Origin of the sequence: Nocardia sp. NPDC050799 (genome assembly GCF_040654015.1) — a bacterium.
Taxonomy (GTDB): Bacteria; Actinomycetota; Actinomycetes; order Mycobacteriales; family Mycobacteriaceae; genus Nocardia.
The window spans coordinates 1-41,007 of record NZ_JBFAHF010000049.1; the positions used below are offsets into that span (position 1 = coordinate 1).

General features: G+C 66.2%; 32 protein-coding genes and 1 pseudogene. 11 read left to right on the plus strand and 22 right to left on the minus strand.

What is annotated here, in order from left to right; translation table 11 throughout:
• Window positions 1–1,054: 1,054 nt before the first annotated feature.
• From mftG to mftA, 4 genes are all read right to left on the minus strand, one after another.
• The gene (gene mftG, locus AB0H42_RS32230) at window positions 1,055–2,512 is read right to left on the minus strand and encodes a mycofactocin system GMC family oxidoreductase MftG (protein ID WP_357062860.1); all 1,458 of its coding nucleotides are present in this window, start codon (window positions 2,510–2,512) and stop codon (window positions 1,055–1,057) included.
• A gap of 18 nt (window positions 2,513–2,530) precedes the next feature.
• The gene (mftF, locus tag AB0H42_RS32235) at window positions 2,531–3,931 is read right to left on the minus strand and encodes a mycofactocin biosynthesis glycosyltransferase MftF (protein WP_357062862.1); all 1,401 of its coding nucleotides are present in this window, start codon (window positions 3,929–3,931) and stop codon (window positions 2,531–2,533) included.
• Window positions 3,932–4,124: 193 nt separating this feature from the next.
• Window positions 4,125–5,630 carry a mycofactocin radical SAM maturase gene (mftC, locus tag AB0H42_RS32240; protein WP_357062864.1) on the minus strand — a complete coding sequence of 502 codons (1,506 nt, stop codon included), beginning with the start codon at window positions 5,628–5,630 and terminating at the stop codon, window positions 4,125–4,127.
• A gap of 16 nt (window positions 5,631–5,646) precedes the next feature.
• Window positions 5,647–5,745 carry a mycofactocin precursor MftA gene (gene mftA, locus AB0H42_RS32245; protein WP_308212423.1) on the minus strand — a complete coding sequence of 33 codons (99 nt, stop codon included), beginning with the start codon at window positions 5,743–5,745 and terminating at the stop codon, window positions 5,647–5,649.
• Window positions 5,746–6,151: 406 nt separating this feature from the next.
• On the opposite strand from mftA, the gene mftR2 reads away from it, so the two are divergent.
• A complete protein-coding gene (gene mftR2 / locus AB0H42_RS32250) occupies window positions 6,152–6,802 on the plus strand; it encodes a mycofactocin system transcriptional regulator MftR2 (RefSeq protein WP_357062865.1) in 651 nt (216 codons plus the stop codon).
• A 67-nt stretch (window positions 6,803–6,869) separates the two neighbouring features.
• Window positions 6,870–7,925: a ferredoxin--NADP reductase gene (locus AB0H42_RS32255; RefSeq protein ID WP_357062866.1), complete on the plus strand. Its 1,056-nt coding sequence runs from the start codon at window positions 6,870–6,872 to the stop codon at window positions 7,923–7,925.
• Window positions 7,926–8,178: 253 nt separating this feature from the next.
• Here the strand turns inward: AB0H42_RS32255 and AB0H42_RS32260 are convergent, their stop codons facing one another.
• Together AB0H42_RS32260 and AB0H42_RS32265 are read right to left on the minus strand one after the other, a co-directional pair.
• Window positions 8,179–9,444, minus strand: coding sequence for an FAD-dependent oxidoreductase (locus AB0H42_RS32260; protein WP_357062868.1), 1,266 nt, complete (start codon window positions 9,442–9,444; stop codon window positions 8,179–8,181).
• Between the two features lie 7 nt (window positions 9,445–9,451).
• Window positions 9,452–10,723, minus strand: a complete 1,272-nt coding sequence (locus AB0H42_RS32265; protein WP_357062870.1) for an MFS transporter — start codon at window positions 10,721–10,723, stop codon at window positions 9,452–9,454.
• Window positions 10,724–10,893: 170 nt separating this feature from the next.
• Here AB0H42_RS32265 and AB0H42_RS32270 point away from each other — a divergent pair, with 170 nt between their 5' ends.
• Window positions 10,894–11,775, plus strand: a complete 882-nt coding sequence (locus AB0H42_RS32270; protein ID WP_357062872.1) for a LysR family transcriptional regulator — start codon at window positions 10,894–10,896, stop codon at window positions 11,773–11,775.
• Window positions 11,776–11,952: 177 nt separating this feature from the next.
• Here AB0H42_RS32270 and AB0H42_RS32275 read toward each other — a convergent pair whose 3' ends face one another.
• Together AB0H42_RS32275 and AB0H42_RS32280 are read right to left on the minus strand one after the other, a co-directional pair.
• Complete coding sequence (locus AB0H42_RS32275; protein ID WP_357062874.1) at window positions 11,953–12,711, minus strand: aspartate/glutamate racemase family protein; 759 nt, start codon at window positions 12,709–12,711, stop codon at window positions 11,953–11,955.
• A 9-nt stretch (window positions 12,712–12,720) separates the two neighbouring features.
• Window positions 12,721–13,920, minus strand: coding sequence for an FAD/NAD(P)-binding oxidoreductase (locus tag AB0H42_RS32280; protein WP_357062876.1), 1,200 nt, complete (start codon window positions 13,918–13,920; stop codon window positions 12,721–12,723).
• 347 nt (window positions 13,921–14,267) lie between these two features.
• Between AB0H42_RS32280 and AB0H42_RS32285 the strand changes: the two genes are divergently transcribed.
• Entirely contained in the window at window positions 14,268–14,624 is a 357-nt protein-coding gene (locus tag AB0H42_RS32285; RefSeq protein WP_357062878.1) for an SPW repeat protein, read from the plus strand.
• Window positions 14,625–14,945: 321 nt separating this feature from the next.
• Window positions 14,946–17,048, plus strand: coding sequence for a hypothetical protein (locus AB0H42_RS32290; protein WP_357062880.1), 2,103 nt, complete (start codon window positions 14,946–14,948; stop codon window positions 17,046–17,048).
• A 10-nt stretch (window positions 17,049–17,058) separates the two neighbouring features.
• Here the strand turns inward: AB0H42_RS32290 and AB0H42_RS32295 are convergent, their stop codons facing one another.
• Window positions 17,059–18,066 carry a WYL domain-containing protein gene (locus AB0H42_RS32295; RefSeq protein WP_357062882.1) on the minus strand — a complete coding sequence of 336 codons (1,008 nt, stop codon included), beginning with the start codon at window positions 18,064–18,066 and terminating at the stop codon, window positions 17,059–17,061.
• 90 nt (window positions 18,067–18,156) lie between these two features.
• On the opposite strand from AB0H42_RS32295, the gene AB0H42_RS32300 reads away from it, so the two are divergent.
• The 3 genes from AB0H42_RS32300 to AB0H42_RS32310 all read left to right on the plus strand — a co-directional run bounded on the left by AB0H42_RS32300 (window position 18,157) and on the right by AB0H42_RS32310 (window position 21,699).
• On the plus strand, window positions 18,157–19,401 hold the full coding sequence (locus tag AB0H42_RS32300) for an FAD-dependent monooxygenase (protein WP_357062884.1): 1,245 nt from the start codon (window positions 18,157–18,159) through the stop codon (window positions 19,399–19,401).
• 157 nt (window positions 19,402–19,558) lie between these two features.
• On the plus strand, window positions 19,559–21,145 hold the full coding sequence (locus AB0H42_RS32305) for an FAD-dependent monooxygenase (protein WP_357062886.1): 1,587 nt from the start codon (window positions 19,559–19,561) through the stop codon (window positions 21,143–21,145).
• Window positions 21,142–21,699, plus strand: coding sequence for a TetR/AcrR family transcriptional regulator (locus AB0H42_RS32310; RefSeq protein WP_357062888.1), 558 nt, complete (start codon window positions 21,142–21,144; stop codon window positions 21,697–21,699). The genes AB0H42_RS32305 and AB0H42_RS32310 overlap by 4 nt, the downstream gene beginning before the upstream one ends.
• Before the next feature lie 83 nt (window positions 21,700–21,782).
• On the opposite strand, the pseudogene AB0H42_RS32315 reads toward AB0H42_RS32310, so the two are convergent.
• The 3 genes and pseudogenes from AB0H42_RS32315 to AB0H42_RS32325 form a co-directional block, all read right to left on the minus strand.
• A pseudogene (locus AB0H42_RS32315) lies at window positions 21,783–22,673 on the minus strand (elongation factor Tu); the annotation flags it as partial.
• Window positions 22,674–22,686: 13 nt separating this feature from the next.
• Window positions 22,687–23,601: an SUMF1/EgtB/PvdO family nonheme iron enzyme gene (locus tag AB0H42_RS32320; protein ID WP_357062889.1), complete on the minus strand. Its 915-nt coding sequence runs from the start codon at window positions 23,599–23,601 to the stop codon at window positions 22,687–22,689.
• A 61-nt stretch (window positions 23,602–23,662) separates the two neighbouring features.
• A complete protein-coding gene (locus AB0H42_RS32325; RefSeq protein ID WP_357062891.1) occupies window positions 23,663–24,442 on the minus strand; it encodes an aminotransferase class IV family protein in 780 nt (259 codons plus the stop codon).
• A 629-nt stretch (window positions 24,443–25,071) separates the two neighbouring features.
• On the opposite strand from AB0H42_RS32325, the gene AB0H42_RS32330 reads away from it, so the two are divergent.
• On the plus strand, window positions 25,072–26,457 hold the full coding sequence (locus tag AB0H42_RS32330) for a radical SAM protein (RefSeq protein ID WP_357062892.1): 1,386 nt from the start codon (window positions 25,072–25,074) through the stop codon (window positions 26,455–26,457).
• Window positions 26,454–27,842 carry a radical SAM protein gene (locus tag AB0H42_RS32335; RefSeq protein ID WP_357062894.1) on the plus strand — a complete coding sequence of 463 codons (1,389 nt, stop codon included), beginning with the start codon at window positions 26,454–26,456 and terminating at the stop codon, window positions 27,840–27,842. Before AB0H42_RS32330 ends, AB0H42_RS32335 begins: the two co-directional genes overlap by 4 nt.
• Here the strand turns inward: AB0H42_RS32335 and AB0H42_RS32340 are convergent.
• The 10 genes from AB0H42_RS32340 to AB0H42_RS32385 form a co-directional block, all read right to left on the minus strand.
• Complete coding sequence (locus tag AB0H42_RS32340; protein ID WP_357062896.1) at window positions 27,817–28,683, minus strand: glycosyltransferase family 2 protein; 867 nt, start codon at window positions 28,681–28,683, stop codon at window positions 27,817–27,819. The genes AB0H42_RS32335 and AB0H42_RS32340 overlap by 26 nt on opposite strands.
• 140 nt (window positions 28,684–28,823) lie before the next feature.
• Window positions 28,824–31,373, minus strand: coding sequence for a S8 family peptidase (locus AB0H42_RS32345; RefSeq protein WP_357062898.1), 2,550 nt, complete (start codon window positions 31,371–31,373; stop codon window positions 28,824–28,826).
• 4 nt (window positions 31,374–31,377) lie between these two features.
• Window positions 31,378–32,376: an AAA family ATPase gene (locus tag AB0H42_RS32350; RefSeq protein ID WP_357062900.1), complete on the minus strand. Its 999-nt coding sequence runs from the start codon at window positions 32,374–32,376 to the stop codon at window positions 31,378–31,380.
• Window positions 32,377–32,682: 306 nt separating this feature from the next.
• Window positions 32,683–33,873 (minus strand): elongation factor Tu, encoded by a 1,191-nt coding sequence (gene tuf, locus AB0H42_RS32355; protein ID WP_030525250.1) that lies wholly within the window; start codon window positions 33,871–33,873, stop codon window positions 32,683–32,685.
• A gap of 136 nt (window positions 33,874–34,009) precedes the next feature.
• Entirely contained in the window at window positions 34,010–36,112 is a 2,103-nt protein-coding gene (fusA, locus tag AB0H42_RS32360) for an elongation factor G (protein WP_357062902.1), read from the minus strand.
• Window positions 36,113–36,238: 126 nt separating this feature from the next.
• Window positions 36,239–36,709, minus strand: coding sequence for a 30S ribosomal protein S7 (rpsG, locus tag AB0H42_RS32365; protein WP_150399709.1), 471 nt, complete (start codon window positions 36,707–36,709; stop codon window positions 36,239–36,241).
• A 1-nt stretch (window position 36,710) separates the two neighbouring features.
• Window positions 36,711–37,085, minus strand: coding sequence for a 30S ribosomal protein S12 (gene rpsL, locus AB0H42_RS32370; RefSeq protein WP_030525247.1), 375 nt, complete (start codon window positions 37,083–37,085; stop codon window positions 36,711–36,713).
• A 407-nt stretch (window positions 37,086–37,492) separates the two neighbouring features.
• Window positions 37,493–38,047: a DUF3558 domain-containing protein gene (locus tag AB0H42_RS32375; RefSeq protein ID WP_357062903.1), complete on the minus strand. Its 555-nt coding sequence runs from the start codon at window positions 38,045–38,047 to the stop codon at window positions 37,493–37,495.
• 5 nt (window positions 38,048–38,052) lie between these two features.
• Window positions 38,053–38,583, minus strand: a complete 531-nt coding sequence (locus AB0H42_RS32380) for a DUF3558 domain-containing protein (protein ID WP_357062905.1) — start codon at window positions 38,581–38,583, stop codon at window positions 38,053–38,055.
• Window positions 38,584–38,694: 111 nt separating this feature from the next.
• Window positions 38,695–39,669: an NADPH:quinone oxidoreductase family protein gene (locus AB0H42_RS32385; RefSeq protein WP_357062906.1), complete on the minus strand. Its 975-nt coding sequence runs from the start codon at window positions 39,667–39,669 to the stop codon at window positions 38,695–38,697.
• 350 nt (window positions 39,670–40,019) lie between these two features.
• Between AB0H42_RS32385 and AB0H42_RS32390 the strand changes: the two genes are divergently transcribed.
• Window positions 40,020–40,790, plus strand: coding sequence for an acyl-ACP thioesterase domain-containing protein (locus AB0H42_RS32390; protein WP_357062908.1), 771 nt, complete (start codon window positions 40,020–40,022; stop codon window positions 40,788–40,790).
• Window positions 40,791–41,007 lie beyond the last annotated feature (217 nt).

Consider the following 41,007-nt stretch of genomic DNA (forward strand, 5'->3'; position numbering starts at 1 on the left):
ACTTCGACTCCTCCGACACGACAATCCTTTCCGCTGAAGCAGGCCGCCTCAGCTTGTCGGATCACCGCCCCGCCCACAAGATCGCTGACAGTCCCCCGCATCCCCCATCTCGGGGGTGAGGAGCAGTGCGTTCATGCACCGAACCCGCTGGTTCCTCGACGGCCTTGCTCGTCGGTGGGTGGGGCCGACCCTGTGCCCGCAGCGCTGACGAACCACCCCTACAGGACACTGCAATCTATGTAGAAGACTTCTACATAGATTTCTTCTACATGAATCGAGCTTCATGCTCGTTCCGGCAGCCTTCTCTGGTCGGAGCCGAAAACCGTGCGTGCAGGTCAGAACTGCCGCTAAGCGCCGAGTTCGAGATGGTTGGCCGATCGGATCTCCCAGCGCGACGCGTGCACTCTGCCTGAACGGCGAGAACCGCTGTCCAGTAATTCATCGGGGTGACCGCGGGTCGATCGAAGTCGACAATTGTGGGTCGCGGGGAGTTCGCTGAGACTTCCGCACCCGGCGCCGTACCTTCCCCGTGTCCGGCGCCGGGTGCGGATTCTCGGGTGGCCGGATCACGTTGCCGCAGCGGGCCACCCGAGGGACCAGAGTACAAGCTCGCGGTCCGATTCCCGGGAGATCGACCCGGGGTGTCGAAAATGGGGATGCAATATTGCACGGTGCCGCTTGGTATTTCGACGGGCCGACCCCGGTGAGCTGTATCCCCGACCGATACAGCTCACCTGCCACACCGGTTGGCCCGGCGCAGGCAGTGGGGGTACGCCGATAGCAGTCGGCTATACCTCGGTGGCGGCGATTCGCTCCCGGGTGGCGGGCAATGTCCGGATGTCTGCACAGAGGCCGGTCCTGATCACCGACCGGCGAATCGCACCGGTGGAAAGTACCGCACCGGCCACGGCCGCGCCAGTGGGAGATTCGGGCTCTCGCGGGCTGCCGGGCGGCCGGGCCGCACGAGTTCGCCACCGATTAGCGCACCATCGACTGCTCCATGGTTCGAAATGCGCGGCGGAGCGTACAGGGAGGTGATCGAGGGGCCGGAGATTCAGCGCAACTCGCCGGTGGCCCGTTCCGCCAGCAGCACCACGGTCGCCTGCGGGCCCCGGCTCAGCGGTACCGGCACCACGGACAGATCCACCACCGACAACCCGTCTACCCCGTGCACCCGGAACCGCTCGTCGACCACCGCCCGCGGATCGTCCGCGCGTCCCATCCGGCAGGTACCCCCGAGATGCTGCGAGGTACCGAGACGGTCGTGCAGCCACCGATCCGAAACCGGGCCGATGGACCCCGCCGGTTCGGCCGCCATGGACCCGAGGAGCTGCCCGATGAGTTCCACCGCGTTGCGCAGGCGGGTCCGGTCGATCCCGGTCCCGAGGTAGCCGTGTTCGATCCGCGGCGCGGCCAGCGGATCGGCCGCGGTCAGCGCGATGGTGCCCGAACTGGTGGGCCGCATCAGGGTCACGCCCATCCGGTACACCCCCGGTGTGAACGCGACCGTATAGGGACGGATCTCGATATCGTCGAACTCCAGGACGTATTCCAGGGGGACGGACCGGCCCGCGGGCGCCGGATGCCGGTAATCGATCCCGATTTCGGGATGATCGGTGAGCCATCGCCCGACAGGTGCGTCGACGACCACCGGGATACCCAGCGCCGTCGACTCGGCGGCCGGTCCGATACCGGAACGCAGCAGCAGCGCCGCCGATTCGATCGCGCCCGCGCACAGCACCACCCGGTCGGCCCGGATCGTCTCCGGTTCGCCGCCGTGGCGGCAGTCGGCGCCGACCACCCGGCCGCCGCGGAAACGCAGCCGCGTCACGAGGGTTTCGCCCTGCACCGTCAGATTGGGACGCGACAGCGCCGGCAGCAGATAGGAATGCGCCGGCCCTATCCGATGGCGCCGTCCGGAGCCGTCGGGCGGCCCGACCGTGCACGGCACCGGGCCGACACCCGATTCGGGGCCGCCGGGCAGCGCGTTCCAGTCCGCCACCTCGCCGAATCCGAGCTCCCGGCAGGCCGTGCCGAACTCCTCGACCAGTCGGGTGGGCGAGCGCGTCCGGCGTACCGGGACCGGCCCCGCCCGGCCGTGGCCGGGGTGATCCCCATAGTCGTGATCGTTCTCCAGCGCACGGAAATAGGGCAGCACCGACTCGAAGTCCCACGAGCGGGTACCCACCTCCCCGCTCCACGCCGCGAAATCCCGGGCTGCGGCCCGGATGAAATAGGAGCCGTTCACCGACCCCGAACCGCCGATACCGCGGCCGCGCACGATGGTGCCCGGCCGGTCCGGCGTCAGGGCTACGGCATACCGCCACAGCCAGGCCGCCTGATCACCGAGCGGCAGGTCGGCACTGTCGGCGAGCTCCGGTGGGAAGTCGTCGGCCGAAGCCCAGTGACTACCCGCCTCCACCACCCGCACGGTATGTCCCGGATCCTCGCTGAGCCGGGCGGCCAGCACACATCCGGCGGTTCCGGCGCCGATGATCAGCGTGTCCACCATGCGGGTGACCTGCTCGGACTACTGGGGCGGGGCGGTGGGCTTCAGGGCGGCGGGGCTGCCCGCCCGGAGCGCGCCCAACCACAGGCCGGTGCCGTAGCCGATATCGTCGACCCGCCGGAACGCGATATAGCGCAGCGGATCCAGTCCGCCCGGCTCGCGATGGGTGTACCAATCGACCGCGCCCTCGGCCACCGCCAGCGACAGTGCGATCTGTCTTATCCGGCGGGAGAACAGCATGGCGGCCAGAGTTATCGGCCAGTAGTGCCGGCACATGGCCGAGGCGATCCGCCACAGACCGGCGAAGAATCCGCGGGCCACGTAGATCGCCGCGACACCGGTCGGGTTGTCGACGCCGGCGAACGCGCGCCGCAACCGGCGCAACGGCAGCAGCAGCGTGAGTCCGGCGCCCAGCGCACCCCAGCGGGTCCGGGTGGCCAGCAGCAACGCCGCCGCCGCGGTCCATTTCGGCACCTGTAGCGGCGACACCATTCCCGCGTGCCGGTCGCTGAGTGGGGCGGCGCCGGTACCGTAGAACATCTTGCGGCGGAACCAGTCCCGGAACGACACCCGGTGATCGTGGGCCACATGCGCGGCCGGTTCGTAGCGGGCCCGCCAGCCCGAGCGTTCGAGGCGCCAGCACAGATCCACATCCTCGGCGACCTGCATGGTCTCGTCGAAACCGCCCTCGGCCTCCAGCACCGAGCGGCGCACCAGCAGCGCCGCGCTGGGCACATAGGACACCACCCCGCGCGATTGCACCGCCGATTCGCGGCGGCCCAGGTCCAGCGAGGAGCGGGCGTGCTCGTAGCGCGCCAGCGTATTGGTCTCCGGGTCCAGCGCCACGATCCGCGGCGCGACCAGGGCGACCTGGGGGTCGCTGAAATGCCCGAGCATCACTTCGAGCCAGCCGCTGCGCGGTACCACGTCCGAGTCGAGGAAGGCCACGAACTGGGTCGTCGCCGCCCGTAGACCGGTGTTGCGGGCCGCGGCCGGACCGCGGCGCCGTTCGTGCCGCAGCACTTTCACCCGGCACCGGCCGGTGTGCTCGTCGGCGATCCGTACCGCGTCGTCGGAACCGTCGTCGACGACGATCACCGTATGACCACGCAGCACGGCCAGCAGCCGGTCCAGTCCGCCGGGATTGTTGTGCAGCGGGACGATGATCGTCACGTCCTCCGGCGACGGCAACAGCCGCGGCCGGGGATTGGCCACCCCGGAATCCAGTAGCCGTCTGGCAACCACCGCCGATTGCGGGCTGTTCACCTCGAGATAGCCGTCACCGATCATTTCGGCGGCCTCGGGAGCCAGGCGCAGCAATCGGGCAGGTGAACCTCCGATAAGGATTCGACCCCCCGAGTATGCGCGTACCCGTGGGTCGATCCGCACCCCGAATCCGTCGGGCAGGCGATCACTGCGCATTCCACGAATGGTAACTGCCGATTCGATACAAGACATCAGCAGTCCGGGAAAAAGTACTTCGAGCTGAAGAAATTCCCGGAATCACCGGAAGTTCGGGCATGAAATGAGTCACCACCGCTGTAGCGCGGGTATGAAAAGCCGCCCGGAGCAACGGTCTGGCTATCGTCGCTCCGGGTGGCTTTCCGGAAGGTGCTCACACGAGCGGACTCTCGTCGCATGCGCGTGCCGGACGCCGCGCCGGCGGCAGCAGCGTCAGCGGAACCGGGCCTCCGGAGCGCGCTTTGCGCGGGGCGCTCTTACGCGAATGGTCCACCGCCGGACGCGGGATCACCCGCCCGGTGGCGGCCAGCGCCGCTTCCCCGTAGCCCTGCACGCATTCCGGATCCGGGCCGTCGGCGGGCAGTCCGGTGAAGAACTTCGCCGCCATGCACCCGCCACGACAGGAGTCGTAGTGCGCGCAGGACGCGCAGGCTCCGCCGCCGCTGGGCTCCCGTAGTTCCTCGAACAGCGCCGATTCCCGCCACACCGTGGCGAAACCGCCGTCGGTGACCACGTTTCCGGCATGGAATTTCTCGTGGATGGCGAACGGGCAGGCGTAGACGTCACCCAGCGGATCGACCAGGCACACCACCCGGCCGGCCCCGCACAGGTTCAGCCCCGGCAGCGCCTGACCGTAGGCGGAGAGGTGGAAGAACGAATCCCCGGTGAGCACCCCGTCGCCGTTGCGGACCAGCCAGTCGTAGAGCGTGCGCTGCTGTTCCGGAAGCGGATGCAGTTCGTCCCAGACGTCCGCACCGCGACCCGACGGCCGGAGCCGGGTGAGCCGCAGGGTGGCGCCATAGCGGTCCGCGATCTCCTTGAACTGGTCGAGCTGATCGATATTGTGCCGGGTCGCCACCACGGACAATTTCGCGTCCCGGAATCCGGCGTCCGCGAGATTCTCCAGCGCCCGGATCGCCGTGGCGTAGCTACCCGGCCCACGGACCGCGTCGTTCACCTCGGCGTCGGCACCGTCCAGCGAGATCTGGACGTCGACATAATCGCTGGCGGCGAGCCGCTGCGCGACCTCCGGGGTGATCCGTACCCCGTTCGTGGAGAACTTCACCCCGACCTGATGCGAGGTCGCGTAATCGACCAGTTCCCAGAAATCCGGACGTACGGTGGGTTCACCGCCGCCGATGTTCACGTAGAACACCTGCATTCGCTGGAATTCGTCGATCAGCGCCTTGCACTGTTCGGTGCTGAGTTCACCGGGATCGCGCCTGCCCGACGAGGACAGACAGTGCACACACGAAAGATTGCACGCGTAGGTGAGTTCCCAGGTGAGGCAAATCGGAGCCGCCAGGCCCGATTCGAAACGGTCGACCAGCCGGACCGCCGGATCGGCCGGACCCACCCCGGTGAAGGGTGCGGGCTCGCTGAGCACCGCCGTTTCCGGCGCGCGCTGGATCATCTGCGAATCGGCCAGCTCGGTCAGTGCCCGCAGGTACGGGGCGGCGGCCGCGTCCTCGATCCCGGCAGCCCGGACGGCCGCCCGGGCCGAGGTGTGCCCGGGCAGGGAACGCACGATCTCGACGATCCGCGGATTCTTCAGGAACGACAGTTTGCGGGTCCCGAAGTGGTAGAGCAGCGCACCGAAGGGTTCCGGCCGCAGCGCCACCCGGGGATGCAACTGCCAGCGGTTTTCCAGATCGAGCATGGTTGGCTCCCGCCGGTCAGTAGACGCCGCACATACCGTCGATGGACACCTCTTCGATCAGCGATTCCTCGATCACGGGCGCGGTGCCGGCCGCCTCGGTGTCGACGGTTGCGATCGGGCCGCGGTGATCGGTTTCGGCCGGTCCGAAGGAGCGGTTGTCCGCCATGGCTACCTCCACAGATTGGTGCCTGCGCCGGCTCGATGCCGTGGTGACCCGCCCGCCGCGGCGCCGCTGGGGATACCGCCGGTGAGCCCCGGCACAGCGCCGGCGCCGCGGTCGCCCGGTGCGACCGCAGTCACACCATAACGTCATCCACTGACAAAATGGAATACTTTTCGGGTAATGTCCACGCTCACGCCGAAACGCGACCTCCAGGCGTACCTCCGCCTCCGCTCCGGCCATGCGCGTCCGCATGCCCCGGTTCCGCTCACAGCCCCGTCCGGTGTGGCCCTAGACTGCGGGGGCAGAGCAGCTGAACAGAACGTGACGAGCGGGTGCCGCTCGACGTGTAGAGGTGGCAATGGGAGTCGTGCGAATGCAGACGAGCGGGGGTGGGGGCGGTAACGGCAGCACCCTCTCGGAGACCGAGATCGTCGAGGCGGCACTTCGGGTGGTGCGCGCCGACGGGGTGGAGAAGTTGTCCATGCGGCGACTCTCCCGTGAGCTCGGCGTCTCCCCCATGGCGCCGTACTACTACGTCGCCGACAAGCGCGAGCTACTGGACCTGGTGGCCAGCGCGGCGCTCGCCGGGGTGCGCAAACCGCCGCCCGACGCGGGCCCCTGGCAGGACCGCTTGGTCGATCTGCTGGCCCAGATCGACGAACGGCTGCGCCGGCACCCCGGGCTGGGGGATGTACTCATCGAGCAGATGCTCGGGAAACAGCTCGACCTGATCGCCGGGATCATGGAGATCCTCTACGAGGCCGGGTTCGACGACCGCAATGTCCTGGCCGGTTACGCCACGATCCACACCTACCTGTTCGGCCGCCGCCGGGTGAATCCGCGCAACCTCGACACCCCGCCCGATGTGGTGATGCCGGAGCGAGTGGCCCGCGCAATGGAATACCTGCCCGATCTGCGCGGCAAGTATTCCTACGATTTCGGCGTGGGCGTCCTGGTTTCCGGCCTGGAGGGTCAGCTCGTCCGCCAACAATCCGCCGGCATAGGCTAAAATTGGAACACGTTCTAGTTTTGCCGTAGGCTCGAAGCCACCGGCCACAGTGTTTCGAGAGGACGAGATGACCACCGTCGAAGTGCCCCATGGCTCGCGATCCGTCGTATTGCGGGTCGCTCAGGTCATCGCGGAAACCACCGACGCGAGCTCGCTGGTCTTCGAGGTCCCCGAGCAGGCGCGGGAGAAGTTCGCGTACCAGCCCGGCCAGTTCCTCACCCTGCGCATCCCCAGCGACCGCACCGGATCGGTGGCGCGCTGCTATTCGCTGGCGAGTTCGCCCTTCACCGACGACCTACCCAAGGTCACGGTCAAACGCACCAGCGACGGGTACGGCTCCAACTGGCTCTGCGACAACATCAAGCCGGGTGACCAACTCGAGGTGTTGCCGCCGTCCGGGGTGTTCACCCCGAAAGACCTCGACGAGGACCTGCTGCTGTGCGCGGCGGGCAGCGGTATCACCCCGGTGATGTCCATTCTCAAATCCGCGCTGGCGCGGGGCGGCGGCAAGATCGTGCTGTTCTACGCCAACCGCGACCCCGAATCGGTGATCTTCGCGAGCGAACTGCGCGAACTGGCCGAGAAGAACCCGCAGCGGCTGGTGGTGGTGCACTGGCTGGAAACCCTGCAGGGCCTGCCGGCCGTGCCGGCGCTGTCCGAACTGCTGCGGCCCTACATCGAGTACGCGGCCTTCATGTGCGGTCCGCGGCCCTTCATGGACGGGGTGCACGACGCCCTCACCCGGCTCGGGGTACCGCGCGGCCGCACCCACGCCGAGATCTTCAACTCGCTCGCCGGTGACCCGTTCGCCGAAACCGCCCCGGCCGCGATCTCGGAGGAGGAGGCCGCGGACGCGGCGACCGTGGAGGTCGAGCTGGACGGTGAAACGCACAACCTGAGCTGGCCACGGAAACAGACCCTGGTCGACATCATGCTGGACAAGGGCATCGATGTGCCCTACTCCTGCCAGGAGGGCGAGTGCGGGTCCTGCGCCTGCACGGTGCTCGAGGGCAAGGTCGAGATGGCGAACTCCGAGATCCTCGATCCCGAGGACATCGAGAACGGATACATCCTGGGCTGCCAGGCCCGCCCGGTCACCGACCACCTGCGTATCCAGTTCTGATCGCCCGCCCGAAGGGGCTCGCTCACACCGAGAGGTCGCGGGCGCGGTTGCGCGTCGACCGGTGCCCGTGCACCACAGAAATTTCCCGAGCGACGCGCATGCGGCGGCGGCCACCCCGTCGTCCGGAGTTGCCGGACGATTCGGGGCCGCGGGGTTGCGCCGGCACCTCGCAACCACGGATTTCTCGTCGCCGGTGCGATTCGCCGGTCGGCTGCCGGCCCGCCACCGGGACCGGTCCGCCGCCACCGGCCTGTCAGACCGGCACTGGCTCGGGTAGCCGGGCCCCTTGACGCTGGAGTTCCTCGCGCACGCTCGCGGTGGTGACCTCGCCGTTTCGGGCCTGCTGCGCCGCCGCGACTCCCGCCGCGTGCCCGGTGGCGAAGGCGGTGCCCATGACGCGCAGCGACGCGCCGGCCTGCCGGTCACCGTCGAGGGTTCGCCCGGCGGCGTAGAGATTATCCGTGCCGACACTGCGCAGGCAACCGAGCGGAATCGGATAGAAGCCGGGATCGCCGATGAACTTCCAGGTGGATGGGATACCCGGGCCCGGGTGGTACTCCATCGGCCAGGCCCCGATCGCGACCGCGCTCTCGGTGGTGTCCGGGTGGAGGATCTCCGCTTCACGCAGCCGATACCGGGTGACGATATGGCGGGATTCCCGGGTACCGAGTTCCGGGCCGGTGGTGACGATATAGGCGAGTTCGGCGCCGGGGATCGTCCGCACCACCGGCAGATACGCCTGGGCCTGCCGGCGGGCACTGATCTCGGCGCGAGTGGTGTCGGCGGCGGACCGGGCGTCGTAGCCCTCGTCCACCAGGTACATGATGACGTCGCCGGAGACCGGCATCCGGGCGACCAGACCCGACTCGGCCAGCAGACCGTCCACACCGGCGGCCTTGGCGCTGCGGACGGCCGCTCCGACGGTATCCACCGTGACCTCGGCATCGGGTGCGATACCGCCGAACCGCACGCCGAGGCTGCCGTTCTGGACCCAGCCGTCGGTGCCGTAACGGACTTCGGCCCCGGCATGGTGCGCGAGATCGGCGTCCCCGGTGGCGTCGACGAACGCGTCGGCGGTGAACCGGTGCACACCCTCGTGATCGGCGACCTCGACGGCGGTGATGCTGTCGCCCTCGGTATGCGCGCCGATCAGCAGGCTGTGCAGGCGGATATCGACCTCCGCTTCCCGGCACAGCTCGTCCAGCACGACCTTCACGTTCTCCGGGTCGAAGACCACGGTGACCGCGTTGAACCGGCGCGGCTCGCCGACCGCGCCGCGCGCCTTCAGCCGCCCTATCACCTCGTCGGCGATACCGAAGACGACCTGCCGCAGGTCGTCGCGGGTGTAGAGGCCGCAGTAGGTGACGACATTGCGGAGCGTCGCGGCGCCACCCAGGCACGGACCGCGTTCGATCAACAGGGTGCGGGCACCGGTCCGGGCGGCGCCCACCGCCGCGGCGATACCGGCCGATCCACCGCCCGCGACGATGACGTCGTAGTGGGTACTGCTCGGGGTCATACAGGGATCAGACCTTTCCATTGGTGGCGAGGATCAGCACATTGCCGTCGCCGGAGGCGGCGGCACCGGACGCGGATTCGCGGTTGTCGGCGTCACGGATGAAGAACATGGGGAGGATCGCCAGGCAGGGCCCCGCGGCGAGAACCAGGAAGACCAGCTGGAACGAGCCGCTCGCGGCGAAGACCAGGCCGACCACGGCGGGCACGATGGTGCTGCCGAGCTGCCAGAAGGCGTTCACCCCGCCGGTCGCCGTCCCGGCGAGTTCTGCCCCGGACAGGGTCGGGATCATCGCCATCATGACCGGGCTGTAGATGTAGGCGGTGATGCCGAGGAACGGCGCGATCCAGAGGAACTGGGTGGCGGTGGTGGCGAAACTGAAGACGATCAGGCAGGTGACGAATGCCGCCAGGATCGCGATCGTGAGCCGTCGGCGACTCAGCCCGAGCGCGTCACCGACCAGGCCGACCAGCGGTTTGGAGAAGACCGCCACCGCGCCGAAGATCACCACCACGGTGCCGGCGCGCACCGGATCGATACCGACGCCTTTGACCATCAGCAGATTCGACCAGGTGATGAATCCGTAGGTGCCCCACAGCGCGCCGAACCCGGCGAGCGCGATCAGCAGCAGGCCGCGATTACGCAGCAGCGGGCGCAGGTTCGGGCGGCTACCGGTTTCGGCCCGCGCCTCCACCAACGGGCCGGGGCGCAGCAGGATCAGGCACAGGACGCCGACGCCGATCGATGTGAGCCCGAACAGGTGATAGGAGGTGCGCCAGCTGTGCGATTCGATCATCCGGGGCACGACCGCGTTCGCGATCACCAGCCCGAGCGAGGTCGCGGTCATGAAGACACCCATCGCGAAGCCGCGCCGCTGCGGGGTGAACCAGCTGGTGAGGAGTTTGACGCCGCCGCCCACTTCGGCGCCTGCGCACAATCCGATACACGCCTGGAAGAGCAGGCCCATCGCATGGCTGTCGGCCTCGCCGAAGGCGAGCATGAACCCGCCGGAGAGCAGGATGCTCACCCCGACGGTCATCCGCGCGCCGAGCCAGTCGGCGACGAAACCGCCGATGGCGTTGGAGATCACGTAGCCGATGTAATAGGTGGTGGCGAAGACACCGAGGCCGGCGACCGCCACCCCGAGGTCCTCGCCCACCGAGCCTGCCGCCGGGCCCCAGGTGGCCCGGTCGACCGAGGTCATCGTGAAGGCGGCCCAGCAGAGGGTCAACACCACCCAGCGATACCGGGTGTCGGGTGTTGCGGGGGATATCGCGGTCACCGGAGGTCCTTTCGAATGAAGCCGGGGCACCGGCGCCCGCGATGCGTGCCGGCTGTGGTGCCCACCACAATGCAACCGCGTGGACGGCTCGTGATCCAATGCCACTTGGATGGCCCGGGTATGTCCTGAAGTTATGGCATACCGATCGGTTTGCGAAACGGGGAGCAACGGTGGAGCTACGACAGCTACGGTATTTCGTCGAGGTATTCGATCGCGGCTCGCTGTCCGCGGCGGCGAAGGCACTGCTGATCTCCCAACCAGCCCTCACCCGTCAGGTCCAGCAGCTCGAACGCGAATGCGGCGTGCCGCTCTTCGACCGGGTACCTGCCGGTATCGTGCCCACTCCCGCCGGAACCGCCCTGTATCAGCATGTCCTCACCCTGCTCCGCTACGCCGATACCGCGAAGGACGCCGCCCGGGAGGCCGGCCCGGTACGCGAGATCGTGCAGATCGGCCTGGCCCCCGGCCTACCGCCCACCTGGCTCGGGCAAATCATCGATACCGTACGCCTGGCCGTACCCCAGGCATACCTTTCGCTCACCGATGCGACCAGCACCGTCCAACTCCAGCAGCTACGCGCCGGACGGCTCGATATAGCATTTGTGCATGAACCGCCCTCGGGAGATCTGGTCCGGCACCGGGTTCTCGAGGAACCGTTCGGGTTCGTCGTCGATCCGCGAATCGAGGGCGAGTTCACCGGCGATATCTGCCCGCTGAGCGCCCTCGACGGTATGGACGTTCTCGCGCACGCCCGCGACCAGGTCCCCATCGGCCACGATCGGCTCGTATCCGCGGCCCATGAGGCCGGGATCAGACCGCGGTGGCATTTCGCCAACTACACCGAGAATGCGCGGGCCTGTCTGCACGCCACAGGAGCGAACGGGGCGATCCTGAGCCGCACCACCGCGGGCCGCTTACTGCCCGGATGGGTGTGGCGGCGGCTGGTCGACCCGCCGATCACCATGCAAACCTGGATCGTGCGCCAGCCGGTGGCCCGCGGCACCGTCACCGCGGTCGCCGACACCATCGCGGGCTCCTTCGGCATCGACTGAAACGGCACGGAGCGGCCCCCGCGCTCGTCCGCAGGGAGGCCGCTCGGAGGGCCGTGCGCCGGAACCGGACCACTCGGAGGGCCGTGCGCCGGAACCGGGCAGCTCGCGGACCGCGGCGCGGAGGCCGACCCTTACTTCCGCGGCCGGAGAATCACCTGTACGCCCGTGCAGGCGGCCCTACCGAGCCCCCAGGATGCGGCCGGACTCGTACGCGGCCGCGCCGGGCGGCAGCACTCCGGGCCGGCCGCTCAGATACACCTGTACGGTCCCGTCACCGGTCGTCGCGCCCCCCAGCGCCTCCATCCGCCGCACCGTCTGCGCGGCGACGGCCTGCGCGCTGTCGAACAGCCGGACACCGGCGGGCAGCGCGGCGAGGATGCTGTCCACGATCAGCGGGTAGTGGGTACAGCCCAGCACCACGCCCTCGATATCGGCGGGCGTCCGGGCCGCCGCGTCCGCCACCGCCGCGCGCACCCCGGCCAGATCACCGCGGTCCACCGCTTCGGCGAGTCCGTGGCAGGCCACCCCGGTCACCTTCGCCTCGCCACCGAACCGCGCGATCAGATCCGCCTGGTAGGGGCTGGCCGTAGTGGCCGCGGTCGCCCATACGGCCACCGACCGGCAGGCCGCCGCGGCCGGTTTGATAGCCGGGACCGTACCCACCACCGGGATCGCGGCGCCCAGATCGGCCCGGACGTGTTCGAGCGCGGTCACGCTGGCGGTGTTGCACGGCAGCACGACCACCTCGGCGCCCAGGTCACGCGCGGTGCGTCCGGCCGCGACCACCCGGTCGATCATCCAGTCCTGTGGTTTGGGGCCCCACGGCGCCCCTTCGGGGTCCAGCTGCAGCAGCAGGTCCACATCGGGGCGCAGCTTGCGCAGCCACGCCGCGGTGGGCAGCAACCCGAAACCCGAATCGATGAGCGCGACGATCACCCCCACAGGTTATTGAGTCGCGCCGAGCAATTCCTCCACCGGGGCGGCCGCGGCGATCTTGGCGCGCATCTTCATCACCTGCCCGGTCATCCCGGCGCCCACCACTCCGGACAACCGGCCCTCGCGGAAGTAGTAGGCGAGGAACTTGCGGCCGTCGTCGGCGAGGACGCGGATATCGTCGGTCGCGCGCGGCGTACCGAGCGCCTGCAACTTCAGGTCGTACTGATCACTCCAGAAGTACGGGACCTGCGGGATACCCGGCGCCGCCACTCCCAGCAGGGCGCAGGTCAGCAGCTTGGCCTGTTCCCCGGCATTGGTCCAGTGCTCGATCCGGCGATGTTCACCCGTGGGGGTCCGCCACGCCGCCACATCGCCCACCGCCCAGACGCCGGGCACACTGGTCCGCCCGGCCTCGTCGGCGAACACTCCGCCGCCGGCGGTCGGTTCGGCCAGTTCGATCCCGGACCCGGCCAGCCAGTCGGTCACCGGACGCGAGCCGATACCCGACACCACCAGGTCCGCGGTCACCTCGGATGTGTCGGCCAGCCGCGCGCCGCGCACCCTGCCCGCCGGATCGGCCAGCAGTCCGGCCACCCCGACCCCGCAGCGCAGATCCACACCTTCGGCCCGGTGCCACCGGGCCACCAGTTCGCCGAGCTCCGCGCCGAGCACCCCGGCCAGCGGGGCGGGCTGCGGTTCCACCAGCACCACGGGCACGTTCTGCGCGCGCAGGCTCGCGGCCAGTTCACAGCCGATGAATCCGGCGCCGATCACCAGGGCCGCGGTGGTGTCGCGCAACCCCTCCCGGATCGCGACCGCATCGTCGTGGCTGCGCAGCACGTGGACCCCGGTCACCTCGTCGGCGCCGGGCAGCAGCCGGGGCCGCAGCCCGGTGGCGACGACCAGGTGCTCGTAGGCGACCGTGGAACCGTCGGCCAGTCGCACCTGCTTGGCGTCGGTGTCCACGCCGGTCGCGGCCGTACCCAGACGCAGGTCGATCTGCTTCTCGTCGTAGAACCCGTCCGGACGCAACGGGGTCGCGGTGGTTTCGCCGCGGACGAACTGTTTGGACAGCGGCGGACGATCGTAGGGCGCGCGCGGCTCGTCACCCAGCAGCACCAGCTCGCCCTCGTACCCCGCGCGGCGCAACTCCTCGGCGGTGCGTAATCCGGCCAGGCCGGCACCGGCTATCACGATAGGTGCGGACATACCGAACTCCCTCCCCGCGGCACCCGGCGCCGCGCCTGGAACAGGTTACAAAAATTTGTGTAGCCCACCCTAACAAGCACAGCTGGGCGAAGCCCATCCCCAATCCGACCGGCCGGAGCGAACGCGAGCGCACGGCCGGAGCGAACGCGGAGGTACGCAGGGAGCGCACGGCCGGAGCGAACGCGGAGGTACGCCCGGCTTTCCGGCTCCGCGGCGGAAGCGCGTCCGCTGCGCATCGTTTCGCCGCGCAATCGTGTCCGTTGCGATATCGACCGGTCCCGGCCGGACACGCTATACCGAGGTCAGGCCCTGTCTACGGACCTGTTTCCCAGTTTCAGGAGGCCATTATGTTCACAGAAAGCCGGACTCAGGATTTCCTGGCCGTGGTGCTCGGTGTCTTCACCGCCCTCTCTCCGATCTGGGTGGCGACCAACGACCGGGCAGTGTGGACGATGATCGTGCTCGGAGCGCTCATCGCACTCACCGGACTCGCCCAGATGTACCGGCCCGCGATGGCAGCGGCCGACTACGGAATGGCACTGTTCGGCGCACTGCTGTTCATCGCACCGTGGGCCATGAACTACACCGGCTACAACGGAGCGTCGTGGACGTCGTGGGTCGTCGGACTCGTCACCGTCGTAGTCGCCGTGGCGGCACTACCGGCGGTGGCCGGCCGGATGCACGGGGCCGCGACACACCACTGAACCGCACCCACCTCGACGAGCTGCCCGTCGGCCGAGCCCGGCGGGCAGACTCATTTGCGCCATCGACACCACCGGGAAAATTTCGAGGGGACCCGACAGACCCGGCGCGCAGCGGGCCTCCGAGGCACCGTTCTGCGCCGGTTTCCGCACATCCCGCCGTCCGGGCACGTCAGAGCCGCGTACCCGGATGTCCCGGACGCGGATCCGCGCGCCGGCCGGTCTCCACCGGGCTGTAATACTGATCACCGCGGACGGCTCACGCACCATTCATGGGCTTCGCACACTAGAACGAAATCCACCCCGGCGGGTAAGAATGGGCCCATGGATGCCGAAAATGCCAGCCTCGGAGACGAACGTCGCGGCCGCCAGGAGGAGTACGGCCGCGCGCAACAGAACTCCGAGTCGAGGGGCTTCGCCGGCTTCGGATCGAACGAATTCGATTCGGCGAATGGAACGAACGGCGCCACGAACCGATCCGATTCCGTACCGGATCACGGTTATACGTGGACCCCCGCACCACCGTCCACTCCCGCGCAGAACCAGCACAGCACCGGCGGATCGGCGGCATTGGACCCGTTCGCCGCCTGGAACACCCCCGGAGTCATCGGCGACACCGCCGCTGTCGGCGTCATGACATCCGGTAACCAGGAACCGGATTCCCGTTTCAGTACCTCACCGACGGATCCGTCCCAGTTCCCCGCACCTCCCGACGATCCCAACGGACCGGATACCACCGCGCTGTCCGCCCGGCACAGTGCCGGACCCGTGAGCGATCCCGGACGAACGGATCCCGGGGCGTTGCCACGAGTCTCGCCGCCGGGCTCCGGCCAGGCCGGCGATCACGCGGCCGCACTCGCCTCCTCGGCGCGCATCCCCGCGCCCGGATCGCCGTACGCGGCCGAGTTGCCGCCGTCCGCCGATTCCACGGCCGGCCGACCCGATTCGTTCTCCGTCCCGACCACTCAATTACCCACGTCGGGCTCGTTGGAGGCCGCCTATCCGCTGCCGCCCGAGACACCACAGCGACCCGACGCCTACGGCGATCCGTCCGCGGACACCGGGTCGCTGCCGAGCTGGCTCAGCTCGATCGGGGACGAACCGGTACCGCACCCGCTGGAAAGCGGCGGACGGCGCCGCAGACTCGATTTCACCGAATCCGGCGCACCCGCCGAGGCTTTCAACCCGTTCGAGGACCAGTATGCGCCCGGGCAGGAGGAGATCCCCGCGTCCGCGGTCACCGATACGTACGCGCTGTCCGGGGCTCCGATCGAGGAGCGTGAGACCGCGCTGGACGGTAATTCCGCCGCCCCGCCGGAACTGCCGTCGCGTGGACTGCCCACCCGTAGCCCCCGCGGCCGCACCGCTGCCGGTCCGGGCGGCGAGGAGGAATCCACCGCTCCATCGCTGCCGGCCCGGCGCCTGCCGCGATCGGCGGCCCGGCACGCCCCCGCCCCGGCCGACGAGACGCACACGCTGGCGCCCAACGCCCACGAGGCGCTTCCGGCGAACGCGGTGAGCCTGCCGGAACCGGCGGAGATCGGCGACCCGTCCGATGCCGCGGACAGCGAACGCGAACTGCCGGCGCCGCGTCGGTTGCCGCGGACCGCGGCCCGGTACAACACCGACGACGAACAGCCGGGCGCCCACGTCGATCAGCAACCCGCGCTGCGGATCGCGGCACAGCCCGAGGAAGCGGACCCGGCCGACGAGATCGGCGCGCATACCGCTCCGCCACGACTGACCCCACCGGACGGCACCCCGATCCTCGACCGGCTGCTGGAGCCCGAACCCGCGCACGGTATCGACTCCGGCGACGAATCCGGCGCGCCGGTGGCCGAATTGCTCACCCGGATCCTGGAGTCCGAGGATCCCCGGCACTCCGGACCCGACGAACCGGCCGAGGAGGCACCGGAAACCACCGCCGCAGCCGTATCGCCGCTGACCCTCGTACCCGACGCCGCGGGCGAGCCGGCCCCGGAATCGGGTGAGGGAACCGATTCCCGGCCGCCGCTGGAAACACGCCGCTCCCGGCGGGCGCGTGAGGCGGCCGAGGCCGAGGCCGCCAAGTCCGCGGCGCCGGACCATCCGGAGGCGGCACTGCCGGGCCCCGAACCGGAACCGGAACCAGCGCTGCCGGCTGCCCGGCGCCCGGCCCCGGTGGAGGACACCACATCCCGGCACGGCCGCAGTGAGGAAGGCGCCGATATAGATATCCACCTCATCATGCGTTTGCTGACCGCGAGCGATGATCTCGAAGTCCTGGCCGGACAGGCGGAGACGGGCGAGGTGTCGGCCGCGGAGGTGGCCCGCGCCGCACGCGAGGCCCGGGCCGCGGTGCTCTCCGCGGTCACCGCCTGGTACGGCGGCCCGGCTCAGATGGTGAAGTTCGCCAACGCCCTGCTCCAGGCCGCCCGCGAAACCTGACCCGACGTAGTCACGTCGGTTCGGCGTCTCCGGCCACGGCCTGCCACCGTCGCACCAGCCGGCGGCAGGCGGCCACCAGTTCCGGGGGCTCCACCTCGGCGAGGTCGGTATCGAATGTGGCGAGCAGTCCCGCGACACCGGCCCAGGACCAGGCACCGACGGTGAGCCGGCAGTGATCGGAATCGAGGTGCTCGACAACCGATCCGCCGGGCGCCCAGCGCGCGACCGTCTCCGCCGGCAGCTTCAGCCGCGCGCTTCCGGTGCACTCCCACGCGGCCGGCGTGTCCCCGCGGTCGTGGGTGCTCATGACCAGGCCGGCGAGATCGCCGCCGGGCAGCTCGCGGGGTGTGAACCGGATACCCGTGGGCGGGTGCAGGTAGAGGCGGTCGAGTCGGCGCACCCGCCAGCCGACGTCGGCATGGTCGTATCCGACCAGGTACCACCGGCCCGCCCAGACCACCAGGTGATGGGGTTCGATGCGCCGGGCCGGCGCGAACTCGGCGGTACCGGGGGCGGGGCGGGTGCCGTCGGGCCCGCGGAGTTCGACGATGAGCACTTCGTGACGGCGTACGGCACTGCCCGCGGCCTGCAACGCGGCCGCCGCGATGGGTTGCGCCGGAAACTCCCAGTAGTTCTGCAAACTCGTCAGCCGCAATGCTTCCACGGCCGCTCGCAGCCGGACGGGCATGACCTGTTCGAGTGCCTCCAGGGCCCGTTCGGTGTCGGCGGCGAGGCCGGACACCGTGGTCGGGGCGGTTTGTAGCGCGACCGCGACCGCGAGCGCTTGATCCTCGTCGAACTGCAGCGGGGGCAGTGTGTGGCCCGCCCCGAGCCGATAGCCGCCTGCCGGTCCGCGCAGCGTGACGACCGGATAGTCGAGCGAGCGCAGTGTTTCGATATCCCGCCGGACGGTTCGCTCGCTGACCTCCAGCCGGGCGGCGAGCGCACCGAGCGACCAGCTCCGTCGAGTGGCGAGCAGCGACAGCAGGCGCAGTGCGCGCCGGGAGGTATCGGCCACCGTGCCAAAGTAGTGGACATTCGACGGCCACTACCAATGGCAGTGTCGGGCCGGAAATCGTCCGACAACAGCTCGAGGAGCCGGAACACAGTGCGCATCATCATCGTCGGAGGCGGAATCGGCGGCCTGGCGCTGGCCGCCGGACTACGCCGGCATGACTTCGAGGTATCGGTCTTCGACCGCGATCACGACGTCGCGGAGACCGGGGGTTATCACATCACGCTCGACGGCCGCGCACAGGCGGCGCTCCGGGAAGTCGTCGCACCGGAGATCTTCGAACGGCTCTTGCGGTCGGCGTCGGCGTTGCGGCTGCGCGACCGGGACGCGCTGTGGGACCGGCACGGGCGCCTACTGGCGTACGGGCCGCGGCTCGGTGACAGCCCGAGCGTGGATATCGACCGCATCACCCTGCGGACCATTCTGGCCGACGCGGTCGGACCCGACCTGCAGCTGGGCCGGACGGTCACCGCGATCGCCCGCGCCGCGAACGGCGAACCGTCCGCGGTATTCGCCGACGGACCCGCGTGCCGGGGTGATCTCCTGGTAGGCGCGGACGGCGCCCACTCATCGGTCGCCCGGTATCTGGCGGGCCGACCCACCAGCGAACCCACCGGGATAATCGGTTTCTCCGGCCGGACCGGCGCCGAAGACCTCGGCATATCCGAGCGGCAACGGCTCGGATCGCGCTCCAGCATGGCGATCGGCCCGCACGCCACGGCGCTGTATACCGGTTTCCTCGACCCGGTGGGCAACGCCGTGCTCGACGCGCCCCAGGGCCGGGAAGCGGTCACCACCGGACCGGCCTATATCTGGGGCGCGATGTTTCCCGAGTCCACCGCCACCGATGCGATGCGCACGCTCCGCGGCACCGCACTGCGGTCCGCGCTGCTCACCGCCCTCGGCCGCCGCGGCTGGAGCCGGCGCACTCTGGAGGTCATCGAACGAGCCGAGGCCGCCAGTATCGCCGCCTTCCGCTTCAACGCGGCGTCGACCCGGGCCCAGGACCTGGCCCCGTGGGCCGCCGGCTCTGTCACAGCGCTCGGCGACGCCGTCCACGCCACCCCGCCCACCGCCGGTATGGGCGCCGGAGCCGCTATCCGCGATGCCGCGAGTCTGGTCGCGAACCTGTGCTCGGTCGCTTCCGGTACGACCACGCTGCCCGTCGCCGTGAGCCGCTTCGAGGCGGATATGCGGGTACGGGGAAGTGAGGTACTCACTTCGGCCATGCGGACCGTCCGCTGGATGCGAGCCACCGATACCCGGCTCGGAGCAGCTGCCACCGCGACGGTGACCCCGGTGCTGGCCGCCGCCAATATGCTCGCGCGCCGGCACTGAGCCGACCGTCCGGCAGCAGAAGCCCGAGCCTACCGGGCCGGAAACCAGTGAGCGGGCCGCTTCTCAGGGGAAGCGGCCCGCTCAGTAAGAGCCTTGTCCTATTCGATGATCTTCGTGACGTTACGACCTGGCGGCGCTACCACTTCCACTGGCCGACATGTACCATCTGGTACATGTCGATCGACTCTACCGCTTTCAGCGGTTGTATCCATTGGAGGGCGCGGTGAGCGTTCTCGTGGTCGGCTCAGGTCCGACCGGTATGGTGACCGCGCTCGTGCTGGCCGCCAATGGCGTGCCGTGTCGCGTGCTGGAACGGCGCACCCACCCGAGCGACGGCTCTCGGGCGCTCGGATTGCAGGCCCGATCGATGGAACTACTCGCCGGGCTGGGCCTTGCGGACGAGATCGAACGAGTTGCCTATCGCCTCAGCGGAGCATCCATCATGCGTGGCGACGTGGAGCTGTCCCGATTGACATGGGTACCTCCGCAAAGTCCCTACCCCTACACCTACGTCCTCCCGCAACCCGGGCTCGAAAGTGTACTCCGCAAGGGGCTGCGTGCGGCCGACGTGGAGATCGAGTACGGCGCAGAGGTGCAGAACATCGACCGCAACGACGAGTCTGTGGGTGTTCGGCTCGGTGATGGACGTGTCCTCGAATGCGAGTGGCTGGTAGGTGCCGACGGGGCCCGTAGCGCGGTACGCGAGGCGCTCGGCATCCCGTTCACCGGCGGCGCAACCGGTGAAACCTACTATCTCGGCGATATCGTCCTGGAATCGGAGATGTCTTTCCAGGACAGTGCCATGTGGCTCGGACCGGCCGGTCCGCTCATGCTGATGCGTCTGCCCGATGGCGACGGCCTCTGGCGAGTGTTCGCGGATATGAGCGATCGATCCCGTCGGGAGGAACTGCGCGAGCCCGGCATCACCGAACTACAACGCCTCGTCGACGAACGCGGTACCGGAGGTACGCGGATCACCCAGGTCGAGTGGACGTCGATATTCCGTACCCGGGTGTGCCTGGCCGATAAGTATCGGCGTGGTCGCGTTTTCCTGGCAGGCGATGCCGCCCACATCTTCCCCCCGTTCGGCGGGCAGGGAATGAATCTCGGTATCCAGGATGCCGTCAATCTGGCATGGCGGCTGGTGCAGGTGGAGTCGGGTGCCGCGCCGGATCTGCTCGACGGCTACGAAGCCGAGCGCCGGCCGGTGGCCGCGTCCACCATTCGCGACGTCGAGAGCCGGCGGCGTATGTACGCGCTGCGCAATCCCCTCGCTCGTTCCCTGCGCGACCTAGTACTCCGGCTCGGGGCCGGGATTCCGGGCGCCGCTCGGCAGGCAAGTCTGCGGAACTCCCAACTGGCGGTGAGTTACGGCGACGGGGCACGGTGGCCGTTCGGGCGGCGCCCGGCGATCGGTGACCGCGCACCCGACGCCGTCCTCGCGGACGGAACGGTGCACGACCGCCTGGCCGTCACGCATTTCACGTTGTTGCACTTCCGTTGCGGGAACCGAATCGACGGGCCCGGCGCACCCGCGGGGGCAGTCGACGCCACCGATCGGATGACCGTTGTACCGATCGATGACGAAACGGACCCGAAAGGCGAGGTACGCGAGCGGTATTCGATACGCGGCGAAGGGTTCGTCCTTGTCCGTCCGGACGGCCACGTGGCCTATCGCGGTAACGAAGCCACCGAAGTCCACCGCGCCCTCGCGCACTTCACGGGCAGCGACCGAGCGGTATGAGCAGTGCGCGGGAAGCCCTCCTCGACCGCGCGATCGCGTGGTTCACCGAACACGGCGTGGGTGATACGAGCATGCGGACCATCGCCGAGGGTATCGGTACCAGTCACCGAATGCTGCATTACCATTTCGGTTCTCGCGAGGGGCTACTGACGGCGGTGGTCACGGCGACGTGGGGGCAGCAGTACCGCGCTCTGGCGGACCTGCTCGAAGCATCCGCAGATCCCTATATTGCCGCTTACGCCCTCTGGGATCGAATGGCCGACCAAGCGGCACAGTTGGGACCGTTGTTCTTCGAAGTGGCAGCCGCAGCGATGCAGGGCAAGCCATGGGCTGCGCCTCTCGGGCAGTGGATCAGGGAATGGAAGAGCACCTTGGAAACACTGTTCGTCCGGGTCGGCCGAGGTCGGGAACAGGCCGCGCTGTCGGCACAGATGACCCTCGCGATGGCACGTGGGCTGCTGTTCGAGCTCGCGCTCACCGAAGGGAACGGCCGGGCCGCCGCGGATACCGCGATCCGTACTTTTCTCCAGTCGATCCGCACGCCCGGTGTGTGAACCCGGCGGCGCCGCTCCAACGTCGCGAAACGCAAAACGGCGCCGCTCCTCCGGAGCGACGCCGTTTCCAGCGATTCAGTGAATCACTTGATGATCTTCGTGACGCGACCGGCGCCGACGGTGCGGCCACCCTCGCGGATCGCGAAGCGCAGACCCTCGTCCATGGCGACCGGCTGGATCAGCTTCACCAGCATCTCGGTGTTGTCGCCGGGCATAACCATTTCGGTGCCCTCGGGCAGGGTCACAACGCCCGTCACGTCAGTCGTACGGAAGTAGAACTGCGGACGGTAGTTGTTGAAGAACGGGGTGTGGCGGCCACCCTCGTCCTTGGACAGGATGTAGGCCTGACCCTCGAACTCGGTGTGCGGGGTGGTGGTACCCGGCTTGATGACGACCTGGCCGCGCTCCACGTCCTCGCGCTTGATGCCACGGATCAGCAGACCCGCGTTGTCACCGGCCTGCGCGGTGTCCAGCATCTTGCGGAACATTTCGATACCGGTGATGGTGGTCTTGGTCATCTCCGGGCGGATGCCGACGATCTCGACTTCCTCGTTGAGGTTGACCACACCGCGCTCCACACGACCGGTGACGACGGTGCCACGACCGGTGATGGTGAAAACGTCCTCGATCGGCATCAGGAACGGCTTGTCGGTCTCACGCACCGGGTCCGGGATGGACTCGTCGACCGCGTTCATCAGCTCGATGATGGATTCGCTCCACTTCTCGTCGCCTTCCAGCGCCTTCAGGCCGGAAACGCGCACGACGGGGGCGTCCTCGTCGAACTCCTGCGAAGCCAGCAGCTCGCGGACCTCCATCTCGACGAGCTCGAGGATTTCCTCGTCGTCGACCATGTCCGACTTGTTCAGCGCGACCAGGATGTAGGGCACGCCGACCTGACGGGCGAGCAGCACGTGCTCACGGGTCTGCGGCATCGGGCCGTCGGTGGCCGCGACCACCAGGATGGCGCCGTCCATAGTGCCCGACCGGTCAGCTCTCAAGAGCAGCAGCGACACAGCGGAACCCAGTATCGTCATCGAGCATCGTTCGCGATGCATCGTTGAAGACAGCCGGTTCGCCTCTCTCGAAAGGGCTGGTGAAGGCCGAGCCTTTGAGCTGGTAGCGGTCGACCGTGGTCTCCGTCGCGGTCCACTCCCACGTGTTACCCACGAGGTCATAGATACCGAAGGGGCTCACTCCGCTGGCGTACGTATCCGCGCGTGTCGTGGTGCCGGGCCCGGCACCACGGACATTGCACTTGGCCGGAGTCGGCTGATTTCCCCAGGGCCATCTATTGCCGCGGGTGCCTCGGGCAGCCTTTTCCCACTGCTGACTGGTAGGCAAGGACTTATTGGCCCATGCAGCGTAATTCGCAGTGTCGTCCCAAGAAACCCAGACCACAGGATGATCGGCGACCTCACGATCGTGGGCCACTTCACCCCAATGTCGCGGCGGTGGATGATCGCACGCCGCGACGAAACGTGCATAGTCGGCATTGGTGGTCGGAAATACATCCATCCAGAATCCGGCCAGCCATGCCGGCTGATCTTGAGGTCCGGCAAGGAAAGTTCCCTCCGGTATCCAGGTCATCAACTTGCCGTCTATGGGATGGCGCAGACTCGAACGCGCCTCGGCAACCTCGGGATCTCGAGCCTCACTGACTACGCATGGAGATATCGCCTCGACGAAGCGAACGAGCTCGTCGTCTCTGAGGCGGGACAGGATCGTGTCGAGCGCCGCCTGATTGACCGGGCGCGGCCTGATGGTCGATCCGCCGGCTTCCCATCGGGAGATCACCCGGGGGTTCACCCCGATATGTGCGGCGAACTCGACCAGACTCATTCGCCGTGCCCCACGTAGAGCACGTGCTTCCGCTCCCGTCCAGTTTCGAATGACGATGGCCATCGGGCCTACACTCCCTTCCCCGAGCGGTGTGATCAGCGCCCCAACATCATGTTAAAGGTCATCAGACCTGTTGCGCTGGAACAGATTCGTATTCCGAGCGGAGCCGGAGGACTGTTGCCTGGTCTATCGGAAGCTCGATGTCATCGATTCGACCGATCGCGCGCACACCCACCGCCGCGTTGGTCGCGACGGCGCCGTCGACGTATGGCAACTCGGCCAAGCTGATCGGCTTGACAATGACTTCCTCGTCCAGCGTCTGGCTGAGTAAGCGCATCGTGACACCGGGCAGAACCTCTGCGTCCGGCCAGATGAGGTGACCGTCTGCGATAACGCCGATATTTGAAGTCGCAATTTCGCTGATCAGGCCGTCAGCCGTGGTGAAGAGGACATCGTCGGCGCCATCACGCTGCGCCAGTCGCCGTTGGTGCAAAGCACCGAATAGCCCGACATGTTTGGTCCTGGGTAGATCCCGACTGTATACCGCTGACCGAAGGGTGAGCGGAGACTCCGGCACAGGCGACGCCTCGCGCAATGTAACCAGAACCGCCGGGTCTGCATCGGCTCCCGGCCTGCCCAGTGTGATGGCCGGATCGAAGATGGTAACCCGTACGACTACTGCGGAATCAACGTCCATAAGGGCGTGCCGAATGAATGCGCGCACACGGTCGATATCGAGTTCGGCATCGAACACTGTTCGACAGTCTCGGACGAGCCGATCCATGTGCTGGGTGAGGCCACGTACAGCGCCGTGCTCCACCCGCATAGAAGTGAAGTGGCCATAGCCCACCAAACCCAGTGCGGCAATATCGGACTGACTGATCGGCGCCCCGTTGAGTTCCATGTGCTCAGTGTGTCACCCAGAAGCGCGAACGCGATCAGGACCGCCAGCCAAGGTCAGCGAAAGGTCAGTGCATTGCGACCGAACGCCAGTTCCGCATAGTCCGTTTCCCTCTGATCCTGGGTTCATCAGCACGGATGCGACTGAACCTACAAGAGTCCACCCAAGCTGTCCGGATACCACATTCAGCTCAGATCAGGGGGACTGGTGGCGCTGACCTTCGGGCACGAAGGCTTTTCGATCGCATTGCGGTGCGATCGGCCGATTCGGGTAACGAGCTTCGAAGAAGCTCAAACGCTTCTACGAATTCACCACTACTGCTCGACGGAGGTTTGCCAGGCCAGGTGTTCCGCGCAGTCATTCCTAGATTACGTGACAGGCGGATAGATACCTCCGATAACTAGGACGGAGTTGGCATTGAGAAACCCCGATGGGCCCTCCATCGACTCTTCAGCAGAGAACCGGACTATCCCGTTGTTGCCCAGAAGAATTCCCGGGTCAACCTTCAAGGAACAGGACGAAATTTCTAGGGAACTACCGGCGACAGAGACTGACCTTGCGACCATCTCCAAGCTTCTGAACGCCCTGTATGCGTGGGCCAGTCAGAAATCAGAAGGAGGTTCGCCGCACCAATGAACAGAAACAAGTCAACTGAGACGGCAAAGGCCGAGCCGAACCGCCCGAACCACCAGACAATCCGATGGGATAGATACGAAATGAATCTCAGCGACTATTACGGCACGCGGATAGAACCGACTGGCCGGGTGCTGCGACTGGTAATCGATGCTGTCAATGAGTGCAACCTGCGGTGCAGATATTGCCATCCCGGCGAGGTCTGGCGTAACCAGCAGCTCGATGCCACTGTGGTGCAGCAGGCTCTTTCTGCGGCAGAGGACGCCGGCACGCTGGAGGTGGTGCTGACCGGCGGAGAAATGATGATGCATCACCAACTGCACGCAGTTCTCGACAGCACTCAGCTCCTGCGGCAGTGCGCGTCCGCGCTGATCACAAACGCCACATTGATCACCTCGGATATCGCGCGTCGGCTCTCCGGATCGAACCTGACCCGGATCTGCACCAGCGTCGACGGTGTCACCAACGATCTGCATGGCTCGGCGCGCGGGAAGAACCTGCCGCGGGTCCTGGAGGGGCTGCACATGCTGGCCGGTACTGGAAAACCGATCACTGTCATCACCGTCGTGCATCGCGGCAACTGGGAGCGCGTCATCGAACTCAGCAAATATCTTGCAGGTCGCAAGCTCGCGGCACAGCACCATTTGTGCGCACCAAGCTATTCCGGTCAGGCTCGCGAACACTACCCGGAGCTGGCGTTGCGTGAGCACGAATTCCACGGTGTGCAGGCCCTGGTCGACGAACACCAGGCAGACCTCTACGCGCGTGGCCTGTATCTGACATTCAATTCTTTCTGGCCTGCCACAGGGGAAGTACCGAGGCGCACCGGACGCACGATCACGCTCCAGCAACTGTCCGAACAAGTCAAAGACACCCTCTGCAATATCCGCCCGAATGGCGAGTTTCGGTTGCAAGCAACGACATGGGGCCGGGAAATGGTCGGCAACGCTGTGCTCGGCTCGGTCCATGACCAACCACCGCGCCATTTGCTCAGAAACGCCGAATCAGTACTCGCCAGCGGTTCTGCCATGCAACTACCGCGGGAAATCGAGGCACGGCATAAGTTCCAGATCGGCACACACTACGAAACCGAAGAACGCCAGGCAACCGATTTGCTCATCAGCCGCACCGGCGGCGACGTGTCCGATGTCGAGCTTGTGCCCATTCGCAGCGTCGACAAGCACTGGGCCCTGGAAAACTCTTTCGACATTCCCAAGCTGGCGGCTGAACTGAAAATCGAACCCCAGGACCGACGAGTCCTGCACCACCCTACCGGGGTCGTGCTCGTCTTCCACCGGCACCACTCGCTGGTCACAGTCCTTCGACCGGCCGAATGGAACGCCGTGCGCCGAGAGCTGGCATCTCAGGAACGGCAGTCGGCATGAGTACACCATCGGGAACCCGCACCAGCATCCTGTGGGACGACGCCGACCTGGCTCGTCTCGTCAAGGCCGCGACCGCCGGGACGAGCGGTCGCCTCCGGGCAACGGTCCTCTCGCATTTGGCTGTACCTTCCACTCCAGCCGCCCGGCTCGCAGCCGATGTGGAAGTAGATCTGGGGATGGTGCGGGCGGCTTACCGCCACTGCCGGTCCAGCACTGCGGTGCACGAGCTGGTCAGCAGCAACTACTATCCGCATCGACTACGCTGGGCTGCTGCTGCATCGACCATCACCGAGTGGCGGCGAAGCCCGGACCGGCCGGCCCGCATAGCGGCGCGCGAGCCGGTGATGTCGGAAACCGTAGAAATCCATCCCACCCGCGGTACCTGCAACTACTCCTGCGCAATGTGCCTGTGGTCGGATCAGAAAGAGCTCACCTACACCACCCAGTCCCTCGACACCGGCGGCCTGCTCAGCGCACACGAATGGATTCGACTACTCGGTGACCTCCGCGACGGTGGCGCCCAACGCGTGGTGGTATCCGGCGGCGGTGAAGCCCTGATCAACCCCGACCTCCCCGAGGTCCTCACCGCCGCTGCCGATCTCGGGTTCGAGATTCACGTCTACACCACTGGGTACAGCATCCGGCCCGGAACACCGCTGTTCGCGGCTCTGCTGCGCTGCCATCGGATCCGATTCAGCGTCCACTCGCCAGATCCCGTTACCTACGACCGCATTGCCGGTACCCGCCCTCAACAGCGGGCCTTGCAACGGGTCGTGGATAACTTGGCATCTCTGCGCACTGCACGTAGCGATGGTCTACAACTCGGTATGGGCTGTGTCATTCAGCCGTTCAATGTCGACCAGACCGCCGACATGGCCGCATTCGCAGCCGAGGCCGAGGCAGACTGGCTCGATCTCCGGAAAGACGAGGTCGAAGTCACCAACAGCCTCGACGATAGGCAGATTGCGCAACTGCGCGAACAACTCCGTGCTGTGCGCGCTGCCCCGCCCGACGGAACCCGGATCGATCTCGGCGACGAACTTGTCGCCGTTGCCAACGGCTCCACTCCTCAACGAGCCCGAACCCGTGAATGCATGGCCCGCTACCTCCGACCCACGATCAGTCCATATGGATTGCTCGCACCCTGCGACCTGAAAGCCGAACCCCGGTTCGCACAGAGCGGATACGACCTTGGCAACATCAAACGCTCCCGCATCCTCGACGTGATCACCAGCTCAGCACAACAACCAATCGCCGACGATTGCAGCCAATGCATGCCCAGCTCCCGCACAGGTAACGCGGTGGTACACAAACTGCTCGATGATCTAGCGGCTGGCCTGACCTTGGACGAGCAGCCGTTCAGTTACGCGCCAGCCGGCCCGTGATCGTCGTGCGAGCGGCGGCAAGAACACCACGCACTACCAGCCCCGCGGCGACCAGCGGCGAAAACAGCATCCACGGTGTGCCCCGGTGGTAGTCGCAGTAGAAACGGAGGGCGCTGCGGTGGTGGGTGCGCACTTTGCGCAGTGGCGCCGAACGCATGCTGCCACCCTCACGGTGGCGGATCTCCACACTCGGATCCAGCACGACCCGCCAACCGTTGCGGTGCATATCGAGAGCCATTTTCGTTTCCTCGAAGTAGAGGAAGTATCGCTCGTCGAATCCGTGTACCGCATCGAATGCTTCACGGCGGAACAGCATGCAGCATCCCGAAATCCAGTCCACGTCACTGACTTCTGTGACCTGTCGGCCGAAATATCGACGTGTGGCCGGGTTACTCGGCCACACGCCACCCAGGAGCGCGTGCGCGATACCAACCAGCAGCGACGGAAACGCGCGACCGGAGGGGTACAGCGTCCCGTCCAGCCGGGCGATACGCGGTCCTATCATTCCGATCTGCTCGTCGGAACGGGCCGTTTCCACAAGCGCCGATATCGAACCGGGAGCCAGTTTCGTATCCGGATTTGCCACCAACAGCCATTCCGCATCGGTCTGTGCTGCCGCCTGATTGATCGCCGCGGCCAATCCGACGTTGCGACGGTTACGGGTAACGCGGCCGCCGAATTTCTCGACCAGTTCGGGACCGTCGTCGGTAGACGTGTTGTCCACGCAGACGATATCCAGTTCCAGAGGCTGCACCGCGGCCTCGATCGACTCCAGAAAAGTAGGTAGATCCTCCGCACTTTGGTACGTGATCAGCAGGACACCGACGGTCTTGTCACGCATGCGGGGACCCTATCAGCGTTCGATGAAGTCCTCACCCTCGATCACGCAAAACGCCCACCGGCAGAGCGACGCCGACGAGGTGGTTGACGAGGATCGGCCAGCTGCGCGGCGCTGCTCCGCCACACAGCCTGTGTCACGCACTACGTCTGCACGGCAACTTCGGTGGCGATTTGTTGCGCTACCGGAGTCCATAAATCGACATCTACAGCGGGTGACTCGATTCCTACCACCAGTGAGTAATGGACACCGAGCTGGCTTTGGTCATAGCGCGGCCGGTCTTTCCACCACCCGGCCACAGGGAATACCGCGATGTCACCCTTGTTGGCGAGTTCGACAGCTGTTCCAGTCCACAGATCGGTTTGCAATGAGCCCGGCCCGCGCTGCTGCACGCCGAACAGCCATCCCTGCTCCGAAGCGAGCCCCACCGGCTTCTCGTCGTTGACCCGGGCGCGGAGATTGATTCGTTGACGAAACGCAGTCAGATTGTCCTCGGGTCTGCGGACCATGAACCGCAGACCGTACGAGGGATAAGCGTAGCGCCCAGACCAACCGCGGCTCGATGGGTTCGGTTCGATGAAGTACGACAAGGTCACACGCATAGTGACCTGCGCCTCGCCCAGTGCCTCAAGCTCGTCTCGAGGCCACGGGAGACGGTGGAGATTCATCTCGCGCGCTTTTCCGGCAGTTGCATTGTTGTCCCGTTCAAATGGGCGGATGCTTGACTCTGAAACCAGAGTTAACGCATCGGTGGCACTGCGCAGAGCGCGGATTCGGCTTGGCACGCCCATTCCGTAACGGCGTTGGAGTTTCGCCTTCCTTGTTTTGGTCGGGGCCGCATCGAACTGGCGTTTCATCGTTGATGTCCATTCGGCGGAGTGAACAATCAATGCTCTGACCGTTTCCGCTCGGATACCCGGATACTCGGCCATTATCGCGCCAGCGATCGAGGCAACCTGGGCTGTGGCTGCCGAAGTATCCCTCGTAGTGGTGAATGCGCGCTGACCGTTCTCCTGCAGTCGAGTGGTCAACACTCCCAAGCACTCGGGAGTCTGCCCTGCATCGTCATGCGGGGAGACCGCCACGTTCCCGCCTTCGGCGACCACCTCGGGTTTGAACGGCCACTTCGAAGGGTCGAACGGCACTGACGTTCGACTGGTCGGCGCAAGCTCGCCCCTGGGTGCAAGTGGTGCATAGCCATCGAATACTGTTGGCGCCCCACTCATGTCATCTTTGTCGGTGTAAGCGCCAACCGTTAGCGCATTCCAGGCCTGAGCGGGGTCCTCGGCCGGTTCGAAATCACTTCTGTCCAGATGGTCGTCGGAGACGACTATGTCGCGGATGTTGCCGGCGGAGATGATGAACAGTCGCGATCGGCCCAAATCACTACGGTCAAGGTAGGTCAGACCAGGTTCGGTGTCGCTGATCGTGCGACCATAGGCGAGGGCGTCAACCGCTGCCGACCATGACGTGGGCCTGCCCGCTTCTTCGCGAGCCGATTGGTCGGTGCCAGCATCCCTGGTCGGCGACTGCGCCGTAACTGCAAGTAGGAAGGCGCGGTCGCGCCTTGGTGCCTGTATTTCTGGACGATCTACCGACTTTGCGGTCACCGCACCGTAGAGATCGGGGTGATTGCTGCCGTTGTCGGGGAGAAACTTCACCGATTCCAGCCGGTGACGCAAATAGACGTCATGCGGACTGAGTACGGCTTGGTGCAAATCTTCGAACAGCGCCAGACCTGCCATCTCCGTGCCGTGGCGCAGGATCGGCCGCTTGTTCCAAGTCGGTTCTGCGACGTGGATGTCAGAAGGATGCAGAGAATCGACCAATAAAGGGTGGCCGTCTTGGACACCAGTGTCCAAGACACAGACCACTGGAGCGTCCATATCAGCCACTCTGGTGCGACTAAGAAGCTCGTCGACCCATTGCACCTGCTCGGAAGCACTCATGTCGACCAGGACATCGGCGATCTCACGTGGCCACCGCAACTCGGCCAGATCGTCAAGAGATTCGAACATCTGCGACAGTTCATCAACCGTAGCCTGTAGGAGCGCGACCGTTCGGTCACCGAACCCCAGGAAATGGCGGCCCATGGGCAGCCCGGAACCTTGTGCAAGAGCACGGAGTCGCTGCAGTTCCGTACCGTCGCGATTGCGCAGCCATACTTCCCACCACTGGCGGCACTGGTTATCGTCGGGGAACAGGCGGTCCGGGTCGGTCCACAACTCGCGGATAGTGGCGCGGCGAATCGATGCAATCCCCTCGACCAACACGGCATACTGCGGCCTGTCATCAGCCACCGATTCGACGTACTTGGTCAGCCGCCTGAGGAAGTAATGCTTGGCACCCGCCGGGACATAGACAGTCGCCATCTGAACATCGCCGCCAGTCGTCGTCTCACTTTTAACGGCCAGCAGCTCAGGTTTACTCCCTGGCCCCTGCGGATCCAAGCTTTGTAGCGCTAGCTCAAGGCCTGGGAAAGATACAAACGTAATGGTTACGCCGTAGTCTTCCTCGTCAGCGCCAATGGGAGCAAGCGCCGTGCCGAGTTCCTGCTGGAGCCGCCGACCATGTTCGCCACGGTCACCAGACAAAGGCTCGCGCTGCGCAGCATGACCCCCGGATACTCCCGTGAACGGTTCAGCGAACGGCGCTGTGGGAACAATCAGATGTGGTTTGTTGCGGTCAGTCATCTCGTTAGCTGACCTCGCCGCGGTGGCGACTCAGGTCGCGTCTATCGTCAAGCGCCACAATCAGATCGTCAGTTCGGATCTGTCCGCGACCAGTCAGTACGGCACTTTTCGCCGCATTCTCCGCGGCCAATGTGATATCCGCATGGCTGAGTCCGTTCGCAGCGTCAATGATGCGCTTCCAACCCAGGTTACTGATGCGGAAGTTCGCCAGACGGTTCTTGATCACCGACCGCACCGCATCGTTGTCGGGTAGCTCGAAGGTAATGACCGATTCGAACCGGCGAAACACTGCCTTATCGAGCAACTCTGGGTGATTCGTCGCGGCAACGATGACGCTGTCAGACGTGTCTTGCTCCAGGAACTGCAAAAAGGAGTTCAAGACACGGCGGATCTCACCAACATCATTGGCAGCAGAGCGATCCCCAGCGAGTGCATCCATTTCGTCGAACAGGTAGACGCCCTGCGTCTCGACAAGTGCGTCGAAAACCAAGCGGAGCTTCGCTGCTGTCTCACCCATGAACTTGGTGATAATCGTGTCGAGCCGAATTGCAAACAGCGGCAATCCTAGTTCACCGGCTAGGACACGGGCAGTCGAGGTTTTCCCCGTACCCGGAGGCCCAACCAGCAGCAGCCGCCTTACTGGTGTCAAACCATGCCGAGCAAGGTCGGTTCGCCGACCCTGTTCGAGCAACACCTGCCGCAATCGGACATCAACCTGAGGATTCAACGCAAGATCGGCGAGTCGCGCATCGGGATAGGTCACCGATAGCAGCGAGCCCAGCTCTCCACGAGGTTGGACAACCGGCACCACCGAGGCGATACGAGTGGTAGAAACACTCTTGCGACGCAGATCATCGACAAGATCGCGCAGTTCCTGTGAGAACTTCTCCTGGCCCGATCGGGCTGCCCGGGCCGCGACCTGCATCGCGACGGAGTAGAACTGTCGGTCATCACCATCGGAATGGCTCTTGATGAGGGCCTTGAGCTGGTCATTCGTTGCCATCGACCCTCCTCGACTCCGCCGCTTCACGGCCCCTGTGGCCTCAGGATACGCGGACTATATCTTCAATGATGCACGTTGTGTTACCGCCCCGCAGCGAGTAGAAAGTTACGCCACTCGACCGTCGACGACGCGTCTCGCAGACGTGTCGCGGTGAAATACCAATGCCACTGGCGATGCTCGTGCGGCAGCACAGAGTACGCTGGCGTTCGCCAAAGTTGCTGTGGACGACCTTGATCCACGATCTTCATGCGAAATGCAAACGGCGCCGCCCCGAAGGAGCGGCGCCGTTTCCAGCGATTCAGTGAATCACTTGATGATCTTCGTGACGCGACCGGCGCCGACGGTGCGGCCACCCTCGCGGATCGCGAAGCGCAGACCCTCGTCCATGGCGACCGGCTGGATCAGCTTCACCAGCATCTCGGTGTTGTCGCCGGGCATAACCATTTCGGTGCCCTCGGGCAGGGTCACAACGCCCGTCACGTCAGTCGTACGGAAGTAGAACTGCGGACGGTAGTTGTTGAAGAACGGGGTGTGGCGGCCACCCTCGTCCTTGGACAGGATGTAGGCCTGACCCTCGAACTCGGTGTGCGGGGTGGTGGTACCCGGCTTGATGACGACCTGGCCGCGCTCCACGTCCTCGCGCTTGATGCCACGGATCAGCAGACCCGCGTTGTCACCGGCCTGCGCGGTGTCCAGCATCTTGCGGAACATTTCGATACCGGTGATGGTGGTCTTGGTCTTCTCCGGGCGGATGCCGACGATCTCGACTTCCTCGTTGAGGTTGACCACACCGCGCTCCACACGACCGGTGACGACGGTGCCACGACCGGTGATGGTGAAAACGTCCTCGATCGGCATCAGGAACGGCTTGTCGGTCTCACGCACCGGGTCCGGGATGGACTCGTCGACCGCGTTCATCAGCTCGATGATGGATTCGCTCCACTTCTCGTCGCCTTCCAGCGCCTTCAGGCCGGAAACGCGCACGACGGGGGCGTCCTCGTCGAACTCCTGCGAAGCCAGCAGCTCGCGGACCTCCATCTCGACGAGCTCGAGGATTTCCTCGTCGTCGACCATGTCCGACTTGTTCAGCGCGACCAGGATGTAGGGCACGCCGACCTGACGGGCGAGCAGCACGTGCTCACGGGTCTGCGGCATCGGGCCGTCGGTGGCCGCGACCACCAGGATGGCGCCGTCCATCTGCGCCGCACCGGTGATCATGTTCTTGATGTAGTCGGCGTGACCCGGGGCGTCGACGTGGGCGTAGTGGCGCTTCTCGGTCTGGTACTCGACGTGGGAGATGTTGATCGTGATACCACGAGCCTTCTCCTCCGGCGCCTTGTCGATCTGATCGAAGGCAAAGCTCTCGTTCAGATCCGGGTACTTCTCCGCCAGCACCTTGGTGATCGCTGCGGTCAGCGTGGTCTTGCCGTGGTCGACGTGACCGATGGTGCCGATGTTGACGTGCGGCTTTGTCCGCTCGAACTTCGCCTTCGCCACTGTGTGGTCCTCCTGGACTTGTTGGTGCTTGCAGTTGCAGCAGTGCGGGGGTCATCCCCACGTACGTGGGGAACTAACGGTTGTACAAACTCCCGGGAGCTCCGGAGCAGGTGAGCTACCTGCTCCGGAGGGGTACTTACTCGCCGGTCGCCTTGGCGATGATCTCCTTCGACACGTTGGCCGGAACCTCCGCGTACGAATCGAACACCATGGAGTAGTTCGCCCGGCCCTGGGTCTTCGACCGCAGGTCACCGATGTAACCGAACATCTCCGAGAGCGGAACCAGCGCCTTGACGACACGGGCACCACTGCGTTCCTCCATGGCCTGGATCTGGCCACGGCGGGAGTTCAGGTCGCCGATCACATCGCCCATGTAGTCCTCGGGCGTGGTGACCTCGACCGCCATCAGCGGTTCGAGGATCACCGGACCGGCCTTACGGGCCGCTTCCTTCATGGCCTGCGCGCCGGCGATCTTGAACGCCATCTCCGAGGAGTCGACGTCGTGGTACGCACCGTCGAGCAGGCTCACCTTGAGGTTGACCAGCGGGTAACCGGCGAGCACACCGTACTGCATGGCGTCCTGTGCACCCGCGTCGACCGAGGGAATGTATTCCTTCGGTACGCGGCCACCGGTGACCTTGTTCTCGAACTCGTAGGTGGCGCCGTCTTCACCGACGAACGGCTCCAGCGCGATGATGACCTTCGCGAACTGACCCGAACCACCCGTTTGCTTCTTGTGGGTGAATTCGAGCTTCTCCACCTTCTTGGTGATCGTCTCGCGGTAGGCCACCTGCGGCTTGCCGACGTTGGCCTCGACCTTGAATTCGCGCTTCATCCGGTCGACCAGAATGTCCAGGTGCAGCTCGCCCATACCGCCGATGACGGTCTGGCCGGTCTCCTGGTCCAGCTTCACCGTGAAGGTCGGGTCCTCTTCGGCGAGCTTCTGGATCGCGGTGCCCAGCTTCTCCTGGTCGGACTTGGTCTTGGGCTCGATGGAGACCTCGATGACCGGGTCCGGGAAGGTCATGGACTCCAGCACGATCTGGTTGTTCGGATCGCACAGGGTGTCACCGGTGGTGGTGTCCTTCAGGCCGATGACCGCGTAGATGTGGCCGGCGCTGACCTGGGGTACCGGGTTCTCCTTGTTGGAGTGCATCTGGAACAGCTTGCCCAGCCGCTCCTTCTTGCCCTTGGTCGCGTTGATGACCTGGGCACCGGAGTCGACCTTGCCCGAGTAGACGCGGACGTAGGTCAGCTTGCCGAAGAACGGGTGCACCGCGATCTTGAACGCCAGGGCCGCGAACGGCTCGTCGGCGCTCGGCTTACGGGTGATGACCTCGTCTTCCTTGCCGGGCACATGACCCTGCACGGATTCGACATCCAACGGCGAGGGCAGGTAGTCCACCACGGCGTCGAGCATGGGCTGCACGCCCTTGTTCTTGAACGCCGAACCACACAGCACCGGGTACAGCTCGGAGTTGACCGTCAGCTTGCGAATGGCGCCCTTGATCTCGTCGATCGAGAGCTCTTCGCCACCGAAGAACTTCTCCAGCAGGGCCTCGTCCGATTCGGCGACGGTCTCGAGCAGTTCCTGACGGTACTGCTCGGCCTTCTCCTGGAGATCGGCCGGGATTTCCTGGACCTCGTACTTCTCACCGAGCTTGGTCTCGCCGGTCCAGACCTTCGCGTTCATCTCGACCAGGTCGACGATGCCCTCGAAGGTGTCCTCCGCGCCGATCGGCAGCTGGATGACCAGCGGCTTGGCGCCGAGGCGGTCCTTGATGGTCTGCACGGTGAAGTAGAAGTCCGCGCCGAGCTTGTCCATCTTGTTGACGAAGCAGATCCGCGGCACGTCGTACTTGTCCGCCTGCCGCCACACCTGCTCGGACTGCGGCTCCACGCCCTCTTTGCCGTCGAAGACGGCGACAGCGCCATCGAGCACACGCAGGCTGCGCTCCACCTCGACGGTGAAGTCGACGTGGCCGGGGGTGTCGATGATGTTGATCTGGTTCTGGTTCCAAAAGCAGGTCACCGCCGCGGAGGTGATGGTGATGCCGCGCTCCTGCTCCTGCTCCATCCAGTCGGTGGTCGACGCCCCGTCATGGGTTTCGCCGATCTTGTAGTTCACACCGGTGTAGAAGAGGATGCGTTCGGTCGTAGTGGTCTTGCCCGCATCGATGTGGGCCATGATGCCGATGTTGCGGACCTTGTTCAGGTCGGTGAGCACGTCCTGTGCCACGGAAATCTTCCCCGCTCGTAGCTAGTTGGGATTTTCGCCGACGACCGTATGGCCGTCATATCTGTCAAAGCGGAAGCGGAAGCTTCCGTAAGCCTCCCGGCCCAGGAGCGATGGGCCGGGCAGACATCACCAGCGGTAGTGCGCGAAGGCCCGGTTCGACTCGGCCATCTTGTGGGTGTCCTCGCGACGCTTGACCGAAGCCCCGAGGCCGTTGCTGGCATCCAGCAGTTCGTTGGCCAGGCGCTCGACCATGGTCTTCTCACGACGTGCCCGCGAGTAGTTGACCAGCCAGCGCAGCGCGAGGGTGTTGGAACGGCCGGGACGGACCTCGACCGGAACCTGGTAGGTGGCGCCACCGACGCGGCGCGGCTTGACCTCGAGGGCCGGCTTGACATTGTCCAGCGCGCGCTTGAGGGTGACGACCGGATCGGTGCCGGTCTTGTCGCGCGCCTGCTCCAGCGCGCCGTACACGATGCGCTCGGCAGTGGACTTCTTGCCGTCGAGAAGGATCTTGTTGACCAGTTGCGTCACCAGCGGCGACCCGTAGACCGGGTCGTTGATCAGCGGACGCTTGGGAGCGGGGCCCTTGCGAGGCATATCAGCTCTTCTCCTTCTTGGCGCCGTAACGGCTGCGGGCCTGCTTGCGGTTCTTCACACCCTGGGTATCGAGCGAGCCGCGAATGATCTTGTAACGCACACCGGGGAGGTCCTTCACACGACCGCCGCGCACGAGCACCATCGAGTGCTCCTGGAGGTTGTGGCCTTCGCCCGGGATGTAAGCCGTGACCTCGACCGCGCTGGTCAGCTTCACACGCGCGACCTTCCGCAGCGCGGAGTTCGGCTTCTTCGGGGTGGTGGTGTACACGCGGGTGCACACGCCACGACGCTGCGGGCTCCCCTTGAGGGCCGCGGTCTTGGTCTTGGCGACCTTGTCGCGGCGACCCTTGCGGACCAGCTGGTTGATGGTTGGCATATACCGGCTTTCCTTTTATCGGTTATGGCGGTGTCAGGGCTGTTCATCGAGCTTTCACCCGCACGTCCAACCACGTTTCTCGCGTCCCGAGGTCGGGCGTGTCGCGCGCAGTTCAGGGCCCGATTTACAGGCACGCTGGAATCGTCAGCCGCTCTCGCTGGCCTACGTCTACGCTCGATCTTGCCCGTATCCTTCCGGGCACAGCGGTCCACTGTACTCGGGCGTAGTGAATAGGGTCAAAACCGGGGTGATGTTGTGATATGGCGGGCCAGGACTCGGCCCCTCGGAGTCCGGCTCTCGACCCCTCCCGGGCATTCTCGCGTTCCCGTCTCAACCGTCGGATACCGCCGCTTGTTCCCGGGTCCACCGGGCCGCACGGGCAATACGGTCGACGGATCGGCTCGGCGCTACCGGGCGATATTGAGCGTGAGTTCGAGCAGTTTCTTGGCGGCGGCGCATGGGTCGGCCGTCCCGCCCGAGGAGTTCACCCACCAGCCGATCACCCCGGAGTCGGCGGCACTGGCGGTCATCCCGCACGAATTCGGGTCGTTCGGCCGCCGGACCTGCAGCGCGATCGTCCCCTGCACGGTGGTTTTGGTGCTGATGTAACCGAGTTTGTCGTTGGTCGCCTGCTCGGTGCGCAAGGACCCGTTCTCATACCAGTTCAGCGTGAGCATTCCGGAGCCGCCGCCGATATCCCACATGCAGACCGCACCGAAGAACGAATCGCTGATATAGGTGTTGCCGCCGAGTGCGTCGATGATCTGCTGTTCGGTCACCACCTCGCATTCCCGGAGCAGTTTGTCGATCTCGGTGGTGTCCACCGATTCGCCGCCGCCGACCGGTAGCGCGGTCCCGTCGACGGTACTGCCGCAGCCGGCGCCGAGCACCGTGATCACCAGCAGGACCAGCGCCGCGGCTGCGGTGCGCAATCGCCGGTGGCGGGTTCGCAGACGTCGCATCCTCTTCACTCCAGCCGCTCGACGGTCAGTTCGGCCAACGCCCGGCTGCGATCGCACGGGTTGCCGCGGTCGGTGCTGAACGAACCCAGCGAGGTGGACCATTCGAAGAAATCGTCGTCGAGCTGGACCGCGAGATCGCAGATGGTACCGGTGGGATCGAGTGCCGCGAAGCCGTTGCGGCCGCCGACGGTGATCGGTTCCGGCGGACGGCCGTGCGTGGTGACCCAGGCCTTCTCTCTTTCCAGCGGGCTACCGCGATAGGAGGCGAAGGTGATCGAGGCGCCGCCCAGCCCACCCGACTGCCAGTTGCAACCGACCGCGTTCTTGTACGACTGGACGATCTGCCGCAGACCCCCTACATCGCGTACCTCGTTGTCGGTGACATGCCCGCATTCCCCCACGAACGGACCGAGCGCGGCCACTTTCGGCGCCGGCCCCCGCGGCCCGTCGGCTTCCTCGGAACTCTGACCGGATCCGCAGCCCGTCAGAGCAAACGCCGCGGTTAACCCGAGGACTATCGCCGACCTGATCCGCATGCCGTGCACAATACCGACGAAAGATCGCTCCCGGCGGCGGTGCAGGTCGCCGATGGTTTCCGGAGTCCGGGTGGTCCGGCCCGCAGCGCGCGCACCGCGGGCCGGACGCATTCAGCGAACCGTGACCACGACTTTCCCGGTGGCGGCGCGCTTTTCCAGCGAGGCCACCGCCTGCGCGGCCTGTTCCAGCGGGTACAACACCGCCTGCGGCGCGGCGATCTTGCCGGCCGCGAACAGCGGCTCGACCTCGGCCCACTGCTCGGCCAGGTATCCCGGGTGCGAGAGCATCCATTCACCCCAGCCCGCGCCGACGACCTCGACATTCTTCAGCAGCAACCGGTTGACCTTCACCGTCGGGATATCGCCGCCGGTGAAGCCGACCACCAGCAGCCGGCCGCCGCGGGCCAGCGAGCGGATGCTGTCGGTGAAGCGGTCGCCGCCGACCGGGTCGAGCACGATGTCCACGCCGCGGTTGTCGGTGAGTTCTTTGACCCGGCCCAGCCAGCCGTCGGTGAGCACCACATCGGTGGCGCCGTGCGCGCGGGCGATCTCGGCCTTCTCCTCGGTACTCACCACGGCGATCACCCGGCCCGCGCCCAGCGCGCCCGCCAGCCGCAGGGTGGAGGTGCCGATCCCCCCGGCGGCGCCGTGGACGAGCACCGATTCACCTTCGGCGAGGCGGCCGCGGTTGCGCAGGCAGAAGTGCACGGTGAGATCGTTGAACAGGATTCCGGCGCCCGCCTCGAAGGAGATGTTGTCCGGAAGTTTGAAAACCATCTCGGCGGCGGTGCCGGCGACTTCGGCCATGGCGCCGCCGAGCATGGTGAGGGCACAGACACGGTCGCCGGGCCGCACATGCGCCCCCTCGGGGGCTTCGCGCACCACACCGGCGACCTCGCCGCCGACCACGAAGGGCAGCTGGGGTTTCATCTGATAGAGCCCGCGGGTCATCAGCACGTCGGGGAAGGCCACCCCGGCGGCGTGCACATCGATCACCACGCCGCCGGGCATCGGCTGCGGATCCGGAATGTCGACGATCTCGATCGCTTCCGGCCCCTCGAGTTTGCTGACCTGAGCTGCGCGCATATGCCGACCTCTCTGTTCGCCGACCGGCGGTTATAGATACGCGCCAGTCGATATGTACCAATCCACCCGTCCTCATCAACTTAATCGGCGCCACCGGCGCGAGTCCATCCCCCGCCCGGACCGGGCCGGACCATCCCGGCGCGCCATCGAACGATACGGTTCGCTCGGCAATGCGCCCGGGGTCGTCGGGGCCTCCAACGGCACCGGCCACGTCGGATACCGACCGCCGCCACGCGCCGAGCACAGCGAACCGACGGCTCGGCGTGGCGCGGTGACACACGCCCCGTAAAGTCGTCTCACAGGAAACACGCAGAAGTACCGCGGCCCAACTCGCCGCGCGAGGAGCACAAGTGTCACTCGATCAGCCGCTCGCCCCGCTTCCCCAGGAGGGCATGGGGTTCGTTACGGCGTGGCCGGTGCGAGCCGGCGACGTGGACCCGTACAACCGTGTACGCCTCGACGGTGTCGCCCGCTACCTCCAGGACATCGCCTGGGAACACCTCCAGCAATCGGTCCTGGAACAGAGCGACCCGAGCTGGATCATCCGGCGCACGGTCATCGACGTGGTGCGCCCGGTCCTGTGGCCCGACCACGTCCACCTGCGACGCTGGTGTTCGAGTATGTCCACCCGCTGGGCGAATATGCGGGTGCGCATCACCAGCGACCGGGGCGGCCTGATCGAAACCGAAGGTTTCTGGATCAATATTAACGAGTCGAACAATATGCCCGCCCGGATCAGCGACGCGGGTCTGGCATACCTCGCCCAGACCACCGCCGAGCAGCGACTCCGCTGGCGCCCCTGGCTCACCGACCCCGCGCCACCCGAATCCGACACCGACCTGCCGTTCCCGCTGCGGGCCACCGATATCGACCAGTACAACCATGTGAACAACACCTGCTACTGGCAGGCCGTGGAGCAGTACCTGGTCGACTACCCCAAACTGGTCAGCGGCCCGCACCGCGCGGTCATCGAATACGTCGCGCCGGTCCTGGCCCGCCAGCACATCAGCGTCCGCAGCCGATACGAACCCGGCGACCGGACCACGGGCCGGCCCACCCTGCGCCTGTGGTTCGTCGTCGACGGCATCACCACCACGATCGTCCGTATAGCGCCGCTGTAGACCGCGAGAACCGGCCGGGAGTCGGTGGTGGTGGTATTGCGACCAGGAAACTCGGGGTCGCGGCGTGCTTGTCGGCGAAGGTGGGCGTATGTGACTGCTCGCGAAGGTGCTGTGTTTTTGGCGGCGCCTTCGGCGCCGCGGGGTTGCGGCCCCCTTGGTCTCGCCGTTTCGGCCTCGAGACTCGAGCCTTCGGCTCATGCGCTTTCGAGGCCGAAAC

Excerpts from the sequence above, each read along its gene's own strand:
- mftG (WP_357062860.1), bottom strand. The coding sequence starts at position 2,512 with ATGGTGGACACGCTGATCATCGGCGCCGGAACCGCCGGATGTGTGCTG.
- mftF (WP_357062862.1), bottom strand. The coding sequence starts at position 3,931 with ATGCGCAGTGATCGCCTGCCCGACGGATTCGGGGTGCGGATCGACCCA.
- mftC (WP_357062864.1), bottom strand. The coding sequence starts at position 5,630 with ATGCTCGATCTGGAAAACCGCTGGCAGTTGCATCCCCGGGTGGCGCTG.
- mftR2 (WP_357062865.1), top strand. The coding sequence starts at position 6,152 with ATGGGAGTCGTGCGAATGCAGACGAGCGGGGGTGGGGGCGGTAACGGC.
- AB0H42_RS32255 (WP_357062866.1), top strand. The coding sequence starts at position 6,870 with ATGACCACCGTCGAAGTGCCCCATGGCTCGCGATCCGTCGTATTGCGG.
- AB0H42_RS32260 (WP_357062868.1), bottom strand. The coding sequence starts at position 9,444 with ATGACCCCGAGCAGTACCCACTACGACGTCATCGTCGCGGGCGGTGGA.
- AB0H42_RS32280 (WP_357062876.1), bottom strand. The coding sequence starts at position 13,920 with ATGTCCGCACCTATCGTGATAGCCGGTGCCGGCCTGGCCGGATTACGC.
- AB0H42_RS32285 (WP_357062878.1), top strand. The coding sequence starts at position 14,268 with ATGTTCACAGAAAGCCGGACTCAGGATTTCCTGGCCGTGGTGCTCGGT.
- AB0H42_RS32290 (WP_357062880.1), top strand. The coding sequence starts at position 14,946 with ATGGATGCCGAAAATGCCAGCCTCGGAGACGAACGTCGCGGCCGCCAG.
- AB0H42_RS32305 (WP_357062886.1), top strand. The coding sequence starts at position 19,559 with ATGTACCATCTGGTACATGTCGATCGACTCTACCGCTTTCAGCGGTTG.
- AB0H42_RS32310 (WP_357062888.1), top strand. The coding sequence starts at position 21,142 with ATGAGCAGTGCGCGGGAAGCCCTCCTCGACCGCGCGATCGCGTGGTTC.
- AB0H42_RS32320 (WP_357062889.1), bottom strand. The coding sequence starts at position 23,601 with ATGGCCATCGTCATTCGAAACTGGACGGGAGCGGAAGCACGTGCTCTA.
- AB0H42_RS32325 (WP_357062891.1), bottom strand. The coding sequence starts at position 24,442 with ATGGAACTCAACGGGGCGCCGATCAGTCAGTCCGATATTGCCGCACTG.
- AB0H42_RS32330 (WP_357062892.1), top strand. The coding sequence starts at position 25,072 with ATGAACAGAAACAAGTCAACTGAGACGGCAAAGGCCGAGCCGAACCGC.
- AB0H42_RS32335 (WP_357062894.1), top strand. The coding sequence starts at position 26,454 with ATGAGTACACCATCGGGAACCCGCACCAGCATCCTGTGGGACGACGCC.
- AB0H42_RS32340 (WP_357062896.1), bottom strand. The coding sequence starts at position 28,683 with ATGCGTGACAAGACCGTCGGTGTCCTGCTGATCACGTACCAAAGTGCG.
- AB0H42_RS32345 (WP_357062898.1), bottom strand. The coding sequence starts at position 31,373 with ATGACTGACCGCAACAAACCACATCTGATTGTTCCCACAGCGCCGTTC.
- AB0H42_RS32350 (WP_357062900.1), bottom strand. The coding sequence starts at position 32,376 with ATGGCAACGAATGACCAGCTCAAGGCCCTCATCAAGAGCCATTCCGAT.
- rpsG (WP_150399709.1), bottom strand. The coding sequence starts at position 36,709 with ATGCCTCGCAAGGGCCCCGCTCCCAAGCGTCCGCTGATCAACGACCCG.
- rpsL (WP_030525247.1), bottom strand. The coding sequence starts at position 37,085 with ATGCCAACCATCAACCAGCTGGTCCGCAAGGGTCGCCGCGACAAGGTC.
- AB0H42_RS32375 (WP_357062903.1), bottom strand. The coding sequence starts at position 38,047 with ATGCGACGTCTGCGAACCCGCCACCGGCGATTGCGCACCGCAGCCGCG.
- AB0H42_RS32380 (WP_357062905.1), bottom strand. The coding sequence starts at position 38,583 with ATGCGGATCAGGTCGGCGATAGTCCTCGGGTTAACCGCGGCGTTTGCT.
- AB0H42_RS32385 (WP_357062906.1), bottom strand. The coding sequence starts at position 39,669 with ATGCGCGCAGCTCAGGTCAGCAAACTCGAGGGGCCGGAAGCGATCGAG.